Annotated in this window: 54 protein-coding genes (2 of these 54 cut by a window edge); 31 read left to right on the forward strand and 23 right to left on the reverse strand. The window is 66.0% G+C overall.

All coding sequences use genetic code 11. The features are described from left to right. Positions 1 to 607, forward strand: partial view of a protein meaA gene (locus CRJ03_RS15935; RefSeq protein ID WP_104019856.1) — the 3' portion only. It extends 1,361 nt beyond the left edge of the window; 607 of the gene's 1,968 nt are visible here — the last part of the coding sequence; its start codon lies beyond the left edge, outside the window; it ends in the stop codon at positions 605 to 607. A gap of 27 nt (positions 608 to 634) precedes the next feature. Here the strand turns inward: CRJ03_RS15935 and CRJ03_RS15940 are convergent, their stop codons facing one another. After that, a complete protein-coding gene (locus tag CRJ03_RS15940; protein WP_165375340.1) occupies positions 635 to 1,012 on the reverse strand; it encodes a DUF4168 domain-containing protein in 378 nt (125 codons plus the stop codon). A gap of 182 nt (positions 1,013 to 1,194) precedes the next feature. Between CRJ03_RS15940 and CRJ03_RS15945 the strand changes: the two genes are divergently transcribed. Next, entirely contained in the window at positions 1,195 to 1,635 is a 441-nt protein-coding gene (locus CRJ03_RS15945) for a GNAT family N-acetyltransferase (protein ID WP_104019858.1), read from the forward strand. Positions 1,636 to 1,647: 12 nt separating this feature from the next. Here the strand turns inward: CRJ03_RS15945 and CRJ03_RS15950 are convergent, their stop codons facing one another. After that, positions 1,648 to 1,836 (reverse strand): DUF1674 domain-containing protein, encoded by a 189-nt coding sequence (locus tag CRJ03_RS15950; RefSeq protein ID WP_104019859.1) that lies wholly within the window; start codon positions 1,834 to 1,836, stop codon positions 1,648 to 1,650. A 68-nt stretch (positions 1,837 to 1,904) separates the two neighbouring features. Here CRJ03_RS15950 and CRJ03_RS15955 point away from each other — a divergent pair, with 68 nt between their 5' ends. Continuing rightward, entirely contained in the window at positions 1,905 to 3,173 is a 1,269-nt protein-coding gene (locus tag CRJ03_RS15955) for an RsmB/NOP family class I SAM-dependent RNA methyltransferase (protein ID WP_104019860.1), read from the forward strand. A 141-nt stretch (positions 3,174 to 3,314) separates the two neighbouring features. Here CRJ03_RS15955 and CRJ03_RS15960 read toward each other — a convergent pair whose 3' ends face one another. Further along, positions 3,315 to 4,037 (reverse strand): class I SAM-dependent methyltransferase, encoded by a 723-nt coding sequence (locus tag CRJ03_RS15960; RefSeq protein WP_104019861.1) that lies wholly within the window; start codon positions 4,035 to 4,037, stop codon positions 3,315 to 3,317. Between the two features lie 261 nt (positions 4,038 to 4,298). Here CRJ03_RS15960 and CRJ03_RS15965 point away from each other — a divergent pair, with 261 nt between their 5' ends. From CRJ03_RS15965 to CRJ03_RS15990, 6 genes are all read left to right on the forward strand, one after another. Further along, a complete protein-coding gene (locus CRJ03_RS15965) occupies positions 4,299 to 6,041 on the forward strand; it encodes a heparinase II/III family protein (protein ID WP_104019862.1) in 1,743 nt (580 codons plus the stop codon). Between the two features lie 47 nt (positions 6,042 to 6,088). After that, positions 6,089 to 7,678, forward strand: coding sequence for a bifunctional phosphoribosylaminoimidazolecarboxamide formyltransferase/IMP cyclohydrolase (gene purH / locus CRJ03_RS15970; protein ID WP_104019863.1), 1,590 nt, complete (start codon positions 6,089 to 6,091; stop codon positions 7,676 to 7,678). Between the two features lie 9 nt (positions 7,679 to 7,687). Further along, positions 7,688 to 8,158, forward strand: a complete 471-nt coding sequence (gene lspA / locus CRJ03_RS15975; protein WP_104019864.1) for a signal peptidase II — start codon at positions 7,688 to 7,690, stop codon at positions 8,156 to 8,158. A 50-nt stretch (positions 8,159 to 8,208) separates the two neighbouring features. After that, positions 8,209 to 8,748 carry a DUF3035 domain-containing protein gene (locus CRJ03_RS15980; RefSeq protein ID WP_104019865.1) on the forward strand — a complete coding sequence of 180 codons (540 nt, stop codon included), beginning with the start codon at positions 8,209 to 8,211 and terminating at the stop codon, positions 8,746 to 8,748. A 69-nt stretch (positions 8,749 to 8,817) separates the two neighbouring features. Then, on the forward strand, positions 8,818 to 10,143 hold the full coding sequence (locus CRJ03_RS15985; protein WP_104019866.1) for a M16 family metallopeptidase: 1,326 nt from the start codon (positions 8,818 to 8,820) through the stop codon (positions 10,141 to 10,143). Continuing rightward, positions 10,140 to 11,453: a M16 family metallopeptidase gene (locus CRJ03_RS15990; protein ID WP_104019867.1), complete on the forward strand. Its 1,314-nt coding sequence runs from the start codon at positions 10,140 to 10,142 to the stop codon at positions 11,451 to 11,453. Before CRJ03_RS15985 ends, CRJ03_RS15990 begins: the two co-directional genes overlap by 4 nt. A 133-nt stretch (positions 11,454 to 11,586) precedes the next feature. Here the strand turns inward: CRJ03_RS15990 and CRJ03_RS15995 are convergent, their stop codons facing one another. After that, positions 11,587 to 13,641, reverse strand: a complete 2,055-nt coding sequence (locus CRJ03_RS15995) for a hypothetical protein (protein WP_129590303.1) — start codon at positions 13,639 to 13,641, stop codon at positions 11,587 to 11,589. A 219-nt stretch (positions 13,642 to 13,860) separates the two neighbouring features. On the opposite strand from CRJ03_RS15995, the gene CRJ03_RS16000 reads away from it, so the two are divergent. The 3 genes from CRJ03_RS16000 to CRJ03_RS16010 all read left to right on the forward strand — a co-directional run bounded on the left by CRJ03_RS16000 (position 13,861) and on the right by CRJ03_RS16010 (position 18,619). Continuing rightward, positions 13,861 to 15,039 (forward strand): aminotransferase class I/II-fold pyridoxal phosphate-dependent enzyme, encoded by a 1,179-nt coding sequence (locus tag CRJ03_RS16000; RefSeq protein ID WP_104019869.1) that lies wholly within the window; start codon positions 13,861 to 13,863, stop codon positions 15,037 to 15,039. A 17-nt stretch (positions 15,040 to 15,056) separates the two neighbouring features. Beyond that, complete coding sequence (locus CRJ03_RS16005) at positions 15,057 to 17,936, forward strand: DNA translocase FtsK (protein WP_104019934.1); 2,880 nt, start codon at positions 15,057 to 15,059, stop codon at positions 17,934 to 17,936. Positions 17,937 to 18,013: 77 nt separating this feature from the next. Then, positions 18,014 to 18,619, forward strand: a complete 606-nt coding sequence (locus CRJ03_RS16010) for a LolA family protein (protein WP_104019870.1) — start codon at positions 18,014 to 18,016, stop codon at positions 18,617 to 18,619. An 18-nt stretch (positions 18,620 to 18,637) separates the two neighbouring features. Here the strand turns inward: CRJ03_RS16010 and CRJ03_RS16015 are convergent, their stop codons facing one another. After that, positions 18,638 to 19,234 carry a transglycosylase SLT domain-containing protein gene (locus CRJ03_RS16015; RefSeq protein ID WP_104019935.1) on the reverse strand — a complete coding sequence of 199 codons (597 nt, stop codon included), beginning with the start codon at positions 19,232 to 19,234 and terminating at the stop codon, positions 18,638 to 18,640. A 185-nt stretch (positions 19,235 to 19,419) separates the two neighbouring features. Between CRJ03_RS16015 and hspQ the strand changes: the two genes are divergently transcribed. Continuing rightward, the gene (gene hspQ / locus CRJ03_RS16020; protein ID WP_104019936.1) at positions 19,420 to 19,746 is read left to right on the forward strand and encodes a heat shock protein HspQ; all 327 of its coding nucleotides are present in this window, start codon (positions 19,420 to 19,422) and stop codon (positions 19,744 to 19,746) included. A gap of 28 nt (positions 19,747 to 19,774) precedes the next feature. On the opposite strand, the gene CRJ03_RS16025 is transcribed toward hspQ, so the two are convergent. The 3 genes from CRJ03_RS16025 to CRJ03_RS16035 all read right to left on the reverse strand — a co-directional run bounded on the left by CRJ03_RS16025 (position 19,775) and on the right by CRJ03_RS16035 (position 22,445). Continuing rightward, positions 19,775 to 21,352: a gamma-glutamyltransferase family protein gene (locus CRJ03_RS16025; RefSeq protein WP_104019871.1), complete on the reverse strand. Its 1,578-nt coding sequence runs from the start codon at positions 21,350 to 21,352 to the stop codon at positions 19,775 to 19,777. Between the two features lie 241 nt (positions 21,353 to 21,593). Continuing rightward, positions 21,594 to 22,040, reverse strand: a complete 447-nt coding sequence (locus tag CRJ03_RS16030) for an ATP-binding protein (protein ID WP_104019872.1) — start codon at positions 22,038 to 22,040, stop codon at positions 21,594 to 21,596. A gap of 66 nt (positions 22,041 to 22,106) precedes the next feature. Then, positions 22,107 to 22,445 (reverse strand): STAS domain-containing protein, encoded by a 339-nt coding sequence (locus CRJ03_RS16035; RefSeq protein WP_104019873.1) that lies wholly within the window; start codon positions 22,443 to 22,445, stop codon positions 22,107 to 22,109. 97 nt (positions 22,446 to 22,542) lie between these two features. On the opposite strand from CRJ03_RS16035, the gene CRJ03_RS16040 reads away from it, so the two are divergent. Continuing rightward, the gene (locus CRJ03_RS16040; protein ID WP_104019874.1) at positions 22,543 to 23,715 is read left to right on the forward strand and encodes a thiolase family protein; all 1,173 of its coding nucleotides are present in this window, start codon (positions 22,543 to 22,545) and stop codon (positions 23,713 to 23,715) included. Here CRJ03_RS16040 and CRJ03_RS16045 read toward each other — a convergent pair. After that, entirely contained in the window at positions 23,712 to 24,173 is a 462-nt protein-coding gene (locus tag CRJ03_RS16045) for a GNAT family N-acetyltransferase (protein WP_104019875.1), read from the reverse strand. The two genes, CRJ03_RS16040 and CRJ03_RS16045, sit on opposite strands and share 4 nt — an antisense overlap. Positions 24,174 to 24,289: 116 nt before the next feature. Here CRJ03_RS16045 and CRJ03_RS16050 point away from each other — a divergent pair, with 116 nt between their 5' ends. After that, entirely contained in the window at positions 24,290 to 24,751 is a 462-nt protein-coding gene (locus CRJ03_RS16050) for a free L-methionine (R)-S-oxide reductase MsrC (protein ID WP_104019876.1), read from the forward strand. On the opposite strand, the gene CRJ03_RS16055 is transcribed toward CRJ03_RS16050, so the two are convergent. Together CRJ03_RS16055 and dapE are read right to left on the reverse strand one after the other, a co-directional pair. Beyond that, a complete protein-coding gene (locus CRJ03_RS16055) occupies positions 24,684 to 25,319 on the reverse strand; it encodes a TIGR04282 family arsenosugar biosynthesis glycosyltransferase (RefSeq protein WP_104019877.1) in 636 nt (211 codons plus the stop codon). The genes CRJ03_RS16050 and CRJ03_RS16055 overlap by 68 nt on opposite strands. Next, positions 25,316 to 26,467 (reverse strand): succinyl-diaminopimelate desuccinylase, encoded by a 1,152-nt coding sequence (gene dapE / locus CRJ03_RS16060; RefSeq protein WP_104019878.1) that lies wholly within the window; start codon positions 26,465 to 26,467, stop codon positions 25,316 to 25,318. Before dapE ends, CRJ03_RS16055 begins: the two co-directional genes overlap by 4 nt. 288 nt (positions 26,468 to 26,755) lie before the next feature. On the opposite strand from dapE, the gene CRJ03_RS16065 reads away from it, so the two are divergent. Next, a complete protein-coding gene (locus CRJ03_RS16065; protein WP_104019879.1) occupies positions 26,756 to 28,336 on the forward strand; it encodes a Hint domain-containing protein in 1,581 nt (526 codons plus the stop codon). Between the two features lies 1 nt (position 28,337). Continuing rightward, a complete protein-coding gene (locus tag CRJ03_RS16070; RefSeq protein WP_104019880.1) occupies positions 28,338 to 29,429 on the forward strand; it encodes a Hint domain-containing protein in 1,092 nt (363 codons plus the stop codon). Positions 29,430 to 29,590: 161 nt separating this feature from the next. On the opposite strand, the gene CRJ03_RS16075 is transcribed toward CRJ03_RS16070, so the two are convergent. Further along, positions 29,591 to 30,292 carry a response regulator gene (locus CRJ03_RS16075; protein ID WP_104019881.1) on the reverse strand — a complete coding sequence of 234 codons (702 nt, stop codon included), beginning with the start codon at positions 30,290 to 30,292 and terminating at the stop codon, positions 29,591 to 29,593. A gap of 154 nt (positions 30,293 to 30,446) precedes the next feature. Between CRJ03_RS16075 and mce the strand changes: the two genes are divergently transcribed. Together mce and CRJ03_RS16085 are read left to right on the forward strand one after the other, a co-directional pair. Further along, the gene (gene mce / locus CRJ03_RS16080; RefSeq protein ID WP_104019882.1) at positions 30,447 to 30,851 is read left to right on the forward strand and encodes a methylmalonyl-CoA epimerase; all 405 of its coding nucleotides are present in this window, start codon (positions 30,447 to 30,449) and stop codon (positions 30,849 to 30,851) included. After that, complete coding sequence (locus CRJ03_RS16085) at positions 30,851 to 31,132, forward strand: DUF1467 family protein (protein WP_104019883.1); 282 nt, start codon at positions 30,851 to 30,853, stop codon at positions 31,130 to 31,132. Before mce ends, CRJ03_RS16085 begins: the two co-directional genes overlap by 1 nt. Here the strand turns inward: CRJ03_RS16085 and CRJ03_RS16090 are convergent. Further along, positions 31,101 to 31,805 carry an EI24 domain-containing protein gene (locus tag CRJ03_RS16090; protein WP_104019884.1) on the reverse strand — a complete coding sequence of 235 codons (705 nt, stop codon included), beginning with the start codon at positions 31,803 to 31,805 and terminating at the stop codon, positions 31,101 to 31,103. The two genes, CRJ03_RS16085 and CRJ03_RS16090, sit on opposite strands and share 32 nt — an antisense overlap. Next, positions 31,802 to 32,380, reverse strand: coding sequence for a nitroreductase family protein (locus tag CRJ03_RS16095; protein WP_104019885.1), 579 nt, complete (start codon positions 32,378 to 32,380; stop codon positions 31,802 to 31,804). Before CRJ03_RS16095 ends, CRJ03_RS16090 begins: the two co-directional genes overlap by 4 nt. Before the next feature lie 135 nt (positions 32,381 to 32,515). On the opposite strand from CRJ03_RS16095, the gene CRJ03_RS16100 reads away from it, so the two are divergent. Then, the gene (locus CRJ03_RS16100; RefSeq protein ID WP_104019886.1) at positions 32,516 to 32,959 is read left to right on the forward strand and encodes an NUDIX domain-containing protein; all 444 of its coding nucleotides are present in this window, start codon (positions 32,516 to 32,518) and stop codon (positions 32,957 to 32,959) included. Here the strand turns inward: CRJ03_RS16100 and CRJ03_RS16105 are convergent. Beyond that, positions 32,949 to 33,797, reverse strand: coding sequence for a DMT family transporter (locus CRJ03_RS16105; RefSeq protein ID WP_104019887.1), 849 nt, complete (start codon positions 33,795 to 33,797; stop codon positions 32,949 to 32,951). The two genes, CRJ03_RS16100 and CRJ03_RS16105, sit on opposite strands and share 11 nt — an antisense overlap. Positions 33,798 to 33,932: 135 nt before the next feature. Here CRJ03_RS16105 and CRJ03_RS16110 point away from each other — a divergent pair, with 135 nt between their 5' ends. From CRJ03_RS16110 to CRJ03_RS16140, 7 genes are all read left to right on the forward strand, one after another. Next, the gene (locus CRJ03_RS16110; protein WP_104019888.1) at positions 33,933 to 34,415 is read left to right on the forward strand and encodes an RNA pyrophosphohydrolase; all 483 of its coding nucleotides are present in this window, start codon (positions 33,933 to 33,935) and stop codon (positions 34,413 to 34,415) included. Positions 34,416 to 34,568: 153 nt separating this feature from the next. After that, complete coding sequence (locus CRJ03_RS16115; protein ID WP_104019889.1) at positions 34,569 to 37,451, forward strand: monovalent cation/H+ antiporter subunit A; 2,883 nt, start codon at positions 34,569 to 34,571, stop codon at positions 37,449 to 37,451. A gap of 1 nt (position 37,452) precedes the next feature. Then, a complete protein-coding gene (locus CRJ03_RS16120) occupies positions 37,453 to 37,803 on the forward strand; it encodes a Na+/H+ antiporter subunit C (protein WP_104019890.1) in 351 nt (116 codons plus the stop codon). Then, positions 37,800 to 39,308: a monovalent cation/H+ antiporter subunit D gene (locus CRJ03_RS16125; RefSeq protein ID WP_104019891.1), complete on the forward strand. Its 1,509-nt coding sequence runs from the start codon at positions 37,800 to 37,802 to the stop codon at positions 39,306 to 39,308. Before CRJ03_RS16120 ends, CRJ03_RS16125 begins: the two co-directional genes overlap by 4 nt. Positions 39,309 to 39,321: 13 nt before the next feature. Beyond that, positions 39,322 to 39,813, forward strand: a complete 492-nt coding sequence (locus tag CRJ03_RS16130) for a Na+/H+ antiporter subunit E (RefSeq protein WP_104019892.1) — start codon at positions 39,322 to 39,324, stop codon at positions 39,811 to 39,813. Next, positions 39,810 to 40,079 (forward strand): K+/H+ antiporter subunit F, encoded by a 270-nt coding sequence (locus CRJ03_RS16135; RefSeq protein ID WP_104019893.1) that lies wholly within the window; start codon positions 39,810 to 39,812, stop codon positions 40,077 to 40,079. Before CRJ03_RS16130 ends, CRJ03_RS16135 begins: the two co-directional genes overlap by 4 nt. A gap of 10 nt (positions 40,080 to 40,089) precedes the next feature. Then, positions 40,090 to 40,485 (forward strand): Na+/H+ antiporter subunit G, encoded by a 396-nt coding sequence (locus CRJ03_RS16140; protein ID WP_104019894.1) that lies wholly within the window; start codon positions 40,090 to 40,092, stop codon positions 40,483 to 40,485. A 59-nt stretch (positions 40,486 to 40,544) separates the two neighbouring features. Here the strand turns inward: CRJ03_RS16140 and CRJ03_RS16145 are convergent, their stop codons facing one another. The 4 genes from CRJ03_RS16145 to ugpB are packed head-to-tail and all read right to left on the reverse strand — an operon-like array spanning position 40,545 to position 44,688. Then, positions 40,545 to 41,594: an ABC transporter ATP-binding protein gene (locus CRJ03_RS16145; protein ID WP_104019895.1), complete on the reverse strand. Its 1,050-nt coding sequence runs from the start codon at positions 41,592 to 41,594 to the stop codon at positions 40,545 to 40,547. 5 nt (positions 41,595 to 41,599) lie between these two features. Then, complete coding sequence (gene ugpE, locus CRJ03_RS16150) at positions 41,600 to 42,436, reverse strand: sn-glycerol-3-phosphate ABC transporter permease UgpE (protein ID WP_104019937.1); 837 nt, start codon at positions 42,434 to 42,436, stop codon at positions 41,600 to 41,602. 20 nt (positions 42,437 to 42,456) lie between these two features. Further along, complete coding sequence (gene ugpA, locus CRJ03_RS16155) at positions 42,457 to 43,338, reverse strand: sn-glycerol-3-phosphate ABC transporter permease UgpA (RefSeq protein ID WP_104019896.1); 882 nt, start codon at positions 43,336 to 43,338, stop codon at positions 42,457 to 42,459. Positions 43,339 to 43,380: 42 nt separating this feature from the next. Next, positions 43,381 to 44,688: a sn-glycerol-3-phosphate ABC transporter substrate-binding protein UgpB gene (gene ugpB, locus CRJ03_RS16160; RefSeq protein WP_104019938.1), complete on the reverse strand. Its 1,308-nt coding sequence runs from the start codon at positions 44,686 to 44,688 to the stop codon at positions 43,381 to 43,383. Between the two features lie 188 nt (positions 44,689 to 44,876). Here ugpB and CRJ03_RS16165 point away from each other — a divergent pair, with 188 nt between their 5' ends. Continuing rightward, entirely contained in the window at positions 44,877 to 45,788 is a 912-nt protein-coding gene (locus CRJ03_RS16165) for a LysR substrate-binding domain-containing protein (RefSeq protein ID WP_104019897.1), read from the forward strand. Here CRJ03_RS16165 and pdeM read toward each other — a convergent pair. Continuing rightward, entirely contained in the window at positions 45,733 to 46,437 is a 705-nt protein-coding gene (gene pdeM / locus CRJ03_RS16170; protein ID WP_104019898.1) for a ligase-associated DNA damage response endonuclease PdeM, read from the reverse strand. The two genes, CRJ03_RS16165 and pdeM, sit on opposite strands and share 56 nt — an antisense overlap. A 90-nt stretch (positions 46,438 to 46,527) precedes the next feature. Beyond that, positions 46,528 to 48,216, reverse strand: coding sequence for an acyl-CoA dehydrogenase family protein (locus CRJ03_RS16175; RefSeq protein WP_104019899.1), 1,689 nt, complete (start codon positions 48,214 to 48,216; stop codon positions 46,528 to 46,530). 144 nt (positions 48,217 to 48,360) lie between these two features. On the opposite strand from CRJ03_RS16175, the gene CRJ03_RS16180 reads away from it, so the two are divergent. Then, on the forward strand, positions 48,361 to 49,134 hold the full coding sequence (locus CRJ03_RS16180) for a sulfite exporter TauE/SafE family protein (RefSeq protein WP_104019900.1): 774 nt from the start codon (positions 48,361 to 48,363) through the stop codon (positions 49,132 to 49,134). 634 nt (positions 49,135 to 49,768) lie between these two features. Here CRJ03_RS16180 and CRJ03_RS16185 read toward each other — a convergent pair. Then, positions 49,769 to 50,110, reverse strand: a complete 342-nt coding sequence (locus CRJ03_RS16185; protein WP_104019901.1) for a hypothetical protein — start codon at positions 50,108 to 50,110, stop codon at positions 49,769 to 49,771. A 662-nt stretch (positions 50,111 to 50,772) separates the two neighbouring features. Next, entirely contained in the window at positions 50,773 to 52,371 is a 1,599-nt protein-coding gene (locus CRJ03_RS16190) for a phosphoenolpyruvate carboxykinase (protein ID WP_104019902.1), read from the reverse strand. Positions 52,372 to 52,740: 369 nt separating this feature from the next. Between CRJ03_RS16190 and CRJ03_RS16195 the strand changes: the two genes are divergently transcribed. Continuing rightward, positions 52,741 to 53,442, forward strand: coding sequence for a response regulator transcription factor (locus CRJ03_RS16195; protein WP_104019903.1), 702 nt, complete (start codon positions 52,741 to 52,743; stop codon positions 53,440 to 53,442). Further along, a protein-coding gene (locus CRJ03_RS16200; RefSeq protein ID WP_104019904.1) for a sensor histidine kinase crosses the window boundary here: on the forward strand, positions 53,442 to 54,557 show its 5' portion. It continues 597 nt past the right edge of the window; only the first 1,116 of its 1,713 coding nucleotides appear in the window; it begins with the start codon at positions 53,442 to 53,444; the stop codon falls past the right edge of the window. The genes CRJ03_RS16195 and CRJ03_RS16200 overlap by 1 nt, the downstream gene beginning before the upstream one ends.

The following is a 54,557-nucleotide window of genomic DNA, read 5'->3' on the forward strand; positions in this document are numbered from 1 at the left end:
GGAGGGGCGCAACATCATGCCCGCCTCCATCGCCTGCGCGCGGGCGGGCGTCACCACCGGCGAATGGTCCGCCGAGATGCGCGCCGTGCATGGCGAATATCGCGGGCCTACCGGCGTCTCGGCCAGCCCGTCGAACCGCACCGAGGGGCTCGACGATCTGCGCGAGGCGGTGGACGTGGTGTCTGGGCGGCTGGGCAAGCGGCTGAAGTTTCTCATGGGCAAGCCGGGGCTCGACGGGCATTCGAACGGGGCCGAGCAGATCGCCTGCCGCGCCCGCGATTGCGGTATGGACATCCGCTACGAGGGCATTCGCCTCACGCCCGAGCAGATCGTCGCCGCGGCAATCGAGGACGAGGCGCACGTGGTGGGCCTGTCGATTCTATCGGGCAGCCACATGCCGCTGATGGAAGAGCTGATGGAGCGGATGCGCGCCGCTGGTCAGGGCCACGTGCCGGTGATCGTCGGCGGTATCATCCCCGAAGAGGACGCCGCGCGCCTTCGCGAAATGGGGGTGGCGCGGGTCTACACACCCAAGGATTTCGAACTCAACACCATCATGATGGATATCGTCACACTTGCCGATCCAAGGGCGGTGGCGGCGGAATAATCCGCCGCCCTGCCTGGTCAGTCGGGATCACTGCTCGCGAACCTCGGTGATGCGCGCGATGATCCTCTGGTTGAGCGCGTCGCTCTCGCCCGCGGCATTGGCGATGGCCACGTAGCTGTCGAGATCCATGTTCTCGACCCCTTCCACGGCGGCCGCGGCGGCGGTGTTGGCTTCCTCGGCGAGCGCCTGCTGCTGTGCCTCGTCCTCGACCGCGTCAATCCGTGGGCCGTAATCCTTGCGCACCTCTTCCACCGCGAGAATGGCATCGACAAAGGCCACGACCTGCGCGTCGGTCACGTCTTCGGCGGCAACCTGCGGCGGTGGCGTCTGTTGCGCAGCAAGCGGCGTGGCGAGGGCGAGCGCGGTGGCACCCAGAATGCTGGCAAGTCGGGTTCTGAACGTCAAGATCGTCTCCTGTCTGTTATCGCTGTCGTCACCCTTCGCGGGTAACACTGCCCGTGACGTGCACGCTCGGGTCGCGGACGACAACCCATTGAGCAAAAAAATGCCGAGAGTCGCGGCATTTCCCGTTGCTGCGACGCGGGCGGACGGTGCAGGATGGGCGCTCTCGCGCGAGGAGCTGCCCCATGTCCCTGACGATCCGTCCCCTGGAGACCGGCGACAAGCCCGCCTGGGTGCCGCTCTGGCGGGCCTATCTCGATTTTTACGAGACCACGTTGCCCGATGCTGTCTATGATGTGACGTTCGCGCGGCTCACCTCGACCGACCATCCAGACCAGAATGGTCTGATCGCGCTCGAGGACGGGCGCGCGGCAGGGCTGGTGCATTTCATTTATCATCCGCACAACTGGCGGATTGAGAAGGTGTGCTACCTGCAGGACCTCTTTGCCGCCCCCGAGGCGCGCGGACGCGGCGTGGGACGGGCGCTGATCGAGGCGGTCTATGCGCGTGCCGACGCGGATGACTGTCCCTCGGTTTATTGGCTGACGCAGGATTTCAACACGAGGGCGCGGCAGCTTTATGACCGGATCGGCAGGCTCACGCCTTTCATCAAGTACAGCCGTTAGACCGAATCGGGCTCAGAAGTCGATGGCGAGGCCCTTCTTCTCCCAATCGCCGTAGCGCACAGGTTCGAGCCCCTCGCGCCGCCCGCCAAGTTCGGGTGGCAGGTTGGGATCGCCGGCGGCCTTGCGGCGGCGTTCCTCGGCTTCGGCAAGCGCGCGCTGGGCGGCGGGCGGCAGATCGCGGGGGTTGTCGTCGGTGCTCATGCTCGGCCTTTCCCATCCTGGTCGGGCTTGATATATCGCGCCACCTGCCAAAGGCCAAGGATTTGACCATGCCTGCCTCCCCCTGCTCTGCCCGCGCCGCGGCCGCGCGCCTGCTCGACCAGGTGCTGGGCGAAGGGCGGCTGATGTCCGAGGCACTGGCGCAGGGCACGCTCGACGCGCTGCCAGCCGCTGACCGGGCGCGCGCGCAGCGGCTGGCAATGGAGACGTTTCGGGGGCTGGAACGCGCCGACCGGCTGATTGCGCGACACACCCGAAAACCCCCGCCCTTGCCTGTGCGCAATGTATTGCGGCAGGCGGTGAGCGAACTGGCGCAGGGCGGCGAGGCGCACGGTGTGGTGAGCGAGGCGGTGGCCATCGTGGGGGCGAGCGCCCGGCACAAGCGCCTTTCAGGCATGGTCAACGCGGTGCTGCGCAAGCTGGCGGACGAAGCCCCGCGCGTGTGGAGTGACCTGCGCGTGCCGCGCCTTCCCGGCTGGCTGCGCGAGCCGTTGGTGGCGGCCTGGGGCAAGGGCGCGGTCGCGGCGATGGAGCGCGCGCATCTGGCGGGCGCACCGCTCGACCTGACGGTGAATGGCGATGCCGCACACTGGGCCGCGCGGCTGGGCGGTGAGGTGCTGCCGACGGGGTCGGTGCGGCTGCGCGAGGCGGGGCAGGTGACGGCGTTGCCGGGCTATGACGCGGGTGCGTGGTGGGTGCAGGATGCCGCGGCGGCGATGGCGGCAAAGGTGCTGGCCCCGCAGCCCGGCGAGACGGTACTCGACATGTGCGCCGCGCCTGGCGGCAAGACCCTGCAACTGGCAACAAGCGGCGCGGCAGTGACGGCGCTCGATATATCGGCGCGGCGAATGGAGCGGGTGGCGGACAACCTCGCGCGCACCGGGCTGAGTGCGACCGGCGTCGTTGCCGACGCGCTGACGTATGAGGGGTGCTATGACGCGGTGCTGCTGGACGCGCCCTGTTCGGCTACCGGCACGATAAGGCGGCACCCCGATCTTCCCCACGCCCGCGACGGCGCCGGGATCGGCGAGCTGATCGGGATGCAGGCAGCAATGCTCGATCACGCGCTTTCGCTCCTGAAGCCTGGCGGGCGGCTGGTCTTCTGCACCTGCTCGCTGCTGCCCGACGAGGGGGAATGCCAGGTGGACGAGGTGCTCGCGCGGCACGCCGATCTGGTTGTGGATCGCGCCGCGCTCGACCTGCCGGGGATCGAGCCGGGATGGATCACCGAGGAGGGTGGGCTGCGCCTGCGCCCGGACTACTGGCCAGAGCGCGGCGGCATGGACGGCTTCTACATCGCCTGCCTGCGGCGCGGGTAGCGGAGTGGTAGTGAAGGTGGAGCTAGCTCGTCGCGAAATGCAAAGGAGCCAACGGCAAACCATCTGCTCATGGTTTGGCTTGCACCACGGCTGATCCTTGCGTCCTCCCGCAATAGCACTATTGCTGAGCCAACTGGTTCGTCAGTTCCCATCCTTGCCCGCAAAAACCGAAGTCCGTCCCCGGACCTGGAGCGCCCTGCGAGAGGCTTCGACGTTGCCGTTTTTCGAGACCAGTGACGTGGGCGGCTCCTTTTGCTCCAGCTTTTCTATGGCAACGATGGAATCATAAAAGCGCACCGAGTTGAGCTCTCTGGCCATGTCCTGAAAGGGGAACAACGCGTCCTGGTCGGTATACCAAGAGTGCATCGTATCTATGAGCCTCTTGGAATATTCAATGAAACTCGCTTCGTTCCGGTAGCCGCCGCCAAAGCCCGGCCAGTAGCTGGTGTGGCAGTCTTCCACCATGTAAAGCCCCCCGTTCGTCAAATGCTGCCACAGGCTCTCGAAGCTGGCGATCTGATGAGCGCAGACGTGGCTGCCGTCATCCAGCACGACATCAAAGGGGCCAAGTTCTCCAGCCAGCGAGGTCAGAAATTCCGGGTCTGCCTGGTTGCCGATCCGCACGTTGGTCCCTTCAATTTCAAACGCTTTGCAGGCGGGATCAATGTCGATGAAAGTGAGTCTGCTGCCATCCGGGAAATAGTCCTTCCACATCGGAATGGAGCCGCCCTTGAATATCCCGATTTCCAGAAAGGATATCGGCTGTTTCAAGAAACGTCCCATCTCGCGTTCATAGACTTGGAAGTAGTGGTGCCATTTGGTTAGCGCGCGGTCGTCCGTCTTCTTCAGGTGGTCTATTAGCATGGGAAATCCTGCTTTCGTGGCAGCGCGACAATAACACTCGTGTCTGCGGGGGATGAAGGGAAAATGAAAGTCCGGTGTGAATGGCGGCCTTGCCTCGCGCCATCTGCCTACCTGATCGAAGAGCGCAGGTTCAGTCCTGGGCCGCTCGCTCTTCGGGAAGACCGCAAAAGTCAATCATCAGAGCCGCATTCCGCCGGTGACTTGGGCGCGCAGCCCCATTATAGTGCTGCCACGAGCGCCGCAAGAAGCGTGCAGAGGCACATGTCGCATTCCGAATCCCTGTCCGCGCGCTGGGCGCGCCTGAGAAACTGGCTGGCCGCGCGGCGGGCGGGGCGCGGCCAGCCGGTGACCGCCTTCGTGTCGCAGCCCGAGCCGCGCAGCATCGGCTACCTCGCGCGGGGGCGGCAGCTTTGCGCGGGGAATTTCGTCTTTGCGGGCCATCTCGTGGAGGCCCCCGACACGATGATCTGGGACATCGTCTCGCCGGACGCTGATTTCGCCGCCGAGATGCACGGATTCGGCTGGCTCGACGATCTCGCGGCGGCGGGGGATGCTGCGGCGCGTGCCAAGGCGCAGGCGTGGCTCATGGAATGGATCGCGCGCTACGGGCGCGGGCGCGGGCCGGGGTGGACGCCGGACCTCGCGGGTCGGCGGCTCATCCGCTGGATCAGCCACGCGCTGTTCCTCATGCGCGGGCAGTCGTCGGAGGAGTCCGAGGCGTTCCTGCGCGCGCTGGCGCGGCAGGCGCGGTTCCTGTCGTGGCGTTGGCAGGCTGCGACACCGGGGCTCAAGCGTCTCGAGGCGCTCACCGGGCTGGTCTTTGCCGGGGTGTCGCTCGAGGGGATGGCGCCACTTGCCGACGAGGCACGGGCGGCGCTGGCGCGCGAATGCGCGGCTTGCGTCGATGACGAGGGCGGCATTCCGGGGCGCAATCCCGAGGCGTTGCTGGAGGTGTTCACGCTGCTGACATGGTCGGCGCTGGTGCTGAGCGAGAACGGGCGCACTGCGGCGGACGCGCATTGGCGTGCGGTGGAGCGGATCGCGCCGTGCCTGCGTGCGCTGCGCCATGCCGATGGCGGGCTGGCGCGGTTCCACGGCGGCGGAAAAGGCCTCGACGGGCGGCTCGACGCGGCACTGGCGGCAAGCGGGGTCAAGGGACAGGCGCGGAGCGGGCGCGCGATGGGTTATGCGCGGCTGGCGCGCGCGCGCACGAGCGTCATTATAGATGCTGCGCCACCCGCAATGGGGGCTGCCGCCGACGAGGCGCATGCCTCGACGCTGGCATTCGAGCTCACCTCGGGACGGCGGCCTCTGATCGTGAATTGCGGCTCTGGGGCGAGTTTCGGCCCCGAGTGGCGGCGCGCGGGGCGCGCGACACCGTCACATTCGGCGCTGGTGGTGGCGGGCGGGTCGAGCGCCCGGCTGGGCCGCGACCGCCGCCATCCCGGACGGCTGGAAGAAGTGCCGCGCGACGTGCCGGTGCAGATGTCGCGCGCGCCCGACGGGGTGCGCTTCGAGGGCGGGCATGACGGGTATCTACGCAGCCACGGACTGATGCACGTCCGCAGACTCGACCTGTCTGGCGATGGCCGGGCGCTGGTGGGCGAGGACATGCTGCTGGCACTGGAGGACGATCACAAGGCGCGATTCGACCGCGCGCTCGATGCCACGCGCCTGCATGGCGTGCCGTATGACATCCGCTTTCACCTGCACCCGGACGTGGAGGCATCGCTCGACATGGGCGGTGCTGCAGTGTCGCTGGTGCTGCGCAGTGGCGAAATCTGGGTGTTTCGGAGCGACGGCGTGGCCGCTTTGGCCTTGAACCCGAGCGTCTATCTTGAAAAAACGCGGCTCAAGCCGCGTGCGACACGGCAGATCATTCTCTCGGGTCGCGCGACGGGCTATGCGACCCGTATCCGCTGGTCACTGGCCAAGGCGCAGGAAACCCCCGTCGGCATCCGCGATGTCACGGAGGAGGCGCTCGACCCAGTGGCTGAGGAGTGATCCGCCGGACTCCCGTTCGGCATCCATTTTGACAGGACACACAACCGATGACCGATCTCGCGCCCGTGACCCGCGCCCTTCTCTCCGTTTCCGACAAGACCGGTCTTGTCGATCTTGGCCGCGCGTTGGCGGAGCGTGGCGTGGAACTCGTCTCGACCGGTGGCACCGCGCGCGCCCTGCGCGAAGCTGGGCTCGCGGTGCGCGACGTGGCAGAGGTGACCGGCTTTCCCGAGATGATGGATGGGCGCGTCAAGACGCTGCACCCGATGGTGCATGGCGGGTTGCTGGCGCTGCGTGACAACCCGGGTCACGTAGCGGCGATGGAGGCGCATGGAATCGTGCCAATCGACCTCCTGGTAGTCAATCTCTACCCGTTCGAAGAGACCGTGGCCAAGGGTGCCGATTACGATACCTGCGTGGAGAATATAGACATCGGCGGCCCGGCGATGATTCGTGCGGCAGCCAAGAACCATGCGCATGTGACCGTGGTGGTGGATGTCGAGGATTACGACAAGGTGCTGGGCGACATGGATCAGCATGGCGGCGCGACCTGCCCTAAATTCCGCCGCAAGCTGGCGCAGCGCGCCTACGCGCGCACGGCGGCCTATGACGCGGCGGTGAGCACCTGGATGGCCGAGGCCATCGACGAACCCGCCCCGCGCCGCCGCGCCTTTGCCGGGACGCTCGCGCAGGTGCTGCGCTATGGCGAGAATCCGCATCAGAGCGCCGCGTTCTACACCGACGGCTCCGATCGCCCCGGCGTGGCCACTGCGCGGCAGGTGCAGGGCAAGGAGCTGAGCTACAACAACATCAACGACACCGACGCCGCCTTCGAGTTGGTCAGCGAATTCGCGCCTGAAGACGGCCCCGCCTGCGCCATCATCAAACATGCCAATCCCTGTGGCGTGGCGCGTGGCGCGACGCTGCTCGACGCCTACAAGAGCGCCTTCGACTGCGACCGCACCTCGGCCTTCGGCGGTATCATCGCGCTGAACCATTCGCTTGATGCGGCAACGGCGGAAGAGATCGCCGGGATTTTCACCGAAGTGGTGATTGCACCCGGGGCCGATGAGGCGGCAATGAGTATTTTTGCCAAGAAGAAGAACCTGAGGCTCTTGCTGACCGGCGGGCTCGCCGATCCGGCGGCGCCGGGGCGGATGATCAGGCAGGTTTCGGGCGGCTACCTGGTGCAGGACAAGGATGCGGGACGCCTGAGCGCCGATGATCTGCGGGTGGTGACGAAGCGGGTGCCGACGGATCGTGAAATGTCGGATATGCTATTTGCCTGGACGGTGGCCAAGCATGTGAAATCCAACGCCATCGTTTACGTTAAGGATGGCGCCACGGTCGGGGTCGGCGCGGGCCAGATGAGCCGTGTGGACAGTTGCCGCATCGCCGCGCGCAAGGCGCGTGACATGGCCGAGACGCTGGGATTGCCCGTGCCGCTGACCGAGGGCAGCGTAGTGGCGTCGGACGCGTTCTTTCCCTTCGCCGACGGGCTGATGACGGCCGCCGATGCGGGGGCCACTGCGGTCATCCATCCCGGCGGGTCGATGCGCGACGACGAGGTGATCGCGGCGGCGGACAAGGCGGGGCTGGCGATGGTGCTGACCGGTCAGCGCCATTTCCGGCACTGAGGCGGGCCGATGCGCACTGTTTTCTGGGTGGCCTTCTGGGTCTTTCTGCTCGACCAGGCCACGAAATACCTCGTGGTCCACATGCTCGATCTGCGCAGTCTGGGATGGATCGAGGTCTGGCCACCGTTTCTCAACCTGCGCATGGCGTGGAACACGGGAATCAATTTCGGGATTCTCTCTGATCACGGTGCGGTCATGCGCTGGGCGCTTATCGCCGTGGCGCTGATGATCGTGGCGGCGGTGCTTTGGTGGGTTCATACCGAGCACCCCGGGCGGCTGCAGCGGTTCGCGGCGGGGGTGCTGGTGGGTGGCGCGCTGGGCAATGTCGTTGACCGGTTGATATATGGCGCGGTGGCGGATTTTCTCAACATGTCGTGCTGTGGCATCGACAACCCGTTCGCGTTCAATGTGGCCGATTTGGCGATCTTCTCGGGTGCCTTCGGCATTGTGTTGCTGCCCGGCACGAAAAAGCCCTCGTGACCTCGGCGGACGCATGCGGTAAACCACCCCAAAGCGCAAGGAGTGTGGCTATGTGGATGCCGCGGAAAACCGTTCTGACGCTGTTGGCTGTCGTAATCGTGGCGGGCTGTGGAGGCGCGCGCGACGACGAGGTGTCGCTCAGGAAGATCAGGCACAAGGGCAACGGACCGGACGAGTTCTCGATCATACCCGGCAAGCCGCTGGAAATGCCCGAGGACGTGGCCGCGCTACCCGAGCCGGTACCGGGGGGGGGCAACCGCACCGATCAGGACCCGGTTGCCGACGGGATCGCGGCGCTGGGCGGGAACGCGGGCGCGCGGCGTACCGGGGCGCCCTCCGCGGCCAATGCCGGACTGTTGACCCATGCCGCGCGGTACGACCGGGATCCGGCGATCCGCCAGACGCTCGCCGCCGAAGATCGCGAGCTACGCCGTGACTACGGGAACGTGAACATCCTGCGCATACTGCCCTCCGACGATTACACCCAGGCCTACAAGGACCAATGGCTCGATCCCTATGCCGAGGAGCAACGTCTGCGCCGCAGAGGCGTGCGCACCCCGGCGGCACCGCCGGCGCCCAGGGATCAGTGATCGCCGCTTGAAACGCGGGGCGCGGGGCGTATCTAGAGATCAATCGTTTCTCGAACGCGGAGGCCCGTCATGCGCCGTCTGATCGTCGCGCTGCTTCTGGTGATCCCCTTCGGCCCCGCGTGGGCGGGGCCGGTGACCAGCTTTACCCTCGATAACGGTATGGAGGTGGTGGTGATCGAGGATCACCGTGCCCCGGCGGTGACGCAGATGGTGTGGTATCGGGCCGGATCGGCGGACGAGCCGCCCGGCATGTCGGGGGTGGCGCATTTCCTCGAACACCTGCTATTCAAGGGCACTGAGACGCTGGAGCCAGGCGAGTTCTCGGCCACGGTGGCGCGCCATGGCGGCACCGACAACGCCTTTACCAGCTATGATTACACCGCTTATTTCCAGCGCATCGCCGCCGACCGGCTCGGCCTCGTGATGGAGATGGAGGCCGACCGCATGGCCAACCTTCGCCTCTCGGAAAACGACATCGCCACCGAGCGCGACGTGATCCTGGAGGAGCGCAACCAGCGGGTCGAGAACAGCCCCGCAGCGCTCTTTCGCGAGCGGATGGGGGCGGTGCAATATCTCAACCACCCCTACGGCGCGCCGATCATCGGCTGGCGCCATGAGATGGAGGCACTCGACCGCGCGGCGGCGGTGGATTTCTACAGCACATATTACGCGCCCAACAACGCCATCCTGATCGTCGCCGGCGATGCCGACCCCGAGGAAGTGCGGGCGCTGGCAGAGAAACATTACGGCCCGATCCCGGCCAACCCGGACCTGCCCGAGCGTATCCGACCGCAGGAGCCGCCGCAACTTGCCGAGCGGCGGCTGAGCCTGCGCGATCCGCGCGTGTCACAGCCCTACGTCGCGCGCTCCTACCTCGCGCCCGAGCGCGACAGCGGCGCGCAGCGCGAGGCGGCGGCGCTCACGCTTCTGGCGGCGCTCATGGGCAACGGACAGACATCGGTGCTCAACGAGGCGCTGCAATTCGAGCAGAGCATCGCCGTGCAGGTGGGCGCGTGGTATTCAGGCATGTCGCTCGATGACGCGAGCCTCGATTTCGTGGTGGTTCCCGCCCCCGGCGTGACGCTGGACGAGGCCGAGGCCGCGCTCGGCGAGGTACTGACCGGGTTCCTTGAAACGGGCCCCGACCCCGAGCATCTGGAGAGGATCAAAAGCCAGTTGCGCGCGCAGGAAATCTACGAGCGGGACGACGTCACGGCGCTGGCGCAACGCTATGGGCGCGCGCTGACACAGGGGCTGACCGTGGCTGATGTGCAGGCATGGCCTGACATCCTGCAGGAGATCACGGATGAGGAGATCATGGACGCGGCGCGCAACGTGCTCGACCGCGAGAGATCGGTAACGGGCTACCTGATGGCCCCGGAGGTGACGCAATGATCCGGTTCGCCCTTGTTGCAATCATGGTGTTGGCGGCGCTTCCCGCGCGCGCCGCGGTGGATGTCGAGCAAGTCACGAGCCCAGGCGGCATCGACGCGTGGCTCGTCGAGGATCACTCGATCCCCTTTGTCGCGCTCGAACTGCGCTTTCGCGGGGGCACCTCGCTTGACCCCGAGGGCAAGGCGGGGGCGGTCAACCTGATGACCGGGCTTCTGGAGGAAGGAGCGGGGACCCGCGACGCACAGGAATTCGCGCGCGCCACCGAGGCGCTGGCCGCGCGGTTCGGCTATGGCGCGGGCGACGACACGGTAAGCGTCTCGGCACAGTTCCTGACCGAGCGGCGCGCGGAGGCGATCGAGCTGCTGCGCGACAGCCTGATCGCCCCGCGATTCGACCCCGAGGCCATCGAGCGGGTGCGTGCGCAGGTGCTTTCGGGGTTGCGCTCGGATCAGACCGACCCGCGCAGCCTCGCCGGACGCGCGGCATCGCGGCTGATCTACGGCGATCACCCCTATGGGCGCCCGGGCGAGGGTACCATCGAGAGCGTGAGCAGTCTCACCCGCGAGGATATCGCCGTCGCGCACCGCGCCGCGCTCGCGCGTGACCGTGTTCATATCAGCGCCGTGGGTGATATAACCGCCGAAGAGCTGGGCGCGCTGCTCGATCGCCTGCTGGGCGATTTGCCCGCCACCGGTGCGCCGCTGCCCGGCGAGGCCGATCCGACCCTACCTGGCGGCATCAAGGTAGTCGAATTCGAGACGCCGCAATCCATTGCGCTATTCGCGCAGCGCGGCCCCGACCGGCACCATCCCGATTTCCTCACCGCTTATGTGCTCAATCACATCCTCGGCGGAGGCGGGTTCGAGAGCCGTCTGATGACCGAGGTGCGCGAGAAGCGGGGGCTTACCTATGGCGTCTATTCCTACCTCGCCAACAAGGACGCGGCCGATCTCTGGATGGGCTCGGTCGCCTCGGCCAACGGGCGCGTGGCCGAGGCCATCGCGGTGATTCGCGACCAATGGGCGCGGTTGCGCGACGAGGGGGTGACGGCGGAGGAACTCGAGGACGCCAAGACCTACCTTACCGGTGCCTACCCGCTGCGCTTTGAGGGCAACGCACAGATCGCCTCGATCGCCGTGGGGATGCAGGTGGACGGGCTGCCTGTCGAATACATCGCCAACCGCAACGAGATGATCGAGGAGATCACGCTTGAAGAGATCAACCGCGTGGCACGCGAGTGGCTCGATCCCGATCGGCTGACCTTCGTCGTGGTCGGGCAACCCGAAGGGGTGGAAAGCACGGTGAACTGAGTCCGGGCGAGGGACGGTTCGTTATTGTCAGGCGAAAGTTGAAGGACGTTTGACGACCCGCGAACGGGGACGCGGCCGCGAAGCATCGCTTCCGGCCAGCCTGTGCCCAACGCCACTGCTTCGGGGCATAGCCCTAGATCAGGTCAGCGAGGGTATGAGCCTGACCCGGCGCGCCACTGAACTCGATTGCTTCGATTGCAACCATCGTAACGATGTTACCGCGTCCCCGCAGGATCACCCGTTTCCCTTCGTGCGCGATCTCGTAATCCGTGCGCAGCCCCGGCAGGATCGCACGATCCTTGCCCGCCCCGCCGTGAAGCCGGTCGTCGCCGTCCTGTCCGATAAGTACGTCGTCGCCTGGGCCGCCAATCAGGATATCCGCCTTGGCCGTTCCCGCGAGCCGCGCCGCCTTGTCGCCCGCGCGCCGCAGCACCCCGTGCAGGAACGTGCCGGGCGGGCGCGGGTCGTCCCAATGGGGCGGCGTGGCATTGGCGCGCATCAGCGCGTCCCAGCGGGCCGTGTCGTCGCCGAGATAGCGCAGCGCGCCCCAGCTTCCCCACCGCGAGGCCGGGGCCACGTCGACGAAGGCGTTGAAGAGCGTCCCGCCCGCCGCGCGCCAGCCGGCGAGCAGTTCCTCGTAGAGCGCGCCCATCTGGCGCGAGTAGTTGAACGCGGTGAAGAAGTCGGTGAGTGAGGCGTTGCCGGTCACGGCACCGTTCCCCACCACATGGGAGCCACCGCCATACATGACCAGTTGCAGATCATGACGCGCCGCCACCCCGGCGTGGTAGGGGAGGATTTCGCCCAGGAGCGCGCCGAGCGAGCCCTGCCGCAGCGCCTGTGCCGCGAGGTCGAAGGCAAGCTCGTAGCCATGCGCGGCGACCGCCGCCTCCGGGTTGGTCCCGGTCTCGACGGCGCGGGCGCGGGCCACGGCGCGGCTCGCGGTGATCCAGCTCGCGACCGTGGTGGCCATGTTCTCGGCCCCGAGCTCGTGGCCGAAAAAGCCCGAGACGGCGTAGGCGTCGAAGCTGGCCGCGGGGGGCGCGTCGATCTGCCCGCCTGCCACGGCGAGAGGGGCTTCGAGTATCGGCGCTTCCATCCCCGGCCAGTCGGCAGGCACGGCCGCGACCATCGACAGGCGCGCCGGCGCGTCGGCAAAGACCGTGCGCCAGATATCCGCCATCTGGGCCGCGCGCATTCCCGCGAATTGCAGCCAGCCATCGTCGGGCGCGTCCTCGCCCCAGAGCGCAGTGGCCGCCTCTTGCGCCCAGATCGCTTGTGGGAAGGCCACGTTCCACAATTCGTTGGAGTATTCCACGTGCACCCTGAGGCCCGAAGCAAGGTGATCGCGCATGTGGCGCGCGAAGCTGCGCATATAGGCGTCGTCGGCGGCATGGGGCATGTTGACCCACGGATCGGCCCCGATCCGGTTGGCCAGCGCCACCATCACCTCGACCGGCACGCCGCGCCAGGCATAGGTGGCGTCCAGCGGCGTCGGGCGGTCCGCCCATGTCACCTGGTCTGAGCCGTTGGTGAGTTGCCAGTCGGTGAAGCGCACGAGGCGCAGATCGCCGATCCTGTCGATCCAGAGCGGGTTGAACAGTGCCCCCGCCGCGTGCAGCGCGAGGTGATCCTCGTGCACGATGGAGATGTCGCGCAGTGGGTTGTCGGCATCGGTTTCGCGCAGCCGCAGCACCACGGACCCGTCACCGGGGGTGTAATCGAAGCGGATTTCGCGTGTGTCGTAATTGTAGCGAACGTTGTCGGCGCGCCCTGTGACGCGCAGCACGCCTTTGCCCTCATAGCGCAGAAGGTAGCGGCCCCGCAGGTGTGTGGCGCCCTCCGGCTGGTCGGTCAGCACGTAGCTTTCGAGAGCCCTCGCCCCCTCGGGCAGGGCCGTCGGCCAGCCCCTGTCATCGAGATAGCCGCCCGCGCGTAACGCAGCCGTGGAAAAGGCGCCGCGCTCCTGCGCGCTGTGACCGATCCACGGGCTGGCGGTCTTCATCACGTTGATGAACGGGTGCTGGCTGCTCCGGTCGACGATCCCGTTCAGCCCCATGGCGAGGCTGGGAGCGGCAAGCCCGGTTCCGGGCAGGGGGGCATCCGCGGACCGGGCCATAGCGACCGCGACGAACAGCCCGACCATCATCGCAAGAATTGCCGGGACGAGCCGGAGTCCTGTGTGCATGGCGGACCGCTCTCCTTGCCATGTGCCCATGCGCCTCGCCGCACTATAGGGCGCGGCAGGAGCCTTGGCCATCGCTGCGTGCGGCTGTGGCTGTGCGCAAATGCCACAATTCGCCTGTCAAGCCATTGGTTTTTCTGGACCTGAACCCGTTGACTGGAGTAGATTCATTGAAAATGGGGATAAAATGCCCCGCATTCGAGGCAGCAGAGCAGATATCCGATGTATCCCGAGCGGTTTTCGAACCTACCGGCCTATGCGTTCCCGCGCCTGCGGGCACTGCTCGACGCGCATGCGCCGGGCGGCGAGGTCGTGCACATGACCATCGGCGAGCCGAAACACGCCTTTCCGGAGTGGATCACGGAGGAGATCGCGGCCAATGCGGCGGGCTTCGGGCAGTATCCCGTGAACGAGGGAATGCCCGCGCTGCTGGAGGCTGCCGCCGACTGGCTGGAGCGGCGCTATGGCGTGCAGGCCGATCCCGAGACGCGGCTGATGGCGCTCAATGGCACGCGGGAGGGGCTGTATAATGCCATGATGGCGCTCTGCCCCGAGACGAAGCGGGGCAAGCGGCCTGTGGTGCTGGTGCCCAACCCGTTCTACCAAGTCTACATGGTCGCGGCGCTAAGCGTGGGGGCGGAGCCGGTGTTTCTCAACGCTACGGAGGACACAGGCTATCTGCCTGATTTCACGTCGATGGCGCCGGAGGTGCTCGACCGGGTGACGGTGGCTTACCTGTGCTCGCCGTCCAATCCGCAGGGCGCGGTGGCCTCGCGGGAGTATTGGGCGCAAGTGATTGGGCTGGCCGAGAAGCACGATTTCCGCATCTTCGCCGATGAATGCTATTCCGAGATCTACCGCGACGGCCCGCCATCGGGCGTGTTGGAGGTGGCGCAGGAGGTGGGGGCAGATCCCGAGCGGATCGTCGCGTTTCACAGCCTGTCGAAGCGGTCGAACGTGCCGGGGCTGCGCTCGGGCTTCGTGGCAGCGGGATCCGAGAGCATCCGTCGCATGCGGCAGTTGCGCAACTACGCCGGTGCGCCCTTGCCTATGCCGTTGCAGCACGCGGCGGCGCGGCTCTGGGCGGATGAGGCGCATGTGGTGGAGAATCGCCGCCTTTACGCGCGAAAATACGCACGCGCCGACGAGATCATGGCGGGCGTGCCCGGCTATCGCCCGCCGGAGGCCGGGTTTTTCCTGTGGCTGCCGGTGGCGGATGGTGAGGCGGCGGCACTGCGGCTGTGGCGCGAGACGGGGGTGCGGGTGCTGCCCGGGGCCTACCTCGCGCAGGAGGCGGGCGGGGTGAACCCCGGAAAGGGATTCGTGCGGGTGGCGATGGTGGCCCCCGAGGACGAGATGGCGCACGGGCTGACCCGCCTGCGCGGCTGTCTCTACGGATGAGCGGAGACGAGGACGAGATGGCATACCAGACACGTGGGCGCGAGCCGCTTATCGACAGCACTGTGGCGCAGGCCCTAGGCAAGCGCGGTAGGGAACTGATCGGTCTCATGCTGCTGGGCTTCGCGGTGGTCGCCGGGGCGACAGTGTACTCATACACGCCCACAGATCCGAGCTGGATGGCGGCGACCGACGGGCCGGTGCACAACCTGCTAGGCGCGCCCGGGGCGTCGATCGCGGCCCCGCTCTACATGATCATCGGCCTTGGGGCCTGGGGGCTGGTGATCCTGCCACTTGTCTGGGGGGCGCGGCTCGTGATGCATCTGGGTGGCGAGCGCGCGCCCGGTCGACTCATCTTCGCGCCGGTCTGGGTGGCGATTCTGTCGCTCTACTGCGCGACGCTGGCCCCGTCCGAAACCTGGGCCGCGCATCACAGCTTTGGCCTTGGCGGGTTGTTCGGTGACACGGTCCTGGGTACGCTGCTGGGCCTCCTTCCGGTCGGGCCGGGGCTGGGTCTGCGGCTCTCGACGCTGGGGCTGGGCGCGCTGGTACTAGCCGCAGGTGCCTTCGTGCTGGGCTTTGACGGGGGCGAGTTGCGGAGAATTGGGCGGTTCCTCGTGCTTGGGTTGGTGCTGACCTACGCGGGGCTTCGGGCGATGGCCGCGCGTGGCATCGGCGGCCTCGTTGGCGCCGGTCAGGCGGTGCGGGCCCGCCGCGCGGAGGCCGCGGCGCAGGCGCAGGAGAATCGGGTGGAGGCCGCCCCGCAAGCCGGGCAGGCTCAGGCTGCGGCCCGCGTGCGCCGCGCCGAGCCAACCCTTGGCGGTACCGCCACCGCCGCCGCAACGGAGAAATCCGGTGGGCTACTGGCGCGGATGCCCGGCTTGTTGCGCAAGCCCGAGGCGATGCCCGAGCCAGAGCTTGTAGAGCGCGAGGCCGAGGCCGAGGCGGCCGATGCCCCGCCCGAAGACCGCATTCGCGCGCGCATCGCAGACGTGATCCGTACACGCGTGCGGAAGAACCCGGCGGTGCAGGTAGAATCGGTCGCGCCGCTAACCAAGGGCCGCGGTCGCGGGCCCGACCCGCTGATCCTGAACGGCGCACCTCATGCACCGCTGCCGCCCGAGCCGCCGCTCACGGCGCGCAAGGCCACCGGTCTGACTGTGCCGCCCGCGCCCGAAGAGGAAACCACGCTCGTCGAGCCGGACATGCCGGAGATGGGTATGTCCGAGATGGATGCTACGCCGGGTTCGACGGAGCGTCCGCGCATCCCGGTGCCCGAGCCGCGCAAAGTGGTGCAACACCCGCCGCGCAAGACTCCGCAGCCCTCGGCGCGCGCGATGGCCGAGGCGCAGCCCGCGCTGCCCTTTGCCGCCGAGGCACAGGATTACGAACTGCCGCCGCTGTCGCTTCTGACCGATCCGGCGACCGTGCAGCGCCATCACCTGAGCGACGACGCGCTGGAGGAAAACGCGCGGATGCTGGAGAACGTGCTCGACGATTACGGCGTCAAGGGCGAGATCGTTAGCGTGCGCCCCGGTCCCGTGGTCACCATGTACGAATTGGAGCCCGCGCCGGGCCTCAAGGCGAGCCGGGTAATCGGGCTTGCCGATGACATCGCGCGGTCGATGGCGGCGCTGTCGGCGCGGGTCTCGACGGTGCCGGGGCGGTCGGTGATCGGGATCGAACTGCCCAATGACAACCGTGAGATGGTGAATTTCCGCGAGATATTGTCGAGCCGCGCCTATGGCGACGGTCATCAGAAGCTGCCGCTGGCACTTGGCAAGGATATCGGCGGCGATCCGATGGTCGCCAACCTCTCCAAGATGCCGCACCTCCTGATTGCTGGCACCACCGGCTCGGGCAAGTCGGTGGCCATCAATACGATGATTCTGAGCCTGCTCTACAAGCTCACGCCCGATGAATGCCGGCTCATCATGATCGACCCCAAGATGCTGGAGCTGAGCGTCTATGACGGTATCCCGCACCTCCTGAGCCCCGTCGTCACCGACCCCAAGAAAGCGGTCGTGGCGCTCAAGTGGGTGGTGGCTGAGATGGAGGACCGCTATCGCAAGATGTCGAAGATGGGGGTGCGCAACATCGACGGCTACAACGCCCGCGTGGACGAGGCGCTGAAGAAGGGAGAGATGTTCAGCCGCACGGTGCAGACGGGCTTTGACGACGAGACCGGCGAGCCGGTTTTCGAGACGGAAGAGTTCGCGCCCGAGCGGATACCCTATATCGTGGTGATCGTCGACGAGATGGCCGACCTGATGATGGTGGCGGGCAAGGAGATCGAGGCCTGCATCCAGCGCCTGGCGCAGATGGCGCGGGCAAGCGGAATCCACCTCATCATGGCCACGCAGCGCCCCTCGGTCGATGTGATCACCGGCACGATCAAGGCCAATTTCCCCACAAGGATCAGCTTTCAGGTGACGTCGAAGATCGACAGCCGCACCATCCTGGGCGAGCAGGGGGCCGAGCAACTTCTGGGCATGGGCGATATGCTCTACATGGCCGGGGGCGGGCGGATCACCCGTTGTCACGCGCCTTTCGTCTCCGATGAAGAGGTGGAGGAGGTCGTGAGCCACCTCAAGGCCTATGGCCCACCAGAATACGTGGGCAGCGTGTTGCAGGGCCCCGATGACGACACCGCCGATTCCATCGACGCCAAGCTGGGGCTCGCCACTGGGGGTAATACCGACGGCGAGGATGCGCTCTATGATCAGGCGGTGGCGATCGTGGCGCGCGACCGCAAATGCTCGACCTCCTATATCCAGCGCAAGCTGGCGATCGGTTACAACAAGGCCGCGCGGCTGGTGGAGCAGATGGAAGACGAGGGCGTGGTCAGCGCCGCCAACCACGTAGGCAAGCGCGAGGTGCTGGTGCCCGAGCCGCAATAGGCAGGCTGCCGCCAGCGCGCGCAGAATTTTCGCCCCGCGCAGGTGTAATCCGGCGCGGGGCCGCTTATCTGGAGGGCATGAGACAGTTGCGCATCCTGATGGTTCCCGCCCTCTGGGCGGCGATGGCGCTGCCGGCGGCGGCGGAGAAGCTCTCGCTGGGTGAGATTTCATCCTATCTCAACGGTCTGCGGACCGCAGCAGGGCAATTCACGCAGGTGAACGAGGACGGCTCGATCAGCACCGGGCGCATCCTGCTCAAGCGTCCCGGGCGCGTGCGCTTTGAATACGATCCGCCAGAGAAGGCACTGGTAGTGGCCGATGGCGATACGGTGGGCATCGTCGATCCACGCTCAAACGAGAAGCAGGGCTATCCGCTCCACCGCACGCCGCTCAAGATCATCCTCGCGCGCAATGTCGATCTCACGCGCGAGCGCATGGTCGTGGGTCATGCAAGCGACGGGGTGACCACCACCGTGCGCGCGCAGGATCCCGCTCATCCGGAATACGGCAGCATCGACCTCGTCTTTACCGCCGATCCGGTGGAATTGCGCCAATGGGTCATCAACGATGCCAATGGCGGCAGCACCACGGTGATCCTGGGTGACCTGAAGCGCAACGTGCGCCTGGCCGACGAGCAATTTGTTATCCCCGGCACCAGCGATACGCCGCGCATCCAGCCCTGAACGCGCGCGCCCGCGCCCTCAGACAAGGCCGCGCCCGGCTCGGCAGGCCGACATCTGCGCGCGGTAACGCTGGGCCCGCGCGTCGACCTCGGCTGCGACGCGCAAGAGCCACGGCTTGGAATTGTGGTTGCCGCGGGAAAACCCGGTGCGCCCCTCGTGATAGGCGAGATACTGGTTGCGCGCGTCGGCGTGCGAAATTCCCAGCCGCTCGGAGGACTGGGCCATGTACCAGCCGATGAAATCCGCCGAATCGAAGATATCCGTGCGCCGCGCGCCCCAGCGCCCGGCGTCGCGCTTGTATTCCTCCCACGTCCCGTCGAGCGCCTGGCTGTAGCCATAGGCGGAACTTATCCGCCCCCGGGGGATCACGCCGAGCGTCCAGCGATAGGGCGTGCGCGCGTCGCTGATGAACTTGCTCTCCTGGTAGATCGTTGCCATCTGCACATGCGCGGGGATTCCCCAACGGCGCGCGGACGCCTGAAAGGCGCGGGCATATTCGGGCCGCTCGCCCAGGATGGCGCAGGCATTGTCGAGATTGCGCGGTGCCTCACCGTACCCGCCACCACAGGACGCCAGCACCAAGAGCGCCAGAAGCGCACCGAAAATCCTGCTCATCTGCCTCTCGCTTTCGATTTGACGTTTTTTGTCAATGTAGCCGATTTGCGCATCCGGGGGAATCCCGAATTCCCCGTGCCCAAGGCCTGTCGCACAGTCGTCCACAGACTGTTTCCGGCTCGTTTCGGCGCATGGTTGGACAAAGCCCGCTTGCACCGGTAAAAATCTGTGTTAGGGCAATGGCGATGATCAAGACTCAGGCGAAATACGCGCTCGGACAGGTGGTCCGGCACAAGAAGCATCCCTTTCGGGGGGTGATCTTTGACGTGGATCCGGAATTCTCGAATACCGAGGAATGGTATGCCGCTATCCCCGAGGATAGCCGCCCGTCGCGCGAGCAACCCTTCTACCACCTGCTCGCCGAGAATGATCAGAGCTATTACGTCGCCTATGTCAGCGAGCAGAACCTCGTCGCCGACTATTCCGGCGAGCCGGTGGACCATCCCGACATCCCCGACCTGTTCGGGCCGTTCGAGGACGGATACTACCCTTTGCATTTCCAGCTGAATTGAGGCGCGGGCGGTATATCCGCCCTATCGCTCAGTATCCCAGCGCGCAGCCGTCCTTTCGCGCGTCGCTGCCGCCCTCGAGCACGCCGCTGTCATGGATGCGGATCGCCTGCGCTCCGCCCAACGGCTCGCGCGGGACGATTACCTCGTGCCCGAGATCAGCGAGCGCCTGCGCCACGCCCGGCGCGTGCCCGCGCTCGAGCTTGAGGCCGGTGGGATCGGCAAAGGCGCGCGGTGCGTCGATGGCGGCCTGCACGTCCATGCCGAAATCCACCATGTTGGACACCAGCCGCGCGTGGCCCGCAGGCTGATAGCCGCCGCCCATTACGCCGAAGGGCATGGTCACGCGCCCGTTCTCGGCCAGCATGGCGGGGATGATCGTGTGCATCGGGCGCTTGCCGCCCGCCATCTCGTTGGGGTGGCCAGCCTCGAGCGAGAAGCCCGCGCCGCGATTCTGCAGCAGGATGCCGAATTTCTCTGACGCGATGCCGGACCCGAAGCCGTGGAAGATCGAGTAGATGAATGACACCGCCATGCGGTCGCGATCAACCACGGTGATGTAGACGGTGTCGCGGTGCACGGCCTCCGTCAGCGGTGCTGCGGCCGGCATGGCGCGGCGCGGGTCGATCAGCGCGGCGAGGCGCGCTGCGGTCTCGGGGGCGAGCATGTGGTCGAGCCGCGCGATATGATCGGGATCGGCGATGAACCGGTTGCGCGCGTCATAGGCGAGCTTGGTGGCCTCGGCCTCGATATGGATGCGCTCGGCACTACCCGGATCCATCGCCGCGATGTCGAAATGGCGCAGGATGTTGAGCATCAGGATCGCCGTCGCGCCCTGCCCGTTGGGCGGGTGCTCGACCAGCGTGGTGCTCTTGTAATCACCGCTCACGGGGTCGGAATAGTCGCTGGCGGCGACCGCGAAATCTTCTTGCGTGTGGACCCCGTCCAGCGCGTGGAGCGCGGCGAGCATGTCGTCGGCCACCTCGCCCTCGTAGAAGGCGGCGCGCCCGTCACGGGCGATGCGGCGCAGCACCTCGGCCTGACCCGGGGCATGAAAGATATCGCCGGTGGCCAGCGGTTGCCCGGCTTTCATGTAATGCGTGATCGCGTGCCCCTGAAGCGCCTTGCCCGCCACCGGCCAGTCAAAAGCCACGCGCGGCGCGACCGGCACGCCCTCCTCGGCATAGTGGATCGCGGGGGCGAGCAGCGTGTCGAGCCCGAGACGACCGTGATCCGCGCTCAGTCGGCAGAATGCGTCGATGGCACAGGGAACGGTGACGGCATGGGGGCTATGGAGCGGCACGCTGGTGTTGCCTTGGGCGCGCAGCGCGGCGGCAGAGGCGGCGGCGGGCGCGCGCCCCGAGCCGTTGAGCCCGCGGACGCGCGGTTCGCCGGGGTTGGTGAAGAGTACAAAGCAGTCGCCGCCGATCCCGGTCATCTGCGGCTCGCAGATACCCAGCAGCACGGCGCCGGCAATGGCGGCATCCATCGCGTTGCCGCCGCGTTCGAGAATGTCGATGGCGGTGCGCGCCGCGAGCGGGTGCGAGGTCGCGCACATGCCGTTGGCCGCATAGGTGCCCGAGCGCCCCGGAAGATGGAAGTCGCGCATGGTCTGTCTCCCCAATTTTACGATTCGAACGCACCCTAGGATGGGTCGCGAAGAATGCCAATGCCGTGTCGGGAGAGTGAAGACCTCGGCGCCGCGCACTGGGTGGGGGCAATGACACGCGACGCCGAGGGAAGCCATATGAAGCTACCCTGCTCTTGTCCGATCCGCGTGCGGCGGCAGTTGGGTCTGAATAAGGTGATATTGAGACGGACACACGCGGCAGTTGCGCAGGGTTGGGGCGTCAGCGATACCCGCCGTCAGGTTCCGGCAGATCGAAACACAGCGTGAGTCGGTTGGTGTCGACCTCGCGCGCGTAGTGCACGTCGCGCGTCAGGCTGTGGATCAGAAACCAGCCAAATCCACCCTCGGGAAGCGCATCCGCGCCAGCGCCCATATCCGGCAGGCGGCCTGCGGGCAGGTGCGACGCTGGCAGCGCCGCGCCCTGATCGCTCAGCGTGCAAGTGAGGCTGTCGGGGGCGAGCACGGCGTGCAGGCCGATCTCGCCTGCACCCGCACCGGTATAGGCATGTTCCACGATGTTATTGAGGGCTTCGGCGAGCACGATTTCCACCGTGCTGCACGCGGCCTCCGTTAGCCCGTGCGCACGGAGCCGCGCGCGCATGTCGGCCAGCAGGGCGCGCACCGACATCTCGTCGGCCACCGCGTTCAGGTGGAACCCCGCGTTCATGCGCCGGTTCGGTCCCGGTGCCACGCGGGCGCGCGTTGCGATGCCGCCCCCGCCGCACCGCGCCGCTCAGCCCGCGTCACGCTGCGTCGCGCCATCGACGCGGTCGTGGATGACAAAGACGGTGTCCATCCGCGTCAACCGAAAGACCTTGGCCACGTCCGGTGTCATCCCTGCGAGATCGAGCCGCCGCCCCTGTCCCATTTGCTTCATCGCGGCGACGATGGCACCGAGCCCGCTGGAATCGACGAAATCCACGTTCGACAGATCGAGCACGACGTGGTCTGGGCCGTCGGCGGTAACTGCGCGCATGGCGTCCTTGAAGCGGATGGCGGCGGCGGCGTCGATCCGCGTCTCCGGGACGGTGACGGTCTTGATCCCGTCGTGGCAGGTTTCGTGCAGTTCCATCGTGCCTCCGGTACGCTACGTAGTATTACACGGGAGGCTAGACCCGATTCCTTTCCATCCGGTAAGCACGGATCGGGGTTCCCAAGGAGGAGTGACAATGCGTAAAGTTGTGATCGCGGGTGCGGCGCGCACGCCGATGGGCGGATTTCAGGGCGATTTCGACGGGGTGCCCGCCGCCGAACTGGGAGGCACCGCGATCCGGGCTGCCCTGGCCGGGGCGGGAGCAGAGACTGTGGACGAGGTGCTCATGGGCTGTGTGCTGCCGGCAGGGCAGGGACAAGCCCCGGCGCGACAGGCGGGCTTTGCCGCGGGCTTGGGCCAGGAGGTGCCCGCCACCACGCTCAACAAGATGTGCGGTTCGGGGATGAAGGCGGCGATGATGGCCTTTGACCAGATCGCCCTTGGCCACGCGGAGACGATGATCGCGGGCGGCATGGAATCGATGTCCTGCGCACCTTACCTGCTGCCCAAGATGCGCGGTGGCGCGCGGATCGGGCACGCGCAGGTGATCGATCACATGTTTCTCGATGGGCTCGAGGACGCCTATGACAAGGGCCGCCTGATGGGGACCTTTGCCGAGGACTGCGCCGAAAAGTTCCAGTTTACCCGCGAGGCACAGGACGAGTACGCCATAGGCTCGCTGCAAGGAGCGCTCGACGCGCAGAAATCCGGTGCCTTCGAAGGCGAGATCACTCCGGTGACGCTCAAGACCCGAAAGGGCGAGGTGGTGATCTCCGCCGACGAACAGCCCGCCAAGGCGCGGCCCGACAAGATCCCGCAGCTCAAGCCGGCGTTCCGCGAGGGCGGCACGGTGACGGCTGCCAATTCCTCCTCGATCAGCGACGGAGCGGCGGCGTTGGTGCTTGCCTCGGCGGAGTCGGCGGAGTCGCAGGGGCTGAACGTTCGCGCGCGCATCCTCGGTTACGCGAGCCACGCGCAGGCGCCGGGCTGGTTCACCACCGCGCCGGTGCCGGCGGCGCAGAAGCTGCTCAAGCGGCTCGGCTGGGGCGTCGAGGACGTGGATCTGTGGGAGGTCAACGAGGCCTTTGCCGTGGTGCCGATGGCGTTCATGCACGAGATGGGGCTGCCGCGCGAGCGGGTCAACGTCAACGGCGGGGCCTGCGCGCTGGGCCATCCGATCGGGGCTTCGGGTGCGCGGATCATGGTGACGCTGCTGAATGCGCTGGAAAAGCGGGGGCTGAAGCGCGGTGTGGCCGCCATCTGCATTGGCGGGGGCGAGGGCACGGCCATCGCCATCGAGCGCGCCTAACCGTCCAGATCGCGCCGCATCGTGGCCATGCCGCCGCGGCGCGACAGTTCCTCGTATCCTGCCTTGCGGTAGAGGTTGAGCGCCACTTCGTTCTCCAACTCGACCTTGAGCGTTATCGACAGCGCGCCGAGGTCCTGCGCCGCCTCCTCGGCGATTCGGGCCAGTTCCTCACCCGTGCCGCCCCTCATCCGCTCCTCGACGAAGACGTAGGTCAGGTGCCGCACCTCCGGGCCGATGCCCACGCGCAGCGCGAAGAAGCCCACCTCGCGCCCGTCCTCGTCGAGCAGGTAGAAGGTCTCATCGTCGCGCTCGCCCACCCATTTCATCGCCCATTCGCCCGGATCGAACGGGTGAGCGGCATGCGGATTGACGAGGGTCAGGTCGTCGGGGTCGGCCAGAAGGCGGGCCAGCGGGGCAAGATCGCGGGTCACGTTGCGCTGGAGGGTCAGGCGGGGCATGGTCACTCCTTGGATGGGCATCGGTTCGGTCCTCGGGGCGCGGGCCTGCCACGGGAGAGGGCCGGGATGCAACCGGGTCACTGGCGCCCCAACGCGCGACATGGCATACCGCCGCAATGACCATAGATTACGACAGCATCATCAAGACCATCGCGGCGCTGACCGAGGGCGAGACAGACGCGGTCGCGCTCATGGCTACCGTGGTCTGCGAACTGCACCATGCCGATGACCGGTTCGACTGGACGGGCTTTTACCGCGTCACCGGGCCGGAAATGCTCAAGATCGGGCCCTACCAGGGCGGGCATGGCTGCCTGCAAATCCCGTTCTCGCGCGGGGTCTGCGGGGCGGCGGCGCGGACCGGCGAGGTGCAGCTTGTCGATGACGTGGACGCCTTTCCCGGCCATATCGCCTGCGCCTCGTCGACCCGTTCGGAGATCGTGTTGCCGGTACGAGATGGGTCGGGGGATATCATCGCCGTGCTGGATATCGACAGCGATCGGCCCGCAGCCTTTACCGGGGCGGACGCGCAGGGGTTGGCGGAAATCCTGCGGCTGGTCTTTGGGCGGCTGCGGGGCTGAGGTCGCGGGCCTCATCCACGTCGCTCAGCGTATCGACGAGCGCCACGCGGCAACGCCCCAAGCTTGCGACCGTATCGGCGCGGGCATGAGCGCCCGACCACCGTACACCCTCGAACAGCCGTGCGGGCACCGCCGTCGTCCGCTTGAGCCCGATAAGCCAGTAGCCGCCATCCGGTGCCGGGCCGATCACCGCGTCATGCCCCCCGAGCGCGGCAAAAGCGCGGGCGATGTGTGGCCGGTCGATGCCGGGGATATCCGCGCCGACGATGCACACGGGCCCCGGCGGCAGGCTACGGAAAATGCGCCGCATCCGGTCCCCGAGATCGCCCTTGCCTTGGGGCATGCGCGGCAGGTGCGCGGGCCAGACGCGGCTCGCCAGCCCCTCGGCATCGGGGCTGACCGCCAGCACCAGTCGCCAGCGCGGGTCTTCCACCCGGCGCAGCAGGCGGGCGACCTGATGGCGGAACCACCAGGCGGCGGCGATCATCCCCAGCTCACGCCCCAGCCGTGTCTTGACGCGGCCCGGGTGCGGCTCCTTGACCATCACGACGAGGGTTTGTCGCGTCATGTAAAGTAATCGCGTAAAATCTGTGTATAGACTGCCTTGAGTTGGTGTATCTGGTCAATCTCCACCCGCTCGTCCACCTGGTGCATGGTCTGGCCGACAAGGCCGAATTCCACCACCGGGCAGTGATCCTTTACAAACCGCGCATCCGAGGTGCCGCCAGTGGTCGACAGCACTGGCGTGGCGCCGGTTTCCGCCTCGACCGCGCGTGCCACCAGATCGGAGAGCGGGCCGGGGGGCGTGAGGAACGACTCGCCCGAGACCTTGACCTGCATCTCGCCAGTGACGCCGAATTCAGCCGCCACTCGGCCGATCTCCGCCTGTATACAGGCGATGAGGCTTGCACTGTCATGGGCGTCGTTGAAGCGGATATTGACCGTGGCGCGGCATTGCGCTGGGATCACGTTGGTGGCCGGGTTGCCGGTGTCGATGGTGACGACGGCCAGCGTCGAGGGGTCGAAATGCTCGGTGCCCTCGTCAAGTGTGTGCGAGGCCATCCGGTCCATCAACCGGGCCATGGCGGGCAGGGGGTTCTTCGCCCGGTGCGGATAGGCGGAATGACCCTGCACGCCGGTGAGCGTGATCCAGGCCGAGAGCGAGCCGCGCCGCCCGATCTTGATCATCTCGCCCATGCGATCGGGGCAGGTGGGCTCGCCCACGATGCAGGCGCTCATGCGCTCGTCATTCTCGTCCATCCAGTCGAGCAGGGCGCGCGTGCCGTCCACGGCGTCCCCCTCCTCGTCGCCGGTGATGGCGAGGATGACCGCGCCGTCGGGTGGCGTCTCGGCCACGAAATCCACAGCCGCGGCGACGAAGGCAGCGACGCCGGACTTCATGTCTGTCGCCCCGCGCCCCCAGAGCATCCCGTCCTTTTCCACCGCGCCGAACGGCGGCACCGACCACGCGGCCTCGTCGCCCACGGGGACCACATCGGTGTGCCCATTGAACCCGAACGTCCGCTCCGCGCCCTTTGGCCCCCAGCGGGCAAACAGATTGGCGACCCCGCCGCGGTTCACGCGGGTGCACGCAAAGCCCGCGCCGGTCAGGATCTCATCCAGTAACTGCAACGCACCGCCCTCTTCGGGCGTAACCGAGGGGCAGCGAATGAGTTCGGCGGTGAGGCGCGCGGGATCGAGAGGGGACGAAGGCATGGCCGGACCTTTGATTGCGATGCGCGTCGCCTAGCGCGGATCGCGCGTTGGTGCAAATGGCAAGGCGAACGGATAAACCTTAACAATACGGGAAAGATTTGCTATCACTTGATAAAACAAAGACCGAGGCAGGTCGAGACGAGCGGAGACGGGGTTCGAAGATCCGGAAAACGGACGGGCAGACCCAGATTGGACAGACCGGCGGCACGTCATCCTGGCGATGCGCTGCGGCATTCTGGACACGTCAAAGCCGCGCATCCTGCCTCCCATGAACGAGGTGGGCAGGACATGGTTTCAGGTGTAGAACTTCCGATTGATCGCAAGGCCTCCGACATGGAGATGGCCGAGACCATCTTCGGCGACGGGGTCACGATCCTCAGTGCGAATTACACCGGGGACCGTGATTCATCGGGCATCTACACCGACGGCAACGCAATCTCTCCGGGGGTGGTGCCGAGCGATACGGGCGTGATGTTCTCGACCGGCGACCTGCGCGGCTTCACCAACGACAACCCGTTCCAGTCCAACCTGTCGAGTAGCACCACGACCAACTCCAGCGGGCCGAACGGCGTGAGCGATTTCAACGCCGCCGCAGGCACGTTCACCTATGACGCATCGTATCTCGATGTGACTTTCGTTCCTACCGGCAACGTGATGACGATGCAGTTTGTCTTTACCTCCGAGGAATACCCCGAATTCGCATCGAGCGCGTTCCAGGATTTCTTTGGGGTCTGGATCAATGGCGATCTGGTGCCGCTGTCTCTGGGTAATGGCGATATCGACCCGGGCAACATTAACGGAGGTACCAACGAGAACCTTTTCCAGGACAACACCTCCGACCAGTTCAACACCGAGATGGACGGGGTCACGCTCACCCTCTCGCTAACCATCCCCGTCAATGCGGGCGAGGAGAACGATATCCGCATCGGCATCGCCGATGTCGGCGACAGCAGCTACGATTCCACCGTGCTGATCGCGGCGGACAGTGTGCAGACCGCACTGGTGGCGCAGGATGACAGCGCCACGCTTTTTCCCGACGGATCGCGCGTCATCGACGTGCTGGGCAATGATGTCAACGACACCGGCGGCACGCTGACGATCACCCATCTCAATGGGCAGGCGGTGGCGGCAGGTGACGTGGTGACGCTGTCCTCGGGGCAGCAAATCCAGCTCAACGCCGATGGCACGGTAACGGCGATTGGCGATGGCGATACCGAGCAGTTTACCTTTACCTACGGGGTGGAGAGCAGCACCGGACCGTCTGATACCGGGTTTGTCACAGTCGATTCGGTGCCTTGCTTCGTCGCCGGGACGTGCATCCGCACGCCGGAGGGCGATGTGCCGGTCGAGGAGTTGAAGCCCGGCGATTTTGTGCTCACCCGCGACGAGGGGGCGCAGCCGCTGCGTTGGACCGGCAGCCGGACGGTCGCGGCGACGGGCGATTTTGCGCCGATCCGCATCGCCGCAGACACGTTCGGACGGCATGACGAGACATGGCTTTCGCCGCTGCACAGGGTGCTGGTGCGCGATGCGCTGGCCGAGCTTCTGTTTGGCGAGAGCGAGGTGCTGGTTGCGGCGCGCGACCTGGTCAACGACCGAACGGTGCGTCGCGTCGCGGGGGGCGAGGTCACCTATGTGCACCTGATGTTCGACCGGCATCAGGTGATCTGGTCGGGCGGACTCGCCACCGAGAGTTTCCTGCCGGGGCCGCAGACGGCGCACAGTTTCGAGGCCGGCATCGTCGCCGAGATATGCGCGCTCTTTCCCGAGATCGACCCGGCGACCTGGGCGGGCTACAGCCCGGCAGCGCGGCGCACGCTGCGGCCCTTCGAGGCGCGACTTCTGGTGCATCCGGGGCAGGCGGCCTGAGATGGGCTGGATCGCGCTGACCGGTCGCGATGGCGGGCAATTTGCCCCCCGCGGGATCGGCGGTACGGGGCGTCAGGGGCCGCAAACCGCCGATCCGACCGCGCTGCTGCCGCGAGGCACGCTGCTTCTGGAGACACGCCCCGCGATCGGTCGGCGGCCGCAGACGCTCTTGTCCTTCGGGCGCACGCATCCGTGGAACGGTGGCTTCTCGCTGCAACTCTTGCCATCGGGCGGCGTGGCGCTTGTCGAGACGCAGGAGCGCGACGTCCGCCACGCCATCCTGCCGTTCCGGCCCGATGACCGCAGCGACAGCCTGCGCATCAGCTATACTTGGGACGCCCCGGGGCGTTGGGGGCGCCTGTCGCTGGAACGGCCCGGGATCATCGGGGTGCGCAGCATCACCGTGCCGCCACCGCATCCCATGCCGCTAGCCGACCTGCGCACGGCGTTCACCGACCCACGACAGCGGCATCTTGACCCGGAAGTTATCTTTGCGGCGCTCTCCGACGAGGTCGAGCCGGTCGGGCCGATGCCGGGACTTGTGGGCGAGGTGCCTGTGCGCACCCCGGGGGGATATGTCGAAGCGGGACGGCTGCGGCGTGGCGATTGCGTGCGCGGCACCGGCGGGGCGGTGGTGCCGGTGCTGCACCGGCTGTCGCGCAGCGTGCCGTCAGCGGGCAGTTTTCGCCCCGTGCGGCTGCGTGCGCCCTATTTTGGTCTGCGTGCCGATATCGTGGTCGCGCCGCATCAGAGGCTGGTGATCGGCGGCTCGGACGTGGAATACCTCTTCGGCTCGGAGGCGGTGCTGGTCGCGGCCTGTCACCTCGTCAACGGATCGGCCGCTGTTCATGCAGAGGCGGGGCCGCTCACCTGCTATCACGGGCTGGTGCTGCCGGAACACGAGGAGATCCAGGCCGCGGGCGCGCGCACCGAAAGCCTGTACCTGGGGCGGATACGGCGCAAGCCGGAGATCGTGTCGATGAGCCTACTGTCTGGACTCAACCGCGCGCGCCTGCCCGAGCATTCGCGCCCGCTCTGGCCGGTTCTGAAGTCATACGAGGCGACTGCGCTGGCGATGACGCGCGCGGCGTGAAGGGGGGTTAGACGTCGTCGGAGGCGAACTCCTACGGGGGTGGATTTGGCCTGGCGCGGACCCTCGCGTTAGCCGCGCATTGGCACCGAGACCTGAATGTCCGCGTTAGGCCACAACTGATCGGGTGTCGACTTTTCCCCCTCGAGCCGCGCATGATCTGATCAGAGCGCGGCCCGTCCGGCGAGTCGCCGGTCAATCAGACGCATGACATGGGCGAGGCAGGAGGTCGCGCCGGGGCCGGTAAGACCGCTGGCCGCGCGGGCGAGCGTGCAGTCATCCGCGTCGCGCGCCACGCCTGTGAGGAACTGCGCGGCATAGGCCAGCGCCGCATCGTCGGGTTTGCCGCCGAGCAGGTCGCGCATCTGGTCGAGGTCGTCGCGATAGGCGAGCGGGTCCGGTGCGATGCGATCAGGTGCGAGCGCGCGCGGCCCCGGCATGTCGTGATCTGGCGGTAGATGCTGCAGGATTTCGGCCTGAAACAGACCAAGGCTGTCAAGCGGCTTGGCGAGGAACCCGTCCGCCCCCGACGCCCGCGCGGCATCGGCCATGCCGGGTGTGCCGCTCATCGCCAGAATCGTGCCGATCCGCGGCCTAGCCTGTGCAAGCGAAGCCACGAGATCCAACCCCGACCCGTCAGGCAACCCGGCATCGACGAGGATGACCGAGGGGCGGTAGACCTGCAAGTGGCGCCACGCCGCACCGAGGCTGTCGGCGCGGCGGATGCGCGCGCCGCTACGCAGGCACATGATCCGAAGCGCCTCGGAGGCGAAGCGGCTGTCCTCCACCACGAGGACGGTCATGCCCAGAAGCGGGCGCGCGGTGCCCTGCGCGGGGCGGGGGGCGAGACTGTCGCGATCGCGCATGCTTTTGATCCCTTCTTGCTCCGTTTGCCGGAAGCATGGCCCGGCATTGGTGAACGTATGGTTAATGGGCGGCTGCGGCGGCTCGTCCGCTTGCCAGCCGCGCCCATCATCCCCATAACGTGCCCCAGCCCCGGGACCACAGGAGAGCCAGGAAATGATCGGACGTCTCAACCATGTCGCCATCGCCGTGCCCGACCTCGAGGCCGCGAGCGCGCAGTACCGCGATGCGCTGGGTGCCAATGTCGGCGCGCCGCAGGACGAGCCCGATCACGGCGTGACGGTTGTGTTCATCGAATTGCCCAACACCAAGATCGAGCTTCTTTATCCGCTGGGCGAGGACAGCCCGATCCAGGGCTTCCTCGCCAAGAACCCCGCGGGCGGCATCCACCATGTCTGCTACGAGGTCGAGGACATCCTCGCCGCGCGCGACCAGCTCAAGGCCAGCGGTTTGCGAGTGCTGGGCGATGGCGAACCGAAGATCGGTGCCCACGGCAAGCCGGTGCTGTTCCTGCATCCTAAGGACATGAACGGCACCCTGACCGAGCTGGAGCAGGTCTGATGGGTATTACCTCGGCCATCGTACTCTACGTGGTGATCTGGTTTCTGACCTTCTTTGTGGTGCTCCCGGTCCGCATCCAGACGCAGGGCGATCTGGGCCGCATCGTGCCTGGCACGCAGGCCGGATCGCCCGAGCATCATCACCTGAAGAAAAAGGCGTGGATCACCACCGGCATTGCCGCGATCCTGTGGGCGATTTGTGCATACGTGATCCTGTCGGGGATGATATCGGTGCGCGATATCGACTTGTTCAACCGGATGGGCCCGCCTTCCGCCGGATAGCGTGGTAGATATGGGTAAAGGTGGCGGCCCCGAGGATCGGGATCAGCAGGTTCACCACCGGCACCGAGAGCGGCATCGCCATCAGCACCCCCGCCGCCCAGATCGTTAGCCGGTTCTTCTTGCGAAGGCGGATCGCGGCGACGCGCCCTTCGCGGCGCATGGCGGCAAGGGTGAAATATTCCATCCCCAGCAAGTAGCCGTTGAGCCCCCAGAAGATGAGCACCGCGAAGGGCGTGAAGATCGCGTAGAGGATCAGCGCCAGCGTGTTGGCGAGGATGATGACCCCGAGGAAATTGACGGTGTCCTTGAGCCCTTCGCCGAAAGAGGCGCCCGCCACCGGTGGCAGGCTGGAATAGTGGCGGTCCTCCACCGCCGCGGCCACCTCGTCGAGAAACATCGAGGTGATCGCCGAGGCCACCGGCACCATCAGGAATACAGACAGCACCATCATAAGGAACAATGACGCCCCGCTCAGCAGGTCGCCCAGCCATGTCACCTCGCCGATCACGGGCAGCACGGCGGTATCGCCCACCATCCCCTGAATGAGCCATATGACGGCGGCATAGGCGGCGATCAGCACCGCGAGGGTGAGTCCTATCCCCAGAAGCAGCACCCGGCGGAAGCGTCGGTCGCCGATCTGGCCAAGTGTCTTGAGAAAGGCGGTGAAGATCATGCGTCCATCCAGGTGGTGAGCGCGTTGGTGTCGGGGCGCGGGCGTTCGGGCGGGGCAGTGGTTTCAGTGCCGATGTGAATGAAGCCGACGATCCGTTCCTCAGGCTCAAGCCCGAGTGCTTCGCGGGCAAAGGTAGTATCGTGGCTGGCCCAGCCGGTGAGCCAGTTGGCCCCCCAGCCCGCCGCGAGCGCCGCGTTCAGGAGGCCGTAGGCCACGCAGGCGGCGGAATGGCCCTGTTCGACGGCGGGCACCTTGTCGGAAGGCTTGGGCGAGAAGATCACTGCTATGGCGAGATGCGCGTCGGCGAATTGAGCGCGCTGTTTGTCGATCTCGGTCGTACTCTTCCCGAGCCGCTTGCCGCAGCTCTCCACGAGCCTGGCAAGACGCTCAAGTGCCGCGCGTTCTAGCACGATGAGCCGCCACGGCTCGAGCTTGCCATGATCGGGGCAGCGCAGCGCCATTTCGAGCAGCGGTCGCAGGGTTGTGCGATCCGGTGCCGGTAGGCCGAGCGTCCTGGCCGGACGCGAGCGGCGGGTGCGCAGGAAGTCCAGCGCGGCGGTATCGGGGGCGGGCATCGGGTATCTCTCCGGTCGGGGTGCAGCGGTTACCGGCAAGATGTCGACAACCGGGCGCGCGTGGTCAACCCCTTGCTTGCGCGCCGCACGCCGCCTGCTAGTCTCCGGCGGCCCCGCAACAGGAGTGTCTGTATCATGCCCGAACCCCGCCTCGCCGTGCGCGCAGTGATCGTCGAGGACGGGCGGCTATTGTTGGTCAACGCCTTCAGAGATGCCGCGAGCGCCCTGTGGTGCGCGCCCGGCGGCGGGGTCGAGACCCATGCCTCGCTGCCCGAGAACCTGATCCGCGAGGTTCACGAGGAAACGGGATTGGTGATCGCGGTGGGTGCGCCTTGCCTCGTCAACGAGTTCCACGCGCCCGAGAGCGGCTTTCACCAGGTGGAGGTGTTCTTTCGCTGCCGTCTCGTCAGCGGGGCGCTCCGTGACGACTGGTGCGACCCCGAGGGCGTGGTGAGCCGTCGGTCCTGGGTCACGCGCGAGGAGATGGCGGCGCTTCGGGTCAAGCCCGACAGCCTTGCGCGGGTCGCCTTTGCACGGGGGATGGGCTACGATCCTTTGGAACGCCTCGTCAACCCCTGAGCCGCAGCACCGAAACCGCTACGCCGCCCAGTACCAGTGCGCTGGCGAGCAGGGTTTGCAGTCCCATACTCTCTCCGAGGAAAATCATGCCACCCGCCACGGCGATCACCGGCACCGTCAGTTGCGCCACCGCGGCGACCGCCGAGTCGAGCCCCGGCAACACGCGATACCACAGCGCGTAGCCGAGGCCGGACGTGACCGCCCCCGACAGGATGGCGAGCGCAATGCCCTCGGTGCCGGCATGCGTGCCGGACGCGCCCGCGGGCAGGGCGAAACCCACGACAAGCCCCAGCGGCGCGGCGAGGATGAAATTGGCCGCCGTGGCCTGAAGCGCATCGGTTTCGCGCCGTCCGGCCAGCGAGTAGAGGCCCCAGCCGACGCCCGCGGCGGCCATCGACAGGCCGTGCAGCACGCTGACCTGCGGTCCCGCTCCGGGCCAGAGCAGCCAGGTAAGCCCGGCAAAGGCCAGCGCCGCCCCGGTCCAGCGGCGCGTTGGCGTGGCCTCGCCCGCGACGAGGCCGCCCGCGAACATGGTGATCTGCACCACGCCGAACAGGATGAGTGCGCCGAGCCCTGCATCGAGCGCGGTATAGGCAGCGGAGAAGCCGTAGATATAGACGAGGAGCGCCAGCACGCCGATCGCGCGCCCCGCCCCGCCAAGCCTCAGCCCGCCGCGCAGGGCGATGCACAACCCCCCTAGCATCACTGCCCCCGCGATGAGCCGGATTGTGCCGAAGCTTGCCGCGTCAATACTGCCGCTGGCAAGCGCCATGCGGTTCAGGACCGAATTGGCAGCGAAGGCGATCATGGTGAGCGAGGTCAGAAGGAAAAGGCGCATGGCTCCCCATAGCGCGCCGTGCGCCGGACGTATAGTCACGGATGGGTGTCCGGGAAACGGGGGTGCGCCGGGCTGTCTTGACCTCTGCGGGGCCGCCCCGCACTGTGCGCTCCAAAGCCACCTTACAGGATTGTCATGACCCCCGAGGAAATCGCCCGCCTGCCGTATCGCCGCTGTGTCGGTGTCATGCTCGCCAACCGCGCGGGTGAAGTCTTTGTCGGGCAGCGCATCGACAACGATTCCCCCGCTTGGCAGATGCCGCAGGGAGGTATCGACGCGGGCGAGACGACGCGCGACGCGGCGCTGCGCGAGCTGTGGGAGGAAGCCGGCGTGACGCCCGATAAGGTGTGTATAGAGGCCGAGACCGCGGATTGGCTGCGCTATGACCTGCCCCACGATCTGGTTCCGCGGATCTGGAAGGGGCGCTTTCGCGGGCAGGAACAGAAATGGCTGCTCATGCGGTTTCTGGGGCAGGACGCGGATGTGAACATCGCCACCGAACACCCGGAATTTTCCGAGTGGCGCTGGCTGCCGCCCGAGGACCTGCTGACGCATATCGTGCCGTTCAAGCACGCGGTCTATGCCGCCGTACTCGACGAATTCTCTGACAGGCTCTGAACCGTGCGCCGATTCTGCAATCTGCAGTGTCGGAATCGGCTTGTTGCGTGCCGGTCCATGCCTATACTTGCTTCCTAACGCGAGAGGGTCCGACCTGCGCCGGTTATCAGGTGCGGCTTGAGGAGCGGGCCACGGGACAGGGGGCAGGCCGCCATGGAAAGCGCCGCAGGGTTCTTGCCGATCATCGCGGCGCTGCCGTTTCTGGGCGCGCTGCTTCCGGGGCTGATGATACAGGCGGGGCGCAACACCTGCACCGCCTTCACCGCCGCGTCGACCATTCTCGCGCTCACGCTGCTCATGCTCTGTGTGCCATCGGTGATGCGCGGCGAGGTGCTGACCTTTGGCATCGACTGGCTGCCGTCGCTCGGCCTCAACGTGAATTTCATGCTCGACGGGCTGGGGCTCTTGTTTGCCGGGATGATCCTCGGGATCGGGCTTCTCATCATCCTCTACGCGCGGTTCTACCTGTCGCGCGAGGATCCGATGGGGCAGTTCTTTACTTACCTGCTGCTATTCCAGGGCGCGATGGTGGGAATCGTTCTCAGCGATAACATCCTGCTTTTGCTGGTGTTCTGGGAGCTGACGTCGCTCTCGTCCTTCCTGCTCATCGGCTACTGGAAGCACCTGCCCGAGGGGCGGCAGGGGGCGCGAATGGCGCTCGTGGTGACGGGGCTTGGCGGGCTGGCGATGATTGCGGGGATGCTGATCCTCGGCAATATCGCCGGAAGCTATGACCTGAGCGTGATCCTGACGCAGAAGGACGCCATTCAGGCGAGCCCGATGTACCTGCCCGCGCTGATCCTGATCCTGCTGGGCTGCTTCACCAAGTCGGCGCAGTTCCCGTTCCACTTCTGGCTGCCGCACGCCATGGCCGCGCCGACGCCGGTCTCGGCCTATCTGCACTCAGCCACGATGGTGAAGGCGGGGCTGTTCTTGATGGCGAGGATGTGGCCGGTGTTGGCGGGGACGCCGGAATGGTTCTGGATCGTGGCCTCGACGGGTCTGATCACGATGGTGATCGGTGCCAAGATTGCGCTCTTCAAGGACGATCTCAAGGCGCTCCTGGCCTTCTCCACGGTCAGTCATCTCGGCCTCATCACCATGCTTCTGGGGTTGGGGACCAAGGCGGCGGCGGTGGTGGCGATGTTCCACATCATCAACCACGCGACCTTCAAGGCAGCGCTCTTCATGACCGCGGGGATCGTCGATCACGAGGCGCATACCCGCGACATCAAGCGGCTGGGTGGGCTGCGGCACCTGATGCCGATCACCTTCACCATCGCCACGGTGGCGGCGCTGTCTATGGCGGGCATTCCGCCGCTCAACGGGTTCCTCTCCAAGGAAATGATGCTCGAGGAGGTGGCCCATACGTACTGGATCGGTCCGGCGTGGATGATGGGGGCGGTGGCCACGCTCGGCGCGTTGTTCTCGGTGGCCTACTCGTTTCGCTACATAGCGCACGTTTTCCTTGGGCGCAGGCGGCACGACTATCCGGCGCTTCCCCATGATCCCGGCTTCGGCATGTGGGCCGCGCCCGCGTTTCTGACAGTGCTGGTGATCCTCATCGGTTTCATGCCGATGACATTCGCGGGCGATCTGGTAAAGATCAGCGCTCAGGCGGTTACGCAGGCGGACCCGTATGTCAAGATCTACCACTGGCACGGGTTGGTGCCCGCCTTCTGGATGTCAGTGATCGCGGTCGCAGGCGGGGCGGTGCTGCTGGCGCTACACGCCCCCCTGATGCGGATGTGGAACGCCACTCCGCGCCCCGAAGCCAAGACCATGTTCGACGCCATGACCCGTACGGTGACGCGGGCGAGCACGGCACTTACCGACGGGGTGCACGACGGTAGCCTGACGCGCAACGCCGTCGTGTTCTCGGTGGTGGTTCCGGTGCTGGGCTGGTTCGCCTGGCAGGCCGGCGGAATGACACCGCCCACGCGCGAGCCGTTGCCGGTAGCGCTGGTGCCGGCAGTGGGCTGGGTGCTCCTGCTGGTGGCGACCGCGCTGCTGGTGGTCTATCATCGCGCCCGCTTTACGGCACTGGTGCTCCTGGGGATCGTGGGGCTGATGGTGTCGCTGAGTTTCGTCTATTTCTCGGCCCCTGACCTCGCGCTTACGCAGATTTCGGTGGAGGTGGTGACCATTATCCTGCTGTTGCTGGCGCTCAACTTCCTACCGCGCGAGACCCCCGCCGAGAGCCACCCGGCACGGCGGCTGCGCGATGGGGCGGTCGCGGTGATGGGCGGTGTGGCCGTGACCGGGCTCACCTATGCGATCCTGGTGCGTGATTTCGCCTTCGAGAGCATCTCGGCCTTTCACCTCGCCAATTCCTACAAGGGCGGCGGTGGCACCAACGTGGTCAACGTTATCCTCGTGGATTTCCGCGGCTACGACACGTTCGGCGAGATCATCGTGCTGGGCATCGCGGCGCTGATCATCTTCGCGCTGACCGACACGGTGCTGCGCGGCGAGGGTGGGCGCTGGCTGGCGGACTGGGATCCAGACACCAACCCCAAGGGGCAGGCGGGCGACCGCCACCCGCTGATGATGGTGGTGGCAACCCGCGTGATGATGCCCATCGCGCTGATGGTGGGGGCTTACATCTTCCTGCGCGGGCATAACGAGCCGGGCGGCGGCTTCATCGCCGGGCTGATCGTGGCCATCGCGTTTCTCATGCAATACATGGCCTCGGGCTATGGCTGGGCGGAGGCGCGGCAGCGCGTGACGTATCACGCCACCATCGGCCTTGGTGTGCTGATCGCAGCGCTGACCGGTGTCGGCGCGTGGCTCGCCGGGCGGCCGTTCCTGACCTCGGATTACGGCTATCTGCATTTCCCGCCCATAGAGGAATTCGAATGGGCTACGGCGATGGCCTTCGACCTAGGCGTGTTCCTCACGGTGGTGGGGGCCGTGATGCTCGCGCTTCAGAGCCTGTCGAGCATGGCGCGGCGCACCGGCGAGACTGTCAACGTCTTGCCGATGGACGTCGACCCGGCACGCGAAGAGACCGGCGAGAGCGGCGGGGGGGGCTGATATGGAACTGCTCATGGCAACGACCATCGGGGTGCTGACGGCGGCGGGGCTGTATCTCGTGCTCCGGCTCAGAACCTTTCCGGTGATCATCGGACTGTCGCTCCTGACTTACGCTGTAAACCTCTTCCTGTTCGCGACCGGGCGGCTTATCGTCGATGCACCGCCGATCCTGCGCAAGGGTGTCGAGACCTATACCGATCCGCTGCCGCAGGCCTTGGTACTCACCGCCATTGTGATCTCCTTCGGAATGACGGCCGTGGTGGTGATGCTGGCGTTGGGGGCCTACCTGTCGTCGCGCTCGGATGATGTGAGCCTGCCCCCCGAGGATGAGAGCCGGGAGGGTGAGGCATGAGCCACTGGATCATCGCGCCCGTGGTTCTGCCGGCGATCATGGCGGCGATATTGACACTGGCGATGCGGCATCATCCGGCGCTGCAACGGGTGTTCTCGGTTGCGAGTTGCGTAGCGCTCCTGGCCATCGCGCTGGCGCTGGCCGTGACGGCCGCAAGGGGCGGCATCAGTGTCTACGAATTGGGCGACTGGCCAGCGCCCTTCGGGATCGTGCTGGTACTCGACCGGCTGTCGGCGATGATGGTGCTGCTGACGGCGGTGCTGGCTCTGCTCGTGCTGCTCTATGCCATCGGGACGGGCTGGGATCAGCGGGGGCGCAATTTCCACGCACTGTGGCAGTTTCAGCTCATGGGAATCTGTGGCGCGTTCCTTACCGGCGACGCGTTCAACCTCTTCGTATTCTTCGAGGTGCTGCTCATCGCCTCCTACGGGCTGATGATCCACGCGGGCGGCGCGCGCAGGCTCAAGGCAGGGGTGCAATACGTCATCTACAACCTGCTGGGCTCGACGCTGTTTTTGTTCGCGCTTGGCACGCTCTATGCCGTGACTGGTACGCTCAACATGGCCGACCTCGCGGTGCGCGCGGCTGAAATCCCTGTCGAGGACAGCGCGCTGTTGCGGGTCGGTGCGATGTTGCTGTTCCTCGTCTTCGCGATCAAGGCGGCGCTGTTGCCGCTGCATTTCTGGCTCCCCAACACCTATGCTGAGGCGCCCGCGCCGGTGGCCGCGCTCTTTGCCATCATGACCAAGATCGGCGCCTACGCGATCCTGCGCTTCTACACGCTGATTTTTGGCCCCGATCTCGACGTCACCGCCAACCTGATTGACGACGTGTTGCTTTATGGCGCACTTCTCACCCTGGCGGCGGGGATGATCGGCATTCTCGGGGCTAGGCGACTGGGGCGGCTGGCGGCCTTTGCCGTGATCGGGTCGATGGGAACACTGTTGATCGCGGTGGCGGTATTCACACCGCAATCGACGGCAGCGGCGCTTTACTACGCGATCCATTCGACACTGGGCGCGGCGCTCCTGTTTGTGGTTGTCGATCTGGTGCGCGAGCGGCGCGGCGTGCTGGCGGGCGCGCTGATGCCGGGGCCGCGGATGGCGCAGCACGGGATGCTGGCGGCGCTGTGGTTCGGCGCAGCGATCGCCGTGGCGGGGCTGCCGCCGCTTTCGGGCTTCGTCGGCAAGTTGCTGATCCTGGATGCCACCCGCCACATGGCAGATGTCTGGCTGATTTGGGGCGCGGTGCTGGCTACCTCGCTGGTGGCCATGCTGGGTTTTGCGCAGGCGGGCAGCGTCGTGTTCTGGAAGGTGAACGGGAGCGAACCGGAAGCGTACCCCGCGCCGCAACCGGCGCTGCCGCTGGTCGCGGCCTTCGGGCTACTGGCCGGGATCGTGGCACTTTCGGTATTCGCGGGGCCGGTGATGGGCTATCTGGAGGCGACGGCGGCGCAGTTGCACGCGCCCGCCGTCTATATCGATGCCGTTCTGGGACAGGGCTGAGGGAGGAGAGACGATGCTGCGCAAGATCCTGCCCCATCCGTTCCTGACGTTGCTGCTGATCGTGGTCTGGCAGATGCTGGTCAACAAGGTGACGGTGGGGAACATCGTGCTCGGCGCGATCCTCGGGCTGATCATCCCGCTCGTAACCGCGCCCTACTGGCCCAACCGGCCCAAGCTTCGCAGCCTGCCGCGGATCGTGGAGTACATCTTCATCGCGCTCTGGGATATCTGCGTGGCAAATGTGCAGGTGGCCTACGTGATCCTGTTCAAGTCCAACGCCAACACGCATCCCGCCTGGATTTCCATTCCGCTCGAGCTGCGCTCGCCGGAGGCGATTACAGTGCTGGCGGGCACCATCACCATGACGCCTGGCACCGTGTCGAGCGACGTGGCGGCGGACGGGCGCAGCCTGTTAGTGCATTGCCTCGACGCGCCCGATCCCGATTCCGTGCGCGACGGTATCAAGGCGCGCTACGAGACCCGGCTGAAGGAGATATTCGAATGATCGGATACGCGCTGACCTTCGCTCTCGCCTGTTTCGGCCTCGCCCTGCTGCTCAATATCTATCGGGTCGTGCGCGCGCCCACCAAGGGTGACCGCATCCTCGCGCTCGATACGATGGTGATCAACGCTATCGCGCTGCTGGCGCTCTTTGGCATTCTCGAGGGCACCACGATGTATTTCGAGGCGTCGATGATCATCGCCATGACCGGTTTCATTTCCACCGTCTCCTACACGCGCTTCCTGCTGCGTGGGGACATCATCGAATAGGGAGGGTGCGATGCTCGTCGAGATATTGATAGCGGCCTGTCTGGTCATCAGCGGTATCTTCGGATTGGTGGGTTCCTTCGGGCTCATCAAGCTGCCCGACCCGATGATGCGGTTGCACGCACCCACCAAGGCCACGACGCTGGGGGTGGGAGGAGCGCTGATCGCGTCCATGCTATATTTCTATTTCGTGGTCGGACAGTTCTCGTTTCACGAGCTGATGATCACGCTGTTCCTGTTCCTGACCGCGCCGATCACCGGGCATTTCGTGGCCAAGACGCATCTGCACCTTACCTGCAAGCCCGGTGACCTGCCGCCCACTGCTACTGACCGGCCCTGGGCCAGCTACGAGAGTGACGCCGAGCGCGCACGGATCGAGGCGGCGGCAGAGGGTGAAACGGCGGGATAGACGAGGCGGCCTTTACTCCGCGCCGGGGCCAGAGACCGAACGGTAGCTCAAGGCCAAAATTATCCCAGCCGCCGCCCGCTCTTCTTGTCAAAGACATGCATCTTGTCCGGCGGGATCGAAAGGCGCAATGTCTGGCTGCCGTGGCCTGCGCGGTGCACCCCCGGGAGGCTCACTGTAAAGCTCTGGCCATTTGCGAGCCTGCCGTGCAGCAGCGTGTTGGCCCCGAGCGGCTCGGCGAGCAACACCTCCATGGTGATTGGGCCGCCAGGGTCGGGCGAGAGATGCTCGGGGCGCAGCCCGAGCATCACGGTGCCATGCGCACCGGTCGGGTTGGGCAGGACCATGTCGCCCAGATGCAGACCGTCCTCGCGCCCCTCGGCCGCGACGACATTCATAGACGGGCTGCCGATGAACTGCGCGGCAAAGAGGCTCTCGGGTCGCTCGTAGACGTCGAGAGGCGTGCCAATCTGCTCGGCGCGGCCCTCGTTCATCACGATCATGCGGTCGGCCATGGTCATTGCCTCGACCTGGTCGTGGGTGACATAGAGCGACGTGATGCCAAGCTTCGCCTGCAATTCGCGGATCTCCAGCCGCATCTGCACCCGCAGCTTGGCGTCGAGGTTCGACAGCGGCTCATCGAACAGGAACACAGACGGCTCGCGCACGATGGCGCGGCCCATGGCGACGCGCTGCCGCTGCCCGCCCGAGAGCTGCCGGGGCTTGCGGTCAAGCAACTCAGTCAGTTGCAAGAGTTCCGCCGCATCTCGCACCTTGGCGGCGATCTCCGCCTTGGGAAGCCCCTTGATGCGAAGGCCGTAGCCCATGTTCTGCGCGACGCTCATATGCGGATAGAGCGCGTAGTTCTGGAATACCATCGCGATATCGCGGTCCATCGGCTCACGCTCGTTGGCGCGGGTGCCATTGATGCGCAATTCTCCGTCGCTGATCGTTTCCAGCCCTGCGACCATGCGCAACAATGTGGACTTGCCACAGCCCGAGGGGCCGACGATGACGATGAATTCGCCATCGGCCACATCGACACTCACACCCTTGATCACCTCCGTGGCGCCAAAGCGTTTCTTGATATCGTCCAGTTCTACGGTTGCCATGTCGCCTATTTCTCGCTGTCCACGAGGCCGCGGATGAAAAGTTTCTGCATCGAGATGACCACCACCACTGGCGGGACCATCGCGAGGATCGAGGTGGCCATGATCACCGGCCAGTCGGCCACGTCGTCACCTGACGGGAACATCTGCTTGATGCCCATGACGATGGTGTTCATCGACGGATCGGTGGTGATCAGCAGCGGCCAGAGATACTGGTTCCAGCCATAGATGAACAGGATCACGAACAGCGCCGCGATATTGGTGCGACTCATCGGCAGGAGGATATCCCAGAAGAACCGCATCGGGCGCGCGCCGTCGACGCGCGCGGCCTCGGCCAATTCGTCCGGCACGGTGAGGAAGAACTGCCGGAAGAGGAAGGTAGCGGTGGCCGAGGCAATCAGGGGGAAGATCAGGCCAGAATAGCTGTTGAGCATGCCAAAGCCCGCGATCACCTCGTAGGTGGGTACGATCCGCACCTCGACGGGCAGCATCAGCGTGATGAAGATCAGCCAGAAGAAGAAGTTGCGCCCCGGAAAGCGGAAATAGACGATGGCAAAGGCCGACAGAAGCGAGATGATGATCTTGCCCACGGCGATCCCCACCGCCATGATCAGCGAATTGCCCAGCATCACCGCCACCGGCACGTTGACGCCCGAGACGAGCGCGGCGGTGTAGTTCTCAAGGAACTTGTCGCCGGGCCAGACAGGCATCGGTGGCTGCACGATCTCGGGTTGGCTGACGGTGGAAGCGACGAAGGCCAGCCAGATCGGAAAGAAGATCACGAGGACGCCGGTGATCATGGCCACATGCGTGAGCCAGAGGCCCATGCCGCGCTTTTCCACCATGCCCGTGATCTCGGTCGCCATCAGTAATGCACCCGCTTTTCGATGTATTTGAATTGCAGCACCGTGAGCAGCCCCACCACAATAAGCAGGATTACCGATTGTGCTGCAGAGGAACCGAGATCCTGCCCCACGAACCCGTCGGAAAACACCTTGTAGACAAGGATCGTCGTGGCCTGTTGCGGGCCTCCGCTCGTGATCGTGTGGATGACGCCGAAGGTCTCGAAAAAGGCATAGACGATATTCACGACCAGCAGGAAAAACGTGGTGGGCGACAGCAGCGGCAGCACGATAGTGAAGAACCGCCGCCAGAAGCGCGCGCCGTCGATGGCGGCGGCCTCGATGATCGAGCGGGGCACGGCTTGGAGTGCGGCGAAGAAGAACAGGAAATTGTAGCTGATGCGCCCCCAGGCCGAGGCGACGACGACCAGCCCCATCGCCTCGCCCTCATTGAGCACATGGTTCCAGTCATAGCCCAATTGCCCGAGATACCACGCTATGACACCCACCCGCGTGTTGAACATGAAGAGCCAAAGCACCCCCGCCACGGCGGGCGCCACGGCGTAGGGCCAGATCAGCAGCGTGCGGTAGACGCCTGCCGACTTCACCAGCCGGTCGGCCATGACCGCCAGAAACAGCGCCGGGATCATCGCCGCGAGCGTCACCAGCGTCGAGAAGATCGCGGTCGTGACAAAGGAGGCCCGGTAATAGGGGTCGCCCAGCAGGTATTCAAAATTCTCCAGCCCGACGAATTGCGACGACAGGCCGAATGGGTCGGGGATGAAGAGCGATTGCCACACCGCCTGCCCGGCGGGATAGAAGAAGAACACCGCAGAGATGAACACCTGCGGCGCGATCAGGCAGAGCGGCAGAAGCCAGCCCTTGAAGGTGACACGTTTTTCCATGCTTGGCGGCCCGGGGGGCCGGTTGCCCGGCCCCCGCGATCTTTAGTTGCTGGCGCGCTCGAACCGGCGCAGGAGCTGGTTGCCGCGCTCGACCGCGGAGTCCAGCGCCGCCTGCGCGTCCTTGTCGCCTGACCAGACGGCCTCCAACTCCTCGTCGATGATGCCGCGGATTTGGTCAAAGGAGCCGAGCCGCAGGCCCTTGGAATTGGCTGTGGGCGCGTTGGTGGTCATCTGTTTCACCGCCACGTCGGTGCCGGGGTTCTCCTGGTAGAAGCCCTGTTCGCGGGTCAGCTCGCCCGCCGCCGAGGTGATCGGCAGATAGCCGGTATCCTGATGCCATTTGGCCTGGATTTCGGGCGACGACAGGAAGTTGAGAAATGCCGCGGCGGCCTCGTACTCGGCGGGCTCATGCCCCTCCATCACCCAGAGCGACGCGCCGCCGATGATGGTGTTCTGCGGTGCGCCCTCGACGCCCTCCCAATAGGGCAGCGGGCGCACGTCGAACTCGAACTGTGCCTCGGATTTGATGCCCGCATAACCCGCCGAGCTTTCGGTGAAGAGCGCGCATTCCCCGGCGCGGAAATTGGCGCCGCCCTCGTTGCGGCGGCCGGCATAGATGAACTTGCCCTCATCGGCCCATTCGCCCATCTGCGCGATGTGCTGCACCTGCACCGGGCCGTTGAAGGCCAGCTCGGTGTCCAGCCCGGCAAAGCCGTTATCCTGCGTGGCGAAGGGCACGTCGTGATAGGCCGAGAGGTTCTCGAGGTGAATCCAGCTCTGCCATGCGGTGGTAAGAGGGCAGGAATGCCCCGCCTCGGCCAGTTGATCCAGAACCGCGTCTACATTCTGCCAGGTGCTCAGGTCGGTATCGGGGTCGATGCCCGCGCCTTCCAGCGCATCGCGGTTGACCCACAGGACCGGGGTGGAGGAGTTGAACGGCAGCGACAGCATCTGCCCGTCGGTGGTGGTATAGTAGCCCTTGACCGAGCCGATATAGGCGTCGGGGTCGAACTCGGCCCCTGCCATCACCTCATAGACCGGCTTGATCGCGCCTTCGGCCCCCATCATCGTGGCCGTGCCCACCTCGAACACCATAAGGATGTGCGGCTGCTCGCCCGCGCGGAAGGCGGCGATCCCGGCATTGAGCGTCTCGGAGTAATTGCCCTTGTGCGTGGCGTTGACACTGTATTCGCTCTGGCTCTCGTTGAAGGTCACGACCTGCTCGGCCACAAGCTCACCCAGCCGCCCGGTAAAGGCGTGCCAGAACTGGATTTCGGTCTGGGCCGTCGCGGCAAGCGGCGACAGCGCGGTGGTGGCGGCCAGAAGCGCGCCAAATGCCGTTTTCTGCATGGTATCCTCTCCCATAAGACGAGTGCAGCCGAACATCCCCTGTCGACCGCGGCGATCACGCAGGATCTACGCTACACGGAAATTGACATAATACAACCGTGCAATTATATGCTCTAATATAATATCATATTATTGTTACAGGCCCACTGCGATCCTACCCTCACGCCATTTCACCGCCGGAGCTGCCCATGTCCGCCCGCCTGCGCCTGCGTCAACTCGAAGCGCTCGAACGTGTCGCCGTCACCGGCTCGATGACCCGCGCGGCCGAGGTGCTCGGCATATCGCAGCCCGCCGTGAGCCGGCTGCTGGCAGACCTCGCGGCGGAGACGGGGCTGGCGCTCGTGGAGCGGCGCGACGGGCGGTTGGTGCCGACGCAGGAGGCGCGGTTCCTGCTGCCCGATATCCACCGTGTGCTGGAAACGCTTGACCGGATCGGTGAACTGAGCCGCAGCCTCAACGACCGCAAGGCCGGTCACCTTCGACTTGCCTGCCTGCCGGGGTTTGCGACCTCGCACCTGCCCGATGTGCTGGCGCGGTTCCTCGCCGACCGGCCCGGCGTCACGCTGACGGTGGAGCCTGACCGCCCCGAGCGCATTCTCGAATGGATCGTCGGCGAACAGTTCCATTGCGGCATCACCGACGGGTTCGAAGGGCACCCGGCGGTCGAGGCCGAGATCGTGCCGGTGCGCACCGTCTGCATCCTGCCGCCCGGTCACCCGCTGGCCGAACGCGAAGAGATTGGCCCCGCCGACCTCTCAGGGGAGCGGATGATCCACACCCGGCGCGACAGCGCGTTCTTTCGCGCGCTGGAGGAGGCATTCCTCGGGGCGGGGGTCACGATGACGCCGATCCTGGAGATACGCCAGTTCACTGCCGCTTGCGAGCTGGTGCTGCGCGGTGCGGGTGTTTCGGTGGTAAGCGCGCTCGACGCCGAGGGCTATGCCGCGCGCGGCCTCGTCCACCGCCCTTTCGTGCCGGACGTGCCACACCGTCTGGCGCTGGTGCGCCCCGTGCACGGGGCGCCGTCGCTCCTGACGCTGGAATTCATGGACGCCTTTCGCGAGAGCCTTCGCCCGTTCGAGGCGCGTCCCGACGCATAGGCAGCACGTGGGTCACGGGGCCGGTGAGCACCGCGAGCGCCTCGGCGCGCATCAGCCCGGTGAGCGCCGGATCCTCGCAGGACAGCCCGCCGGTACAGGTGCCGTAGGCGGGCAGGATCACCCGGTCGCCGTCGATGAGAAAGGCCGGGCGGCTGATCGACTGGCCGCGCAAGCTCAGCCGCATCTTGGGGTGGTAATGGCCCGATACCTCGCCCGCTTGGCCGCGCCGGGCGATGTGGCGAAAAGTGAGCGGGGGATTGGGCAACTCGGCCAAATGCGCGCCGCCGAGATCGACCGGACCGGGATCGTGATTACCCTCGATCCAGACCCAGCGCCGCCCCGCCTGCAAGCGCGTGACCCACAGCTTTTCCGCCTCGGGCAGGGCGTCCGCGGCCTGGGTGTCGTCGAAGCTGTCGCCAAGGCAGATCACCGTCGCCGCCCCGGTGCGACGCAGGTCGGATTCGAGCCGGGTCAGGGTGTCGCGCGTCTCGTACGGCGGAAGCGGCGGCTCGCCCGCCCGCGCCCGGCGCAGCGCCTTGCCCAGGTGCAGGTCGGAGACGCAAAGCAGATTGCGCGCCTCCCAGTAGAGCGCTCCCGAGGGCAGCGCGACGAGGGAAGCGCCCGCGAGGGTGAAGGCATGGCCGTCCATGCTCCCTTTGTTGGCTACTCTCAGGCGGATTGGCAAGGGTCGCGCGTCAACCTGGCATTCGCTGCACCACCACCCGCAATGGGATGTCCGCTATCCGAGCAACCTGCGGGCCACCACCTGCGCCTGGATTTCCGCGGCACCCTCGAAGATGTTGAGGATGCGCGCGTCGCACAGGATGCGGCTGATCGTGTATTCCAGCGCAAAGCCGTTGCCGCCGTGGATCTGCAGCCCGTTGTCGGCCGCAGCCCAGGCTGCGCGTGCGCCCAGCAGCTTGGCCATCCCGGCCTCGAGGTCGCAGCGGCGGCCATTGTCCTTTTCCCAAGCCGAGAAATAGGTGAGCTGGCGCGCCACCATGATCTCGACCGCCATCATCGCCAGCTTGGCCGAGACGCGGGGGAATTCGATCAGCGGCTTGCCGAACTGCCTGCGGTCCTGCGCGTAGCGCATCGAGACGTCGAGCGCCGATTGCGCCACGCCCACGGCGCGGGCGGCGGTCTGGATGCGGGCAGCCTCGAAGGTCTCCATCAACTGCTTGAAACCCTTGCCTTCCTCGCCGCCCAGCAGGTTCTCTCCCTTGACGTGGAAGCCGTCGAAGGCAAGCTCGTATTCCTTCATGCCGCGATAGCCCAGCACCTCGATCTCGCCGCCGCTCATGCCCGGCGTGGGGAAGGGGGCCGCGTCGGTTCCGGGCTCCTTCTCGGCCAGGAACATGGACAGGCCGCGATGGTCGGTGGTGTCGGGCTTGGTCCGTGCCAGCAGCGTCATCAGGTGGGTGCGCGCGGCATGGGTGATCCAGGTCTTGTTGCCGGTCACTTTCCAGTGGCCGCTCTCGTCCCGGACGGCGCGGGTGCGCAAGCTGCCGAGGTCAGAGCCGGTATTGGGCTCGGTGAACACCGCCGTCGGCAGGGTCTCGCCGCTGGCGAGCTTGGGCAGCCACTTTTCCTTCTGTTCCTCGGTGCCGCCGCACAGGATCAGCTCGGCGGCGATCTCGGAGCGGGTGCCGAGGCTGCCCACGCCGATATAACCGCGGCTCAGCTCTTCCGAGACCACGACCATTGACGCCTTGCTGAGGCCCAGCCCGCCGTATTCCTCGGGGATTGTCAGGCCGAAGACGCCCATCTCGGCCAGTTCCTCGATGATCTCCATCGGGATGAGCTCGTCCTTGAGGTGCCACTCATGGGCATAGGGCTCGACCTTTTCCACCGCGAAACGGCGGAACTGCTCGCGGATCATTTCGAGCTCGTCATCGAGCCCGGTGCGGCCCACGGTGATCTCGGCGGCGCGCTCCTGCATCAGCGCGACAAGGCGCAGCCGCGCGGCCTGCGTGTTGCCCTGCGCGATCAGCGTGGTCACCTCCGGCGTGCGAAAGGCGTCGAGCGCAGCCTCGTCGAGCCCCATCTCGGTGGGGCGCGCGATCTCGCCCTGGTTCATCCCGATGCCCCCCGCGATCTGCGCGAGATACTCGCCGAACGCGATCTGAAGGATCAGTTGCTCGACCTCCCCGAACTGCCCCTGTTCGTCGAGCCGCGTGGCCCAGCCCTGCATCTGGCGCAGCGATTCGACATAGGTGGCCAGCCACGCGAGCCCGTGGGTCGCACCTTGTGCTGCGTCCATCGCCGCGCCCGAGACGCGGCCATCCACGGTGACCCGCGCGCGAACAGCCTCGCGCGCTTGCGACAGCAGGGTTTCGGCGGGCGCGAGCGCGGCTTGGGTGAGCGCCGTGAGGTCGCTTAGGAGGATCGGCTCCGACATTGCAATATCCTGTCCGTCATGTGCCATGAAACGTATCCTTTCCTGTTCCGGGGCCTTTTATCCATGATGCAGGTGCAGCGCAACTATTATGCCAATTGTCGCAGGTTTTTGTTCTAAAGTTGCGTGTTGATTTCTTGTGCTGTGGCGCAAATCCTGTGCTAACACTCGGGTATGGAAGCGTTTTTCGATATCGGCCCACTCTGGGGCTGGAGCCTCGCCCTTGGCGTGGCGGTCTGCGCAGGGCTGGTCAAGGGGGTGGTGGGATTCGCCATGCCGACGGTTCTGATCGCGGGGCTGAGCACGATGATGGCGCCGGACCTGGCGTTGGCGGGGTTGATCTTGCCGACGTTGGCGACGAACTTGTGGCAGGCGTTGCGGCAGGGGGTGGGCGCGGCGCTGGCGTCGGTGGCGCGGTTCCGGGTGTTTTTGCTGGCGGGGGGCGCGGTGATGGTGGTGGCGGCGCAGCTCGTGCCGCTCTTGCCGCCCGCCGCGATGTTCCTGTTCATCGGGCCGCTGATCACCGCCTACGCGCTGTCGACGCTGCTGGGCCGGGGCCTGCGCCTGTCGCCCGAGGGCGGCGCGCGGGGCGAGGCGGGCATGGGCGCGCTTGCCGGTCTTTTCGGTGGATTATCAGGTATTTGGGGGCCGCCCACCGTGGCGATGCTGACCGCGCGCGGCACCGAGAAGACCGAGCAGATGCGCGTGCAGGGGGTGATCTATGGCCTCGGCGCGGTGCTGCTGCTGGTGTCGCACGTGGGCTCGGGCGTGCTGCGGGCGGAGACGGTTCCGCTGTCGCTGGCACTGGTGCCGCCGGCGCTCTTGGGGATCGGGCTGGGCTTCTGCTTGCAGGACCGGTTTGACCAGGAAACCTTTCGCAAGGTGACGCTCTGGGTGCTGCTACTGGCGGGGGTAAACCTGATCCGGCGGGGGGTGATGATGCTGTGACGCGGGCGCGAACCGCACGGTTCAGCGCACGAACCGCACGGTTCAACGGGGGCACCGTGACGGTGCCCGTTGGGGCGGGGTGCGGGGCCTTCGGGGCACCCTGTCCCCGTGCCGTCCGTTTGACAGGAGAGGTCCGGGGGAGGCCCGGTTCGGGTCATGGGTAAACTTTGCCTGAATGCACCGGTCGGAGGAGAGGGGGGTGCGGTCGGACGTGGCGTTTAGTCTTGGTTAGGATGCTGCGCGTGCGAAGGGGGGAGCCTCTTTGCGGTTGATCGTCGGGATGCTTGACACGCATAGGCGTTACGGTTGGGTTAGACGCATTGCGGACTTATGCTGCGCCTCCAACGAACGTATGCAACGCGCAGGAAGCGGAATTTGCAAAGTCTGGGCGGTTTCCCGACAGCGGCCATTCGTGTAGGATGCGGCGAAACCCGGTTGAGAGCCCACTTCCGCCCTTCATCGGTCTACCGATATGCTGCAGCGAAGCCTGCCCATTCTGGAAATTCGCGGCAGAGTATCCCCGCCAATCCTTGTGCTGGCCCCGCCGATGAAGCTGCCAAATCGGCTTGAAACGCCGTCCCGAGGCTCAACATGGAGATAGAGTGACGATATGCCTTGGCGAGACTCGCCTGCGTTATTCCATGCCTTCTACGATCAAATCGGCACACGAATCAGCCACTTCCGACTGATACTTTTCGCTCACATTGTCGACCCAGCCAGCCTCGACCACGAAGTTGTCACGCTGATATCTCGATTCTTCCTTCAACAAGGCGATCTGTTCCGGCTCTTGCTCGGCCTTGGCGACGCAGAGCGGTGTGAAGGCCTGAACGACGGCTGATTCCGCACTGGCGGATTGCATCTCGGACGCTGTTCCACCAGTCACCCATCCGCCCCAGGCAAATCCGATCACGATCGCGACGATGGCACCACCGATGGCACCCCACACTGCGGGTTTGGTAGATTCGGGAATATTCATTGCTGATCCTTTTTCTGTGATCTCCCGCCCGTGGAGGAGCTGCCTGCAAAGACGGGATTCTTGAGCAATAACGCATTTTACTCTCTGACATGATCAAAGAGGATCATAAAAAAAACGCGAGCACACGACTGTTAATGACGTTTCTGATGGCCACGCGCGCGAGGCGTGCATCGCACGATCCCAAGCCTGCTGGGGGCGTAGATGAAACGACGAGCCCGGCCAAGCGTCAGCATCCTGCTCAAGGAAGACCCCCAACCGCGACAATTCGGTTCGGTGGTCTGCTTTCGAGGATGTCGGGTTTGGAAAGGTCCGATTTATCAGCCCATGACATTAGCGACAGCTCGTCTGTCGATCTCTCCGTCGGGCATCCGGCAGAAGCGCAACGGCAATCTCGCACTTGCAGCGAACGGCCGGACGGTTCCGCATCTCGGCCCTTCCACCAGCGTAGCGCGTGCGTCCGCTTTTGCCTACCTCGTCGTCCCGCACCATGTCCGGTCTGGGCTGACTCCCGTCATGCGCTGCGGGCATCACCAACGGCAGCAATGCGCCGGGCACGTTCCCAAGGGTAACTGCAATTCGCAAGGTTGCCACACGCGCACCCGGACGCCCCAGGTCACACGCGCGGCAGGCGGGGGGGCAACAGGACGCCCCCGCCCCCATCCTCACCCGATCGCCGCCGCCTTCACGTCGTCGTCGATGAAGGGGACGTATTGGGCGAAGTTGTCGGCGAACATCTGCACGAGCTTGGCCGCCTGGGCGTCGTAGGCGTCGGCGTCGTCCCAGGTGCGGCGGGGGTCGAGCAGGACCTCGGCGACGCCGGGCACCTCCACGGGCACCTCGAAGCCGAAGCTCTCGTCCTTGCGGAACTCTACCTCGCCCAGCGAGCCGTCGAGGGCGGCGGTGAGCAGCGCGCGGGTGGCCTTGATCGGCATGCGCGAGCCGGTGCCGTAGGCGCCCCCCGTCCAGCCGGTGTTGACCAGCCAGCAGGTGGCGCCGTGCTTGCCGATCTTTTCGCGCAGCAGGTTGCCGTAGACCTCTGGGCGGCGGGGCATGAAGGGCGCGCCGAAGCAGGTGGAGAAGGTCGGCTGCGGCTCTGTCACGCCGCGCTCTGTGCCCGCGACCTTGGCGGTGAAGCCGGACAGGAAGTGATACATCGCCTGCGCGGGCGTCAGCCGCGCGATGGGCGGCAGCACGCCGAAGGCATCGCAGGTGAGCATGATGACGTTCTTGGGGTGCCCGCCAAGCGCCGTCTCGGACGCGTTGGAGATGTAGTGCAGCGGGTAGGCGCAGCGCATGTTGGCGGTGAGGCTGTCATCGGCGAAATCAAGCTCCAGCGTTTCGGGATCGAACACCATGTTTTCGACCACGGTGCCGAATTTCGACGTGGTGGCGTAGATCTCGGGCTCTGCATCGGGGTCGAGGTTGATGGTCTTGGCATAGCAGCCGCCCTCGAAGTTGAAGGTGCCGCGCTCTGACCAGCCATGCTCGTCATCGCCGATGAGGGTGCGCGCGGGATCGGCCGAGAGCGTGGTCTTGCCGGTGCCCGACAGGCCGAAGAACACGGCGGCATCGACGGGGTTGTCGGGCGCGTGGTTGGCCGAGCAGTGCATCGGCATGACGCCCTTTTCGGGCAGCAGGTAGTTGAGCAGGGTGAAGATGGATTTCTTGTTCTCGCCGGCGTATTCGGTGCCGCCCACAAGGATCAGCTTGCGGTCGAAATTCATCGCGATCACGGTGTCGGTGCGGCAGCCGTGACGGCCGGGATCGGCCTTGAAGCCGGGGCAGTTGATGAGCGTGAAATCGGCGACGAAGCTGTCGAGTGCCTCGCGCTCGGGGCGGCGCAGCATGGTGCGGTTGAACAGGCTGTGCCAGGCAAGCTCGGTCACCATGCGCACGTTGATGGCGAGCGCGGGGTCGGCGCCGCCGACGAGATCCTCGACATAGACGTCGCGCCCGGCGAGCCAGGCGAGCATGTCGTCGTAGAGCGCGTCGAATTTTGCCGGCTCCATCGCGCCGTTGTTGTCCCACCAGATCGTGTCTTCGGTGGTGGCGGAGCGGACGACGAACTTGTCCTTGGGCGAGCGGCCGGTGAACTTGCCGGTCGAGACGAGGAATGCGCCGCCGCGGCCGAGCGTGCCTTCGCCGTTTTTCAGTGCCGCTTCGATCAGCGCGGGCTCGATGAGGTTGTAGTGGACCGTGCCCAGCCCCGTGATGCCCTGATCCTCCAGCCGGAAATTCGGGTTCACCCGTCCGAGTGTCATGTCTGCTTCGCTCCTGTTCACCAAATGCGTCTGCCCGCGGCAGATCAAGTGGGGCGCCGAGATGCGGCGTCGGTCGGGCGGCGTGCCCGGCTGCGCGCGTCTTAACACGACGCTTTCGTGAAATAACAGGCGGGTTTGCGGCAGTTAGCGCAACCAGCGCCAAGTTAGCGCAATCACCCGCCCGTTAGCGGAAACACCATGCGATGCGGGCGGGCAAGGTGAGTCCATTTAGCCATTCTCAAGGAAATTCCGGCCCAATGAGCGTGGTCGAGGCGACTGATTCGCAGTTTTGGATTGATCCGCAGAGCGCAAAAGGCGCATAATGAGAAAAAAATTCAGAAACTCAGAGCAGTATGAGGAATAACAGCAATGTCCAGGATCGCCCTTGTGGACGATGACAGGAATATCCTGACATCGGTGGCCATGACGCTCGAGGCCGAGGGCTTCGAGGTCGAAACCTATAACGATGGCCAGCAGGCCTTCGACGCCTTCAGCAAGAAACTGCCCGACATGGCCGTGCTCGACATCAAGATGCCGCGCATGGACGGGATGGACCTGTTGCAGCGGCTGCGTCAGAAGTCGCGGATGCCGGTCATTTTCCTGACCTCCAAGGATGACGAGATCGACGAGGTTCTCGGCCTGCGCATGGGCGCGGATGATTACGTGAAGAAACCGTTTTCCCAGCGCCTGCTGGTCGAGCGCATCCGCGCGCTCTTGCGGCGGCAGGAGGTGGTGGCCGGCGGCGCGCTGGTCGAGGGCGAGGAAAACAAGGTGATCGAGCGCGGCGACCTGCGCATGGATCCGCTGCGCCACGCGGTGACGTGGAAGGGGCAGGACGTGTCGCTCACGGTGACCGAGTTCCTGCTGTTGCAGGCGCTCGCGCAGCGTCCCGGCTTCGTCAAGAGCCGCGATCAGCTGATGGATGTGGCCTATGACGACCAGGTCTATGTGGACGATCGCACCATCGACAGCCACATCAAGCGCCTGCGCAAGAAACTGCGGATGGTCGATCCCGAATTCTCGGCCATCGAAACGCTCTACGGGATCGGGTATCGTTACAACGAGGAATGATGGCCCTGGCCGAGGGGATAGACGTGGGCGATCCGCGAGCGCGCAAGGATGGCGATCTCGTCCTGGGGGACGATTTCGTCGCCCCCGACCGCGTGGAGGAAGCAGAGCTGACCGAGCGGCGGGCGCGGCGCGGCTGGCTGTCGCTGCGGCGCTCGGCGCTCACGCGCAAGATCGTCACCTTCAACCTGATCGCGCTCAACGTTCTGGTCATCGGCATCCTCTACCTCAACAGCACGCAGGACACGCTGGTGCGCCAGCACGTCGAGAGCCTGCGCGACCGCGCCGCGCTCACCGCCGATGTGGTCGCCGCCCGGTTGCCGCAGACCGCGCCGGTCAACCTCGCCACCGGCGACGGCATAGATGTCGAGGATACGCTGGAGCGGCTCGCGCTGCGCCCGGGCACCGAGGCCTATCTCTTTGACAGGACCGGGCTCTTGCTCGGGCAGCAGGCGGGTACGCCCGCGCGCTCGGGAATCACGGGGGACATGCCGCCCACGCCGCTGACCGATTTCCTGGAACGGATATGGGGCGTCATCTCGGCGCCCTTTTCGACGCAGGGCACGGGGGAAGAGGCGCAGGACGCGATCGCGGCGTTGCGTGACCTGGTCGATGCCGCGGTCTCGGAGGGCGCGCAGGTGCGCGCCATCGATGCCAGCGATGATACGATATTGCGCGCCGCCGCGCCGGTGATGCGCGGTTCCACACCGGTGGGCGCGGTGGTGCTGGTCGACAGCTCCGGCGACGTCGCCCGCATTTCGGCGGCCGAACGCGAACGCGTGTTGCAGATGTTCCTGATTGCCACGCTCATTTCCATCGGCCTGAGCCTTGTTCTGGCCTCGACCATCTCCAACCCGCTCGCCGATCTCGCCGCCGCGGCCGAAATCGGGAGCGAGCGCAATCGCGGGCGCAGCGGCGGCGGGCGCATCCGCATCCCCGACCTGACGGCGCGGCCCGACGAGATCGGGCGGCTGTCGGGCGCGCTGCGCGGCATGGTCGGTGCACTCTACAGCCGGATCGAGAGCAACGAACAATTCGCCGCCGACGTGGCCCACGAGATCAAGAACCCGCTGGCGAGCCTGCGCTCGGCGGTGGGCACCATGCGCATCGCGCGCCGC

The organism is Roseovarius nitratireducens (assembly GCF_002925845.1).
Classification (GTDB): Bacteria; Pseudomonadota; Alphaproteobacteria; order Rhodobacterales; family Rhodobacteraceae; genus Roseovarius; species Roseovarius nitratireducens.

Excerpts from the sequence above, each read along its gene's own strand:
- CRJ03_RS15945 (WP_104019858.1), top strand. The coding sequence starts at position 1,195 with ATGTCCCTGACGATCCGTCCCCTGGAGACCGGCGACAAGCCCGCCTGG.
- CRJ03_RS15950 (WP_104019859.1), bottom strand. The coding sequence starts at position 1,836 with ATGAGCACCGACGACAACCCCCGCGATCTGCCGCCCGCCGCCCAGCGC.
- CRJ03_RS15955 (WP_104019860.1), top strand. The coding sequence starts at position 1,905 with ATGCCTGCCTCCCCCTGCTCTGCCCGCGCCGCGGCCGCGCGCCTGCTC.
- CRJ03_RS15960 (WP_104019861.1), bottom strand. The coding sequence starts at position 4,037 with ATGCTAATAGACCACCTGAAGAAGACGGACGACCGCGCGCTAACCAAA.
- CRJ03_RS15965 (WP_104019862.1), top strand. The coding sequence starts at position 4,299 with ATGTCGCATTCCGAATCCCTGTCCGCGCGCTGGGCGCGCCTGAGAAAC.
- purH (WP_104019863.1), top strand. The coding sequence starts at position 6,089 with ATGACCGATCTCGCGCCCGTGACCCGCGCCCTTCTCTCCGTTTCCGAC.
- lspA (WP_104019864.1), top strand. The coding sequence starts at position 7,688 with ATGCGCACTGTTTTCTGGGTGGCCTTCTGGGTCTTTCTGCTCGACCAG.
- CRJ03_RS15980 (WP_104019865.1), top strand. The coding sequence starts at position 8,209 with ATGTGGATGCCGCGGAAAACCGTTCTGACGCTGTTGGCTGTCGTAATC.
- CRJ03_RS15985 (WP_104019866.1), top strand. The coding sequence starts at position 8,818 with ATGCGCCGTCTGATCGTCGCGCTGCTTCTGGTGATCCCCTTCGGCCCC.
- CRJ03_RS15990 (WP_104019867.1), top strand. The coding sequence starts at position 10,140 with ATGATCCGGTTCGCCCTTGTTGCAATCATGGTGTTGGCGGCGCTTCCC.
- CRJ03_RS15995 (WP_129590303.1), bottom strand. The coding sequence starts at position 13,641 with ATGCACACAGGACTCCGGCTCGTCCCGGCAATTCTTGCGATGATGGTC.
- CRJ03_RS16000 (WP_104019869.1), top strand. The coding sequence starts at position 13,861 with ATGTATCCCGAGCGGTTTTCGAACCTACCGGCCTATGCGTTCCCGCGC.
- CRJ03_RS16005 (WP_104019934.1), top strand. The coding sequence starts at position 15,057 with ATGGCATACCAGACACGTGGGCGCGAGCCGCTTATCGACAGCACTGTG.
- CRJ03_RS16010 (WP_104019870.1), top strand. The coding sequence starts at position 18,014 with ATGAGACAGTTGCGCATCCTGATGGTTCCCGCCCTCTGGGCGGCGATG.
- CRJ03_RS16015 (WP_104019935.1), bottom strand. The coding sequence starts at position 19,234 with ATGAGCAGGATTTTCGGTGCGCTTCTGGCGCTCTTGGTGCTGGCGTCC.
- hspQ (WP_104019936.1), top strand. The coding sequence starts at position 19,420 with ATGATCAAGACTCAGGCGAAATACGCGCTCGGACAGGTGGTCCGGCAC.
- CRJ03_RS16025 (WP_104019871.1), bottom strand. The coding sequence starts at position 21,352 with ATGCGCGACTTCCATCTTCCGGGGCGCTCGGGCACCTATGCGGCCAAC.
- CRJ03_RS16030 (WP_104019872.1), bottom strand. The coding sequence starts at position 22,040 with ATGAACGCGGGGTTCCACCTGAACGCGGTGGCCGACGAGATGTCGGTG.
- CRJ03_RS16035 (WP_104019873.1), bottom strand. The coding sequence starts at position 22,445 with ATGGAACTGCACGAAACCTGCCACGACGGGATCAAGACCGTCACCGTC.
- CRJ03_RS16040 (WP_104019874.1), top strand. The coding sequence starts at position 22,543 with ATGCGTAAAGTTGTGATCGCGGGTGCGGCGCGCACGCCGATGGGCGGA.
- CRJ03_RS16045 (WP_104019875.1), bottom strand. The coding sequence starts at position 24,173 with ATGCCCCGCCTGACCCTCCAGCGCAACGTGACCCGCGATCTTGCCCCG.
- CRJ03_RS16050 (WP_104019876.1), top strand. The coding sequence starts at position 24,290 with ATGACCATAGATTACGACAGCATCATCAAGACCATCGCGGCGCTGACC.
- CRJ03_RS16055 (WP_104019877.1), bottom strand. The coding sequence starts at position 25,319 with ATGACGCGACAAACCCTCGTCGTGATGGTCAAGGAGCCGCACCCGGGC.
- dapE (WP_104019878.1), bottom strand. The coding sequence starts at position 26,467 with ATGCCTTCGTCCCCTCTCGATCCCGCGCGCCTCACCGCCGAACTCATT.
- CRJ03_RS16065 (WP_104019879.1), top strand. The coding sequence starts at position 26,756 with ATGGTTTCAGGTGTAGAACTTCCGATTGATCGCAAGGCCTCCGACATG.
- CRJ03_RS16070 (WP_104019880.1), top strand. The coding sequence starts at position 28,338 with ATGGGCTGGATCGCGCTGACCGGTCGCGATGGCGGGCAATTTGCCCCC.
- CRJ03_RS16075 (WP_104019881.1), bottom strand. The coding sequence starts at position 30,292 with ATGCGCGATCGCGACAGTCTCGCCCCCCGCCCCGCGCAGGGCACCGCG.
- mce (WP_104019882.1), top strand. The coding sequence starts at position 30,447 with ATGATCGGACGTCTCAACCATGTCGCCATCGCCGTGCCCGACCTCGAG.
- CRJ03_RS16085 (WP_104019883.1), top strand. The coding sequence starts at position 30,851 with ATGGGTATTACCTCGGCCATCGTACTCTACGTGGTGATCTGGTTTCTG.
- CRJ03_RS16090 (WP_104019884.1), bottom strand. The coding sequence starts at position 31,805 with ATGATCTTCACCGCCTTTCTCAAGACACTTGGCCAGATCGGCGACCGA.
- CRJ03_RS16095 (WP_104019885.1), bottom strand. The coding sequence starts at position 32,380 with ATGCCCGCCCCCGATACCGCCGCGCTGGACTTCCTGCGCACCCGCCGC.
- CRJ03_RS16100 (WP_104019886.1), top strand. The coding sequence starts at position 32,516 with ATGCCCGAACCCCGCCTCGCCGTGCGCGCAGTGATCGTCGAGGACGGG.
- CRJ03_RS16105 (WP_104019887.1), bottom strand. The coding sequence starts at position 33,797 with ATGCGCCTTTTCCTTCTGACCTCGCTCACCATGATCGCCTTCGCTGCC.
- CRJ03_RS16110 (WP_104019888.1), top strand. The coding sequence starts at position 33,933 with ATGACCCCCGAGGAAATCGCCCGCCTGCCGTATCGCCGCTGTGTCGGT.
- CRJ03_RS16115 (WP_104019889.1), top strand. The coding sequence starts at position 34,569 with ATGGAAAGCGCCGCAGGGTTCTTGCCGATCATCGCGGCGCTGCCGTTT.
- CRJ03_RS16120 (WP_104019890.1), top strand. The coding sequence starts at position 37,453 with ATGGAACTGCTCATGGCAACGACCATCGGGGTGCTGACGGCGGCGGGG.
- CRJ03_RS16125 (WP_104019891.1), top strand. The coding sequence starts at position 37,800 with ATGAGCCACTGGATCATCGCGCCCGTGGTTCTGCCGGCGATCATGGCG.
- CRJ03_RS16130 (WP_104019892.1), top strand. The coding sequence starts at position 39,322 with ATGCTGCGCAAGATCCTGCCCCATCCGTTCCTGACGTTGCTGCTGATC.
- CRJ03_RS16135 (WP_104019893.1), top strand. The coding sequence starts at position 39,810 with ATGATCGGATACGCGCTGACCTTCGCTCTCGCCTGTTTCGGCCTCGCC.
- CRJ03_RS16140 (WP_104019894.1), top strand. The coding sequence starts at position 40,090 with ATGCTCGTCGAGATATTGATAGCGGCCTGTCTGGTCATCAGCGGTATC.
- CRJ03_RS16145 (WP_104019895.1), bottom strand. The coding sequence starts at position 41,594 with ATGGCAACCGTAGAACTGGACGATATCAAGAAACGCTTTGGCGCCACG.
- ugpE (WP_104019937.1), bottom strand. The coding sequence starts at position 42,436 with ATGGTGGAAAAGCGCGGCATGGGCCTCTGGCTCACGCATGTGGCCATG.
- ugpA (WP_104019896.1), bottom strand. The coding sequence starts at position 43,338 with ATGGAAAAACGTGTCACCTTCAAGGGCTGGCTTCTGCCGCTCTGCCTG.
- ugpB (WP_104019938.1), bottom strand. The coding sequence starts at position 44,688 with ATGCAGAAAACGGCATTTGGCGCGCTTCTGGCCGCCACCACCGCGCTG.
- CRJ03_RS16165 (WP_104019897.1), top strand. The coding sequence starts at position 44,877 with ATGTCCGCCCGCCTGCGCCTGCGTCAACTCGAAGCGCTCGAACGTGTC.
- pdeM (WP_104019898.1), bottom strand. The coding sequence starts at position 46,437 with ATGGACGGCCATGCCTTCACCCTCGCGGGCGCTTCCCTCGTCGCGCTG.
- CRJ03_RS16175 (WP_104019899.1), bottom strand. The coding sequence starts at position 48,216 with ATGGCACATGACGGACAGGATATTGCAATGTCGGAGCCGATCCTCCTA.
- CRJ03_RS16180 (WP_104019900.1), top strand. The coding sequence starts at position 48,361 with ATGGAAGCGTTTTTCGATATCGGCCCACTCTGGGGCTGGAGCCTCGCC.
- CRJ03_RS16185 (WP_104019901.1), bottom strand. The coding sequence starts at position 50,110 with ATGAATATTCCCGAATCTACCAAACCCGCAGTGTGGGGTGCCATCGGT.
- CRJ03_RS16190 (WP_104019902.1), bottom strand. The coding sequence starts at position 52,371 with ATGACACTCGGACGGGTGAACCCGAATTTCCGGCTGGAGGATCAGGGC.
- CRJ03_RS16195 (WP_104019903.1), top strand. The coding sequence starts at position 52,741 with ATGTCCAGGATCGCCCTTGTGGACGATGACAGGAATATCCTGACATCG.